This window comes from Rahnella bonaserana (assembly GCF_019049675.1).
GTDB classification, from domain to species: Bacteria; Pseudomonadota; Gammaproteobacteria; order Enterobacterales; family Enterobacteriaceae; genus Rahnella; species Rahnella bonaserana.
The window spans coordinates 1-55,220 of sequence record NZ_JAFMOW010000066.1; the positions used below are offsets into that span (position 1 = coordinate 1).

The 55,220-nt window shown below is 54.0% G+C and carries 60 protein-coding genes and 1 tRNA gene (1 of these 61 running past the window's edge); 44 read left to right on the forward strand and 17 right to left on the reverse strand.

Annotated features, from left to right (window positions below; translation table 11 throughout):
• Window positions 1–240 precede the first annotated feature (240 nt).
• From J1778_RS17495 to dkgB, 18 genes are all read left to right on the forward strand, one after another.
• The gene (locus tag J1778_RS17495) at window positions 241–969 is read left to right on the forward strand and encodes a beta-ketoacyl synthase chain length factor (RefSeq protein WP_217174250.1); all 729 of its coding nucleotides are present in this window, start codon (window positions 241–243) and stop codon (window positions 967–969) included.
• On the forward strand, window positions 966–1,778 hold the full coding sequence (locus J1778_RS17500) for a lysophospholipid acyltransferase family protein (RefSeq protein ID WP_217174251.1): 813 nt from the start codon (window positions 966–968) through the stop codon (window positions 1,776–1,778). The genes J1778_RS17495 and J1778_RS17500 overlap by 4 nt, the downstream gene beginning before the upstream one ends.
• A gap of 3 nt (window positions 1,779–1,781) precedes the next feature.
• Window positions 1,782–2,039: a phosphopantetheine-binding protein gene (locus J1778_RS17505; RefSeq protein ID WP_217174252.1), complete on the forward strand. Its 258-nt coding sequence runs from the start codon at window positions 1,782–1,784 to the stop codon at window positions 2,037–2,039.
• A 10-nt stretch (window positions 2,040–2,049) separates the two neighbouring features.
• Window positions 2,050–2,304, forward strand: coding sequence for an acyl carrier protein (locus J1778_RS17510; RefSeq protein WP_217174253.1), 255 nt, complete (start codon window positions 2,050–2,052; stop codon window positions 2,302–2,304).
• 62 nt (window positions 2,305–2,366) lie between these two features.
• The gene (locus tag J1778_RS17515) at window positions 2,367–2,897 is read left to right on the forward strand and encodes a COG4648 family protein (protein WP_238484798.1); all 531 of its coding nucleotides are present in this window, start codon (window positions 2,367–2,369) and stop codon (window positions 2,895–2,897) included.
• Window positions 2,867–4,246 carry an AMP-binding protein gene (locus tag J1778_RS17520; protein ID WP_238484783.1) on the forward strand — a complete coding sequence of 460 codons (1,380 nt, stop codon included), beginning with the start codon at window positions 2,867–2,869 and terminating at the stop codon, window positions 4,244–4,246. The genes J1778_RS17515 and J1778_RS17520 overlap by 31 nt, the downstream gene beginning before the upstream one ends.
• Entirely contained in the window at window positions 4,243–4,587 is a 345-nt protein-coding gene (locus J1778_RS17525; protein ID WP_217174255.1) for a 3-hydroxyacyl-ACP dehydratase FabZ family protein, read from the forward strand. The genes J1778_RS17520 and J1778_RS17525 overlap by 4 nt, the downstream gene beginning before the upstream one ends.
• Window positions 4,584–6,299 (forward strand): glycosyltransferase family 2 protein, encoded by a 1,716-nt coding sequence (locus tag J1778_RS17530; RefSeq protein ID WP_217174565.1) that lies wholly within the window; start codon window positions 4,584–4,586, stop codon window positions 6,297–6,299. The genes J1778_RS17525 and J1778_RS17530 overlap by 4 nt, the downstream gene beginning before the upstream one ends.
• Window position 6,300: 1 nt before the next feature.
• Window positions 6,301–6,744, forward strand: coding sequence for an acyl-CoA thioesterase (locus tag J1778_RS17535; RefSeq protein WP_217174256.1), 444 nt, complete (start codon window positions 6,301–6,303; stop codon window positions 6,742–6,744).
• On the forward strand, window positions 6,741–7,346 hold the full coding sequence (locus J1778_RS17540) for a LolA family protein (protein WP_217174257.1): 606 nt from the start codon (window positions 6,741–6,743) through the stop codon (window positions 7,344–7,346). The genes J1778_RS17535 and J1778_RS17540 overlap by 4 nt, the downstream gene beginning before the upstream one ends.
• Window positions 7,336–9,642, forward strand: a complete 2,307-nt coding sequence (locus J1778_RS17545; RefSeq protein WP_217174258.1) for an MMPL family transporter — start codon at window positions 7,336–7,338, stop codon at window positions 9,640–9,642. Before J1778_RS17540 ends, J1778_RS17545 begins: the two co-directional genes overlap by 11 nt.
• Window positions 9,639–10,214: a DUF3261 domain-containing protein gene (locus J1778_RS17550; RefSeq protein WP_217174259.1), complete on the forward strand. Its 576-nt coding sequence runs from the start codon at window positions 9,639–9,641 to the stop codon at window positions 10,212–10,214. The genes J1778_RS17545 and J1778_RS17550 overlap by 4 nt, the downstream gene beginning before the upstream one ends.
• A 1-nt stretch (window position 10,215) precedes the next feature.
• Window positions 10,216–11,388, forward strand: a complete 1,173-nt coding sequence (locus J1778_RS17555; RefSeq protein ID WP_217174260.1) for a beta-ketoacyl-[acyl-carrier-protein] synthase family protein — start codon at window positions 10,216–10,218, stop codon at window positions 11,386–11,388.
• Complete coding sequence (locus J1778_RS17560; RefSeq protein WP_217174261.1) at window positions 11,385–11,864, forward strand: hotdog family protein; 480 nt, start codon at window positions 11,385–11,387, stop codon at window positions 11,862–11,864. Before J1778_RS17555 ends, J1778_RS17560 begins: the two co-directional genes overlap by 4 nt.
• Window positions 11,861–12,592, forward strand: a complete 732-nt coding sequence (locus tag J1778_RS17565) for a 3-ketoacyl-ACP reductase FabG2 (RefSeq protein ID WP_217174262.1) — start codon at window positions 11,861–11,863, stop codon at window positions 12,590–12,592. The genes J1778_RS17560 and J1778_RS17565 overlap by 4 nt, the downstream gene beginning before the upstream one ends.
• The gene (locus tag J1778_RS17570) at window positions 12,589–13,818 is read left to right on the forward strand and encodes a beta-ketoacyl-ACP synthase (protein WP_217174263.1); all 1,230 of its coding nucleotides are present in this window, start codon (window positions 12,589–12,591) and stop codon (window positions 13,816–13,818) included. The genes J1778_RS17565 and J1778_RS17570 overlap by 4 nt, the downstream gene beginning before the upstream one ends.
• Before the next feature lie 3 nt (window positions 13,819–13,821).
• Window positions 13,822–14,508, forward strand: coding sequence for a 4'-phosphopantetheinyl transferase superfamily protein (locus J1778_RS17575; protein WP_217174264.1), 687 nt, complete (start codon window positions 13,822–13,824; stop codon window positions 14,506–14,508).
• A gap of 114 nt (window positions 14,509–14,622) precedes the next feature.
• Entirely contained in the window at window positions 14,623–15,426 is an 804-nt protein-coding gene (dkgB, locus tag J1778_RS17580) for a 2,5-didehydrogluconate reductase DkgB (RefSeq protein ID WP_217174265.1), read from the forward strand.
• 33 nt (window positions 15,427–15,459) lie between these two features.
• Here the strand turns inward: dkgB and yafC are convergent, their stop codons facing one another.
• A complete protein-coding gene (gene yafC, locus J1778_RS17585; protein WP_217174266.1) occupies window positions 15,460–16,356 on the reverse strand; it encodes a DNA-binding transcriptional regulator YafC in 897 nt (298 codons plus the stop codon).
• A 106-nt stretch (window positions 16,357–16,462) separates the two neighbouring features.
• On the opposite strand from yafC, the gene J1778_RS17590 reads away from it, so the two are divergent.
• Together J1778_RS17590 and J1778_RS17595 are read left to right on the forward strand one after the other, a co-directional pair.
• The gene (locus J1778_RS17590; RefSeq protein ID WP_217174267.1) at window positions 16,463–17,638 is read left to right on the forward strand and encodes an MFS transporter; all 1,176 of its coding nucleotides are present in this window, start codon (window positions 16,463–16,465) and stop codon (window positions 17,636–17,638) included.
• 192 nt (window positions 17,639–17,830) lie between these two features.
• Entirely contained in the window at window positions 17,831–18,631 is an 801-nt protein-coding gene (locus tag J1778_RS17595) for an endonuclease/exonuclease/phosphatase family protein (protein ID WP_217174268.1), read from the forward strand.
• A gap of 117 nt (window positions 18,632–18,748) precedes the next feature.
• Here the strand turns inward: J1778_RS17595 and mltD are convergent, their stop codons facing one another.
• Together mltD and gloB are read right to left on the reverse strand one after the other, a co-directional pair.
• Window positions 18,749–20,134 (reverse strand): murein transglycosylase D, encoded by a 1,386-nt coding sequence (gene mltD / locus J1778_RS17600; protein ID WP_120163220.1) that lies wholly within the window; start codon window positions 20,132–20,134, stop codon window positions 18,749–18,751.
• Window positions 20,135–20,203: 69 nt separating this feature from the next.
• A complete protein-coding gene (gene gloB, locus J1778_RS17605; RefSeq protein ID WP_217174269.1) occupies window positions 20,204–20,959 on the reverse strand; it encodes a hydroxyacylglutathione hydrolase in 756 nt (251 codons plus the stop codon).
• A gap of 43 nt (window positions 20,960–21,002) precedes the next feature.
• Between gloB and J1778_RS17610 the strand changes: the two genes are divergently transcribed.
• Window positions 21,003–21,728 (forward strand): class I SAM-dependent methyltransferase, encoded by a 726-nt coding sequence (locus J1778_RS17610; protein WP_217174270.1) that lies wholly within the window; start codon window positions 21,003–21,005, stop codon window positions 21,726–21,728.
• A 30-nt stretch (window positions 21,729–21,758) separates the two neighbouring features.
• On the opposite strand, the gene rnhA is transcribed toward J1778_RS17610, so the two are convergent.
• On the reverse strand, window positions 21,759–22,226 hold the full coding sequence (gene rnhA / locus J1778_RS17615; protein ID WP_056781594.1) for a ribonuclease HI: 468 nt from the start codon (window positions 22,224–22,226) through the stop codon (window positions 21,759–21,761).
• 271 nt (window positions 22,227–22,497) lie between these two features.
• On the opposite strand from rnhA, the gene aguB reads away from it, so the two are divergent.
• The 4 genes from aguB (at window position 22,498) to J1778_RS17635 (ending at window position 25,505) form a co-directional block, all read left to right on the forward strand.
• Window positions 22,498–23,382: an N-carbamoylputrescine amidase gene (aguB, locus tag J1778_RS17620; protein WP_112290795.1), complete on the forward strand. Its 885-nt coding sequence runs from the start codon at window positions 22,498–22,500 to the stop codon at window positions 23,380–23,382.
• 3 nt (window positions 23,383–23,385) lie between these two features.
• Entirely contained in the window at window positions 23,386–24,471 is a 1,086-nt protein-coding gene (gene aguA / locus J1778_RS17625) for an agmatine deiminase (protein WP_217174271.1), read from the forward strand.
• An 80-nt stretch (window positions 24,472–24,551) separates the two neighbouring features.
• A complete protein-coding gene (gene dnaQ, locus J1778_RS17630) occupies window positions 24,552–25,289 on the forward strand; it encodes a DNA polymerase III subunit epsilon (protein ID WP_217174272.1) in 738 nt (245 codons plus the stop codon).
• Window positions 25,290–25,428: 139 nt separating this feature from the next.
• Window positions 25,429–25,505: transfer RNA gene (locus tag J1778_RS17635), tRNA-Asp, on the forward strand.
• A gap of 83 nt (window positions 25,506–25,588) precedes the next feature.
• Here J1778_RS17635 and J1778_RS17640 read toward each other — a convergent pair.
• Window positions 25,589–27,091, reverse strand: a complete 1,503-nt coding sequence (locus J1778_RS17640) for an NCS1 family nucleobase:cation symporter-1 (protein WP_217174273.1) — start codon at window positions 27,089–27,091, stop codon at window positions 25,589–25,591.
• A gap of 177 nt (window positions 27,092–27,268) precedes the next feature.
• Here J1778_RS17640 and J1778_RS17645 point away from each other — a divergent pair, with 177 nt between their 5' ends.
• The 3 genes from J1778_RS17645 to puuE are packed head-to-tail and all read left to right on the forward strand — an operon-like array spanning window position 27,269 to window position 29,692.
• Window positions 27,269–28,003, forward strand: a complete 735-nt coding sequence (locus tag J1778_RS17645; protein ID WP_217174274.1) for a GntR family transcriptional regulator — start codon at window positions 27,269–27,271, stop codon at window positions 28,001–28,003.
• A complete protein-coding gene (locus J1778_RS17650; RefSeq protein WP_217174275.1) occupies window positions 28,003–28,761 on the forward strand; it encodes an aspartate/glutamate racemase family protein in 759 nt (252 codons plus the stop codon). Before J1778_RS17645 ends, J1778_RS17650 begins: the two co-directional genes overlap by 1 nt.
• Window positions 28,754–29,692, forward strand: a complete 939-nt coding sequence (gene puuE, locus J1778_RS17655; protein ID WP_217174276.1) for an allantoinase PuuE — start codon at window positions 28,754–28,756, stop codon at window positions 29,690–29,692. The genes J1778_RS17650 and puuE overlap by 8 nt, the downstream gene beginning before the upstream one ends.
• Before the next feature lie 645 nt (window positions 29,693–30,337).
• Here puuE and hpxZ read toward each other — a convergent pair.
• Genes hpxZ through J1778_RS17675 form a run of 4 tightly spaced genes read right to left on the reverse strand, consistent with a single transcriptional unit; the run spans window position 30,338 to window position 33,999 of the window.
• Window positions 30,338–30,721, reverse strand: a complete 384-nt coding sequence (gene hpxZ, locus J1778_RS17660) for an oxalurate catabolism protein HpxZ (protein ID WP_217174277.1) — start codon at window positions 30,719–30,721, stop codon at window positions 30,338–30,340.
• Window positions 30,722–30,774: 53 nt separating this feature from the next.
• Window positions 30,775–32,178 (reverse strand): AtzE family amidohydrolase, encoded by a 1,404-nt coding sequence (locus J1778_RS17665; RefSeq protein ID WP_217174278.1) that lies wholly within the window; start codon window positions 32,176–32,178, stop codon window positions 30,775–30,777.
• Between the two features lie 14 nt (window positions 32,179–32,192).
• Window positions 32,193–32,387 carry an oxalurate catabolism protein HpxX gene (gene hpxX / locus J1778_RS17670; RefSeq protein ID WP_217174279.1) on the reverse strand — a complete coding sequence of 65 codons (195 nt, stop codon included), beginning with the start codon at window positions 32,385–32,387 and terminating at the stop codon, window positions 32,193–32,195.
• A 25-nt stretch (window positions 32,388–32,412) separates the two neighbouring features.
• Window positions 32,413–33,999: a gamma-glutamyltransferase family protein gene (locus tag J1778_RS17675; protein ID WP_217174280.1), complete on the reverse strand. Its 1,587-nt coding sequence runs from the start codon at window positions 33,997–33,999 to the stop codon at window positions 32,413–32,415.
• 201 nt (window positions 34,000–34,200) lie between these two features.
• Between J1778_RS17675 and J1778_RS17680 the strand changes: the two genes are divergently transcribed.
• The 9 genes from J1778_RS17680 (at window position 34,201) to uraH (ending at window position 41,560) form a co-directional block, all read left to right on the forward strand.
• A complete protein-coding gene (locus J1778_RS17680) occupies window positions 34,201–35,040 on the forward strand; it encodes a MurR/RpiR family transcriptional regulator (RefSeq protein WP_217174281.1) in 840 nt (279 codons plus the stop codon).
• 258 nt (window positions 35,041–35,298) lie between these two features.
• Entirely contained in the window at window positions 35,299–36,090 is a 792-nt protein-coding gene (locus J1778_RS17685; RefSeq protein ID WP_152324668.1) for a transporter substrate-binding domain-containing protein, read from the forward strand.
• A gap of 24 nt (window positions 36,091–36,114) precedes the next feature.
• Window positions 36,115–36,780, forward strand: a complete 666-nt coding sequence (locus J1778_RS17690) for an amino acid ABC transporter permease (protein ID WP_217174282.1) — start codon at window positions 36,115–36,117, stop codon at window positions 36,778–36,780.
• Window positions 36,781–36,782: 2 nt separating this feature from the next.
• Complete coding sequence (locus tag J1778_RS17695) at window positions 36,783–37,433, forward strand: amino acid ABC transporter permease (protein ID WP_420804093.1); 651 nt, start codon at window positions 36,783–36,785, stop codon at window positions 37,431–37,433.
• Window positions 37,433–38,185 carry an amino acid ABC transporter ATP-binding protein gene (locus J1778_RS17700; protein ID WP_217174284.1) on the forward strand — a complete coding sequence of 251 codons (753 nt, stop codon included), beginning with the start codon at window positions 37,433–37,435 and terminating at the stop codon, window positions 38,183–38,185. The genes J1778_RS17695 and J1778_RS17700 overlap by 1 nt, the downstream gene beginning before the upstream one ends.
• A gap of 18 nt (window positions 38,186–38,203) precedes the next feature.
• Window positions 38,204–39,442 (forward strand): pyridoxal-phosphate-dependent aminotransferase family protein, encoded by a 1,239-nt coding sequence (locus tag J1778_RS17705; protein WP_217174285.1) that lies wholly within the window; start codon window positions 38,204–38,206, stop codon window positions 39,440–39,442.
• Window positions 39,442–40,716, forward strand: coding sequence for an allantoate amidohydrolase (gene hpxK, locus J1778_RS17710; protein WP_217174286.1), 1,275 nt, complete (start codon window positions 39,442–39,444; stop codon window positions 40,714–40,716). The genes J1778_RS17705 and hpxK overlap by 1 nt, the downstream gene beginning before the upstream one ends.
• Window positions 40,713–41,228: a 2-oxo-4-hydroxy-4-carboxy-5-ureidoimidazoline decarboxylase gene (gene uraD, locus J1778_RS17715; protein WP_217174287.1), complete on the forward strand. Its 516-nt coding sequence runs from the start codon at window positions 40,713–40,715 to the stop codon at window positions 41,226–41,228. The genes hpxK and uraD overlap by 4 nt, the downstream gene beginning before the upstream one ends.
• Window positions 41,225–41,560: a hydroxyisourate hydrolase gene (gene uraH, locus J1778_RS17720; protein WP_217174288.1), complete on the forward strand. Its 336-nt coding sequence runs from the start codon at window positions 41,225–41,227 to the stop codon at window positions 41,558–41,560. The genes uraD and uraH overlap by 4 nt, the downstream gene beginning before the upstream one ends.
• Window positions 41,561–41,573: 13 nt before the next feature.
• Here the strand turns inward: uraH and J1778_RS17725 are convergent, their stop codons facing one another.
• On the reverse strand, window positions 41,574–42,842 hold the full coding sequence (locus tag J1778_RS17725) for a glutamine amidotransferase-related protein (protein WP_217174289.1): 1,269 nt from the start codon (window positions 42,840–42,842) through the stop codon (window positions 41,574–41,576).
• A 212-nt stretch (window positions 42,843–43,054) separates the two neighbouring features.
• On the opposite strand from J1778_RS17725, the gene J1778_RS17730 reads away from it, so the two are divergent.
• Window positions 43,055–43,561: a DUF1993 domain-containing protein gene (locus J1778_RS17730; protein WP_217174290.1), complete on the forward strand. Its 507-nt coding sequence runs from the start codon at window positions 43,055–43,057 to the stop codon at window positions 43,559–43,561.
• Window positions 43,562–43,647: 86 nt separating this feature from the next.
• On the opposite strand, the gene J1778_RS17735 is transcribed toward J1778_RS17730, so the two are convergent.
• Together J1778_RS17735 and J1778_RS17740 are read right to left on the reverse strand one after the other, a co-directional pair.
• Entirely contained in the window at window positions 43,648–44,421 is a 774-nt protein-coding gene (locus J1778_RS17735; protein WP_217174291.1) for an amidohydrolase, read from the reverse strand.
• Entirely contained in the window at window positions 44,409–45,569 is a 1,161-nt protein-coding gene (locus J1778_RS17740; protein WP_217174292.1) for a pyridoxal phosphate-dependent aminotransferase, read from the reverse strand. Before J1778_RS17740 ends, J1778_RS17735 begins: the two co-directional genes overlap by 13 nt.
• 207 nt (window positions 45,570–45,776) lie before the next feature.
• Here J1778_RS17740 and J1778_RS17745 point away from each other — a divergent pair, with 207 nt between their 5' ends.
• From J1778_RS17745 to J1778_RS17755, 3 genes are read left to right on the forward strand one after another with little or no spacing between them, the layout of a single operon-like run.
• Window positions 45,777–46,391, forward strand: coding sequence for a methylthioribulose 1-phosphate dehydratase (locus J1778_RS17745; RefSeq protein ID WP_217174293.1), 615 nt, complete (start codon window positions 45,777–45,779; stop codon window positions 46,389–46,391).
• Window positions 46,388–47,074, forward strand: coding sequence for an acireductone synthase (gene mtnC, locus J1778_RS17750; RefSeq protein WP_217174294.1), 687 nt, complete (start codon window positions 46,388–46,390; stop codon window positions 47,072–47,074). Before J1778_RS17745 ends, mtnC begins: the two co-directional genes overlap by 4 nt.
• A gap of 11 nt (window positions 47,075–47,085) precedes the next feature.
• Complete coding sequence (locus tag J1778_RS17755; RefSeq protein ID WP_113877962.1) at window positions 47,086–47,631, forward strand: 1,2-dihydroxy-3-keto-5-methylthiopentene dioxygenase; 546 nt, start codon at window positions 47,086–47,088, stop codon at window positions 47,629–47,631.
• A gap of 485 nt (window positions 47,632–48,116) precedes the next feature.
• Here the strand turns inward: J1778_RS17755 and J1778_RS17760 are convergent, their stop codons facing one another.
• From J1778_RS17760 to mtnA, 4 genes are all read right to left on the reverse strand, one after another.
• Window positions 48,117–48,776 carry a DUF799 domain-containing protein gene (locus tag J1778_RS17760; RefSeq protein WP_217174295.1) on the reverse strand — a complete coding sequence of 220 codons (660 nt, stop codon included), beginning with the start codon at window positions 48,774–48,776 and terminating at the stop codon, window positions 48,117–48,119.
• The gene (locus J1778_RS17765) at window positions 48,773–49,150 is read right to left on the reverse strand and encodes a DUF4810 domain-containing protein (protein WP_217174296.1); all 378 of its coding nucleotides are present in this window, start codon (window positions 49,148–49,150) and stop codon (window positions 48,773–48,775) included. The genes J1778_RS17760 and J1778_RS17765 overlap by 4 nt, the downstream gene beginning before the upstream one ends.
• Before the next feature lie 18 nt (window positions 49,151–49,168).
• Window positions 49,169–49,840: a CsgG/HfaB family protein gene (locus J1778_RS17770; RefSeq protein ID WP_095923137.1), complete on the reverse strand. Its 672-nt coding sequence runs from the start codon at window positions 49,838–49,840 to the stop codon at window positions 49,169–49,171.
• A 311-nt stretch (window positions 49,841–50,151) separates the two neighbouring features.
• Complete coding sequence (gene mtnA / locus J1778_RS17775) at window positions 50,152–51,180, reverse strand: S-methyl-5-thioribose-1-phosphate isomerase (protein WP_217174297.1); 1,029 nt, start codon at window positions 51,178–51,180, stop codon at window positions 50,152–50,154.
• A gap of 116 nt (window positions 51,181–51,296) precedes the next feature.
• Here mtnA and mtnK point away from each other — a divergent pair, with 116 nt between their 5' ends.
• The 3 genes from mtnK (at window position 51,297) to J1778_RS17790 (ending at window position 54,752) form a co-directional block, all read left to right on the forward strand.
• Window positions 51,297–52,496 (forward strand): S-methyl-5-thioribose kinase, encoded by a 1,200-nt coding sequence (gene mtnK / locus J1778_RS17780; protein WP_217174298.1) that lies wholly within the window; start codon window positions 51,297–51,299, stop codon window positions 52,494–52,496.
• Between the two features lie 95 nt (window positions 52,497–52,591).
• The gene (locus J1778_RS17785; RefSeq protein WP_095923134.1) at window positions 52,592–53,062 is read left to right on the forward strand and encodes a YehS family protein; all 471 of its coding nucleotides are present in this window, start codon (window positions 52,592–52,594) and stop codon (window positions 53,060–53,062) included.
• A gap of 292 nt (window positions 53,063–53,354) precedes the next feature.
• A complete protein-coding gene (locus tag J1778_RS17790) occupies window positions 53,355–54,752 on the forward strand; it encodes a carbohydrate porin (RefSeq protein ID WP_217174299.1) in 1,398 nt (465 codons plus the stop codon).
• A gap of 202 nt (window positions 54,753–54,954) precedes the next feature.
• On the opposite strand, the gene fadE is transcribed toward J1778_RS17790, so the two are convergent.
• Window positions 54,955–55,220, reverse strand: the end of a protein-coding gene (gene fadE / locus J1778_RS17795) for an acyl-CoA dehydrogenase FadE (protein WP_217174300.1). 2,203 nt of this gene lie beyond the right edge of the window; 266 of the gene's 2,469 nt are visible here — the last part of the coding sequence; its start codon lies off the right edge, out of view; its stop codon occupies window positions 54,955–54,957.

Below are 55,220 nucleotides of genomic sequence, written 5' to 3' on the forward strand. Positions count from 1 at the left end.
GTTATCAGCTATATTATTTTATATTCAAGGTGCTCTGAATTTTAATGATAATCTTCTCTCTCAATAAATAGTTCGTTTATATTTTAATATTAGTTTAAATAAATGCGGGCAAAAAATAACTTGTCTTGCGATCTTAAGTGAAATCTATAGTTCAGAGTAATATGTCTACAAATTAGAGATGCAACTTTCAATAAAATATCATAAAGTCATATTTCAAATAATTCACAAAGATCACCCATCATGAAATTCACACTGGATATGCTTGACTGGCAGGCTCTTGCTCCGGGAGTTAACAGTTGCGAACACTGGATCCAGTGGGCCATGCGGCCTGATGCAGACAAATTTTCGGGTGAAATTCCTAAATGCGCGCAAATTCCCATGATGACTGCGCGTCGTATGAGTATCGGAAGCCGTTTTGCAGTAGATACCGGTCTTTCATTGCTCGAAAAGTATAAAGTCGATGCTGCCATTTTTACCAGTCGTCACGGTGAGCTCGAAAAAACAGGGCGCATTTTGCATAATTTAGCGAATGAAGAGCCTGTTTCACCGACAGAGTTTTCGATGTCAGTACACAATACTGCGGCGGGTTGGTTAACCATTACCGGTAAAAACGCTCTACCCGTCACCTCATTAGCGGCGGGTAATGACAGTTTTCAACAGGGAATACTTGAAGCGCAATCGATATTATCTGCAGGAGCTTCCCGCGTGATGTTAGTCGATTTCGACGGGCAAATTCCTGCGATATATAATGAATCGGTAAATTCTGAGTTTCTTCCTTATGCGGTAGCAATAATATTAGTGGCTGGCAATACTTTGCAGTGTGAGCGCGTTTCTCTGCCTGGTGAACATCAGGCATTACCCTTGCCGCAGAGCCTTCAATTCCTGCGTGGCTATCTTTCATCTTCCTCTTCATTTGAGGTGAGTGCGGGTAATCGTCATAGCTGGCAATGGTCGCGTGGCGTGCAATGAGAGAGTCTGAATTGAACCAGGAAGTGTCTTCACTGCCGAACAGAATCTGGCGATGGCTGGCGACAGGATTCTTTTTCGCACTTTTCGGAATTGGCGGACTGTTGCTTTCGCTTATCTGGTTTAATCTGTTGCGGCTCATCATACGCCAGCCAGACAGACTGCACCGAATGACGCTGAACAGTATCCGCAGCAGCTTTCGATTTTTCCTCGGCGGATTACGTCTGGTGGGGGTGATGGATTACCGGTTTACAGGTGATGAAAAGTTTCAGCAGGATACCGGCTGTCTGATCGTCGCGAATCATCCCAGCTTGCTTGACTATGTCATTCTGGCATCGCAAATGCCGCGCTGTGATTGCATTGTCAAACAAGCTTTGCTGAAGAACCCGTTTCTGAGTGGGGTAATTAAAGCCGCCGGATATCTGGTTAACTCGGGATCGGATACGCTGCTACAGGCTTGTGAAACACGCCTGCAAGCGGGAGGAACGCTGCTGGTTTTCCCGGAAGGGACACGTACTGTGCCGGGCGAGCCGATGACGTTACAGCGTGGTGCCGCAAACATTGCGCTGAGAGCAAATTGTGATGTAAGAATTGTTCATATTACCTGTCAGCCGCCTATGCTGACTAAACGGGGAAAATGGTATCAAATTCCTCCGGTAAAACCTCAGTTTGTTATTACTGTTGCCGATAAGGTAAAAGCTGAAGACTTTCTCCATGAAAGCGATCTTTCACCGGCTCTGGCTGCAAGACGTCTGACACAACATTTGCGCACTGAGCTGATGCGTGGAAATACTCAAAATAATGAGAAATAAGTCATGGATTCATTAAGTAACGACATTAAAGCCCTGATCATCACGACGCTTAATCTCGAGGGTATGACACCCGATGAGATAGACACTCAGGCGCCGCTTTTTGGTGACGGTTTGGGGCTGGACTCCATCGATGCTCTTGAACTGGGCCTGGCGTTGAAAAAGCAATACGGTGTGATCCTTTCGGCTGAAAATCAGGAAATGCGCGAACATTTCTATTCTGTTGAAAGTCTGGCCAGATTTATATCAGTACAGCGTGGTTAAAGAGATTCCTATGCAGAAGCAAGAAATTTACCAGCAAATTAGCGCCTTATTAATCAAGCTATTTGAAATTGATGAAAATGATATCAGTCCGCAAGCGAAGCTTTATGAGGATCTGGAATTAGACAGCATTGATGCTGTTGATCTGGTTGTTCATTTGCAAAAGATAACGGGCAGAAAGATTAAACCTGAAATGTTCAAGTCTGTAAGAACAGTTCAGGATGTTGTTGATGCGATTGATGAATTGCTCAACACGCCTGCGTCCTGATATTTGTGAATAAGTCCCGGCATTTGTCATTCTCTCTGCTGGCAAAAATTGCCCGATGGGCAATGCCGTTGGCGGTGATTGCTTATCCAGTCGCTGTCTGGTGTGGTTTAAAAAATTGGGGGACAGGCGTTCTGGCCCCTTTGCTGATTGCCATATTTATTCTGCGGCTAATGACTTTCCGCGGAAAATTATCCCAGCTTACCTTTTTTGGAAAAGCGATTGCCATCGTGGGGATTGTGCTGGTAGCAACCAGCGTTTTGCTCCGCGAAACATCAATGTTGTTGTATTACCCGGTCGCAGTGAATGCTTTATTGCTGGGCGTCTTTTTCAGCTCGCTCTATGCCCGGCAATCTCTGGTTGAGCGACTTGCCCGTTTGAGTGAACCGGAATTGCCGCCCCGGGGCGTGATGTATACACGTCGGGTTACGCAAGTCTGGTGTGTCTTCTTTTTCTGTAATGGATTAATGGCCTTATATACCTGCCTGAAAGGCGATATGGATTTATGGGCTCTTTATAACGGCGGGATCAGTTATCTGCTGATTGGCTTATTGATGGGTATTGAATGGATAGTCAGAAAGCGTCTGCGTCAGTGATAACCCTGCCGATGTGTAAATGGCTGAGCGCGGAAAGATCTGCGGATCATCTCGTCGCATGGAATGAAAGCCGTGAATGGCGGCAACACGAGTTTCGTCGCGATGTGCTATCTCTTATTGCCGGGCTCCGCAGGACTTCTCATAGCCGCTGGGCGTTATGTCTTGACGATAACTATTCATTCGCGGTCGCGCTGCTGGCGGTGATTTACAGCGGGAAAACACCGGTTCTGACCGGTCATTCTCGGCCTGCGGTTTTAGCTGAACAGCGAAGTGAATTTGATGCGCTGATTACCGATCTCCCTTTGTCACCGGATTGCCCTCTGCTGCGTTTACCCTTCGCACTGCAAGAGACTCTGACGGTTTTGCCACCATGGCCGCAAGATGCTTCGGTCATCCTGTTTACTTCCGGTTCGACGGGTAAACCGCAAAAAATCGTTAAGCCGGTTTCCTGTCTGGAACTTGAAAGCCAGTGGCTCTGTGCGCGCTGGGGAACAGAATTTGCGGGCACACGTTTCGCCGCCACCGTTGCTCCTCATCATATGTATGGGCTGAGTTTCGCTTTCATGTTACCGCTGTCGCTGGGACTGCCGTTTGCGACCACCGGCATTAAATATCATGAGCAGTTACACTCTCTGGCAGCCGCGCATTCTCTGGTTTTCATCAGCAGTCCGGCATTTCTGGGAAGACTGGATCCGTCGTTGAATACGCGAACACTCCGGCACGTTTTTTCTGCTGGCGGACCGCTTAAACATGAAGCTGCACGGTTAGTCGAACAGACCTGTGGCGACGTGCCGACGGAGATCTATGGCACGACAGAAACAGGTATTATCGCTTTTCGGCAGCAGCATCAGCCAGAACAGGTCTGGACGCTGTTTGACGATATCGTCTTTTCACTCAGTCCTGATGGTAATACTTCCCTGATTTCACCTCTGGTATCGCCTTCGGACGGCTTTACGCTGAGCGATGAGATTCGAATGTTGCCATCTGATCCGCGCCATTTTGAGTTGCTGGGACGCAAAGACAGGATTGTGAAAATAGCTGAGCAACGTGTCTCACTGACTGAAATTGAGCAACGTTTGTGCCACATGGATTTTCTTTCAGAGGCCAGCGTGCTGACTGTTGAAAAGCACGGTCGGGTTTATGTGGCTGCCGTGCTGGTCTTAAGCCGCGATGGTGAACAGTTGTTGGATGCACAAGGCCGGGCTGCTCTGCTGGATAACCTTCGCCAGGCGCTGCGCAGCTGGATATCACCTGTTGCTCTGCCACGATACTGGCGTATTGTTCCGGCGATCCCTCTTAACCAGCAAGGTAAACGCTCCTTTGCTGAACTACAGGAAATGTTTTTATGATTTTGCCTGACGTGCTGAACCAGCAACTCAACAGCGAGAATGGCCTGCATCTGACGTTCAGGTTGCCTGCAGAATTACTCTGGTTCAGCGGCCACTTCCCATCGGCGCCAATCCTTCCGGGTGTGACTCAGGTGAACTGGGCCATGAACTACGCAGAAACGATTCTGGGGATGAATAAAGCGTTTTCCGGCATGGAAGTGGTGAAATTCCAGCGTCCACTTTTACCTGAAGAAACCGTGGATTTGCACATCGACTGGCTGAAAGAAAAGCACCGGCTGGTATTCCGGTACTGCGTGGGTGATGCAGTCGCCAGCAGTGGAAAAATCACATTATGTCCATGATGCCGCCAGCTACATTTTCTCCCTGCCTGATTATTCCTTGCTACAACCACGGGCTGATGATGGCCGGTGTTTTGGATAGCCTCCGGTCGTTCGGTCTGCCCTGTATCGTGGTAGACGATGGCAGCGACGCGCAAACGGCAGATGAGCTACAACGTCTGGCTTGTAAAACGCCGTGGATGAGCCTGACGCGCTTACCGGTAAATCAGGGAAAGGGGGGCGCAGTGATGGCGGCGCTGCGGCTGGCTGCTGAAAAAGGTTTCACTCATGCACTACAGGTAGACGCCGACGGTCAGCATCAGCTTTCTGACGTCCCGGCGATGCTGGCGGAAGCCAGGAGCAATCCGGATTGTCTGATCTCCGGTCAGCCGGTTTACGATGACAGCGTGCCAAAATCGCGACTCTATGGCCGCTACATCACGCATTTCTGGGTATGGGTCGAAACCCTGTCATTCTCAATAAAAGACAGTATGTGCGGCTTCCGCGTTTATCCTCTCAGGCCTTGCCTGCAACTGATGGAGAATAAGACGCTGGGTTTGCGGATGGATTTCGATACGGAAATCATGGTGCGTCTTTACTGGCAGGGCACGCGCAGCCGTTTCCTGCCCACGCGGGTGACTTATCCCGAAGACGGCCTCTCGCATTTTGATGCCGTGAAGGACAACCTGCAAATTTCCCGGATGCACACCCGGCTGTTTTTTGGCATGTTGCCGCGCATTCCTTATTTGCTGCGTCAGCGGAAAGACCGGCCGGATCACTGGTCTGTGACCCGGGAACGCAAAGGATTATGGGGCATTCGACTGATGCTGGCGGTTTACCGGACGCTGGGATACAAGGCTTTTCGTCTGCTACTTTATCCGGTCATCACTTATTTTTGGCTGACTGGCCGCAAACAGCGCAATGCCTCTGCGGACTGGCTTAAACGTGTCCGCGACACGGCCGCACAGCGCAACATTTCCCTGCCTTACCCGCTGAGTACGTTCCGCCATTTCATGCGCTTTGGTGAATCGATGCTGAGTAAACTGGCGAGCTGGCAGGGTGATAAAATCCTGACCGACGCGGTGCTGGTCAATCCCGAAATTTGTGAATCGCATATTGCCTCCGGCCGTGGCACGCTGATCCTCGCTTCACATCTGGGCGACATCGAATCCTGCCGGGCGATGGGTGCGCTCAATCACCGCATTACTGTCAATGCGCTGGTGTTTACTGAACATGCCGAGCGGTTCAATCAGGTGATGAAAGAAGTTAATCCGCAGGCGGTGGTTAATCTGATTCAGGTCAGCCAGATGGGGCCGGAAACGGCTATTTTACTGCAGGAAAAATTGGATGCGGGTGAATGGGTAGCGATTGTCGGTGACCGCACGTCTGCCAGCCAGCATCAGCGCGGGGAGCATTCCCGCATTATTTACAGCGAGTTTCTGGGTCAGCCAGCCGCCTTCCCGCAAGGACCTTTTATTTTGGCTGCGGCGCTGCGGGCACCGGTCATGCTGATGTTTGGCATTATGCAGCAACAGCGTCTGCATATTTACTGCGAATCTTTTGCCGATCCGCTGATTCTGCCGCGCGGCAACCGCCTGCCTGCGTTACAGGTCGCAGTCGACCATTATGCCGCACGGCTGGAATATTACAGCCTGCTTGCGCCTCACGACTGGTTCAATTTTTATGATTTCTGGCAGCATCCTGCGGATGTCGCCCCTGACAGGAAACCTGACTGATATGACTTCCAAACTTGATCCGCGTTTTAGCGATCCGCGATTTTCCACCCGCGTTGAAATCACCGTGCCTTTTCATGATGCCGATGCGATGGGCGTGGTCTGGCATGGCAACTATTTCCGTTATCTGGAAGTCGCGCGCGAGCAGTTACTCAAACAGTTTGATTACGGTTACCGCCAGATGCAAGCTTCCGGTTATGTCTGGCCGATTGTAGATACCCGCCTGAAATATATCGCGCCGGTGCTCTTTGAGCAGCGTATTGCAGTTCATGCTCAGCTTGAGGAAATCGAAAATCGTCTGCGCATTGGCTATCAGATTTATGACGTCGAAACCGGTAAACGCACAACGACGGGTTACACATTGCAGGTCGCGGTAGATGCCACCACCAAAGAAATGTGTTTTGTCTCGCCGCAGGTGCTTTTCGATAAAACAGGAGTCAGCCTGTGAAAGCTTTTCTGTTCCTCGTGCTGACCATTTTTAGTGTCACCGCGCACGCCGTCACGCTGGAAGAGTTACAGCAGCGCTTCAGTCAGGTACCGGTTTTGCGTGCTGATTTTGCACAGCAAAGAACCATCAGCGGGATGGCGCAACCGCTTAATTCCAGCGGAAATCTGCTGATTGCCCAGCAGCAGGGGCTGTGGTGGCAGCAGGAAAAACCGTTCAGCCTGACCTTATTGCTGACAGAAAAACGCATGGTACAAGTCATGGCGGGTCAGGAACCGCAGGTGGTGACGGCAGATAATAATCCGCAGATGTTTCAGTTTAACTCCCTGCTCAGCGCGCTGTTCCACGCAGACCGCAAGGTGCTGGAAGAAAACTTCTCTCTCGATTTTAGCGATCTGGGCAAAGGCGCATGGAAACTGATCCTGACGCCGAAAGTGTCGCCGCTGAACCGCCTGTTTCGCCGTATCACGCTTAATGGCGAAACCTTCCTGAACAATATTGATATTGATGACATGCAGGGTGACGCCACACACATTCGTTTCTTCAATCAGAAAACGACGCCTGCCACGCTGACCGACGCCGAGAAACGCCATTTTGCATCCTGATCTTCACAGAAAACTGGCGCAAAGCTGGCTGCTGATAATCGTGCTGCTGGTGGCGGCACTGTTCTGGTTACTGCCGCGCAGTCAGATTAACAGCAGCGTGCTGGCGCTCTTGCCTCAGCAACAGACGGCGGAGGTTCCGCAGGCATTTTCTGACGGATTCACACAGCGGCTGGACCGCCAGCTGATGTGGCTGGTCAGTCCGCCGCCGGGTGCCGGAGTTCAGCCCGCTGATGACTGGCTCAGACAGTTGCAAACGTTGCCGGAACTGACCCAGGTCGCAGGGCCGATGGATGCACAGCGTCAGCAGGAGTGGGGGGCTTTCTTTTTCAAACATCGCAATGCGTTGCTCGATGACGAGACCCGCCAGCGCCTGAAATCGGGGGCTGAGGCACAAAGTCAGTGGATCCTCGGTCAGGTCTATTCGGCATTTTCAGGCGTCAGTGGCAAAGAACTGGCAAACGATCCGCTGCTGCTGGTGCGCGCTTCGCAAATGGCGCAGCAGCAAAACAGTGCCGGTATGGCGCTGGATCATGGCTGGCTGATGGCCCGCGATAATCAGGGTCGCAACTGGTACCTGCTGCACGGTGAGCTGAAAGCTTCTTCGTATGACATCACCTCGGCGAAACACACGGTGGCGGCGCTCAGTGCGGCGAAAGATGCGTTTGAGGCACGCTGGCCGGGCGCAAAAGTGCTTGAGCGCGGCACAATTTTCTACAGCAATTATGCCAGTCAGCAGGCTGAACACGATCTCTCCACGATGGGTGCGGCGTCAGTGCTGGGCGTATTTGCACTGATCTTACTGATGTTCCGCTCCGTCCTGCCATTGCTGCTCAGCCTGCTATCTGTCGCTATCGGCGCGCTGTCTGGCACCGTTTTTACCTTATGGATATTTGGCGAAATTCACGTGATGACACTGGTGCTGAGCACCAGCATTGTCGGGATTTCTGCCGACTACACGTTGTACTTCCTGACTGAACGGCGCGTACACGGTGAGGTCAATTCCCCGCTGGAAAGCCTGAAAAAGCTGTTCCCTGCTTTATCTGTGGCCTTGCTGACTACGGTGGCTGCCTATCTGATGTTGCTGATTGCGCCGTTCCCCGGCCTGCAACAGCTGGCTGTTTTTGCTGCCGCCGGGCTGAGTGCCGCCTGTATCACCGTCATGTGCTGGTATCCGTATTTGTCGACACGCTTGCCGGTCGGGCCCACGCCGGGGCTGGCGATCATCATGCGCTGGTTGCTGGCGTGGCGCAGCCGCAAAGCCGTCCGGTTCGGATTGCCCTTGCTGGTTTTAGTGCTGGTGGTGACAGGAATATCGCGGCTGAAAATCAACGATGACATCGCAGATTTGCAATCCCTGCCTGCGGATTTGCAGCAGCAGGAACAACATATCGCCGCGCTGACCGGACAGACCAACGACCAGAAATGGCTGCTGGTGTATGGCGACAGCGCAGAGCAGACACTGCAACGTCTGGAAGCTCTGCGGCCAAAGCTGGCGCAGGCTAAAGAGAAGGGGGTGATTGACGGTTTCCGGGCGATCAGCCTGCCTTCACAAGCACAACAGCAGCGCGATTTATCCCTGCTCCGGCAGCGTGCTCCGCAAATTGTTACGCAGCTGCAGCAAGCGGGAGTGACAGTGGCACCCCCCGATCTGAGTGCGCAAAAGGTTGAGGTACCGCAATGGCTTAACAGCGTAGTGAGCGAGGGCTGGCGTTTGCTGTGGCTGACGCTGCCCGACGGGCGCAGCGCCACGTTGATTCCGGTGAACGGTGTTCATGACAGCGCGGCCATGGCGGTGCTGGCGGCTTCCACCCCAGGAGCAGGCTGGATCGACCGCAAAACGGAATTCAGCAGCCTTTTCTCGCAATACCGTGTTTATCTGACGTATCTGCTGGCGCTGGCTGTGGCGGTCATCGCGGCTGTTTATCTCTGGCGTTTTCGTCTGCCCCACGGGCTTATTTGCCTGTTGCCAACGCTGCTTTCGCTGGGAATGGGGATCGCGGCGCTGGGTTTCAGCGGTCACAATCTCAATCTTTTCTCTCTGCTGGCGCTCATCCTGGTGCTGGGGATCGGCATCAATTACACCCTGTTTTTCACCAATCCGCGCGGCACGCCAACCACATCAATGTTTGCCATTTTCATGGCGGTGGTGACGACATTACTGACGTTCGGCATGCTGGTATTCAGTTCGACACAGGCAATCAGCAGTTTTGGTATTGTACTGAGCGCCGGTATTTTAACCGCCTTCCTGCTGTCGCCACTGACTTTGCCAGCTAAAAAAAGAGGACGCAAAAAATGACCCGAATGACCTGGCCGGTGCTGGCGCTTCTTCTCTTCATGCTGGGCGGTTGTGCGACAAGTTCGCCTTCCGGTACCCGGCCACAGGCCTGGCTGAAGCGTGGTGTGCAGGTAAAACTTCCGCCACCCTTGCTGGATAAACCGGTCAGTCAGCAACAGTTGCTGACGGCGACCGTCAACGGCAAACAACAGTCATTGCTGGTACTGCTTAATGCTGATGGTAAATCGCTGCAACTGGCCGGATTGTCTCCGCTTGGGATCCGCCTGTTCAAAGTGGTCTACGATCAAACGGGGATCCACACCGAGCAGGCGATAAAAATGGAGGGTTTACCTCCAGCTAATCAGGTTCTGGCCGATATTATGTTGAGCTACTGGCCGGTTCAGATCTGGCAACCATTGCTGCCAGCGGGCTGGACGTTCGATGAGCAGCCGCTTCGCCGGACATTACTGGATAACGAAGGCCATGCCGTCACCCGCATTGATTACGTGGCGCAGGGCAACTCTCGTCAGCCTGTTTCGATTACTCAGATGGCGTTTCACTACCAGATAACTATCCAGAATGTCGGTGACTAACATGATCTACTTTTCGGCCGTGGGCATGGTTAACGCGCTGGGAAACAACCATGCGCAAATCGCGGCCAGCCTGAAGGCGGGCGTCGCGCCGGGTATGACCGTGCAGAAAGGCTGGCTGACGGAAGACCGGCCGGTCTGGCTCGGCAGTGTGACGGGCGAATTACCGGCTATCCCGTCTGGCCTCCCGGCACACCGCAGCCGCAATAATCAGCTGTTACTGGCCGCGCTGGCGCAAATTGAAGCGCCGGTAAATGACGCGATCGCCCGTTATGGCAAAGATCGCGTGGCAATCGTAATGGGCACCAGCACGTCGGGTATTGCTGAAGGTGAAGACGCAGTGCGTCATCTTCAGCAGCATGGCGAATTTCCGGCGGATTATGACTATCAGCAGCAGGAGCTGGGTGATCCTTCACAATTTATGGCGCAATTACTCGATCTGAGTGGTCCCGCCTATACCTTATCGACGGCCTGTTCTTCCAGTGCGAAAGCGATTATCAGCGGAAAGCGCCTGATTGAATCCGGGCTGGCTGATGCCGCACTGGTCGGCGGTGCTGACAGTTTGTGCCGGATGCCGGTGAACGGCTTCAACAGCCTGGGATCCTATTCCCGCGGTCATTGCACGCCATTCGGTCAAAACCGCGATGGCATCAATATCGGTGAGGCATCAGCCCTGATTTTGCTGACACGTGAACCGGCGGATATTGCGCTGCTTGGTGCCGGTGAATCGTCGGATGCCTGGCATATGTCTGCCCCGCATCCTGAAGGACTGGGCGCCGAACGCGCCATAAGTATGGCGTTAGAGCAGGCCGGTCTTCGCCCCGATGATGTGGGCTACATCAATGCGCACGGCACTGCCACCCCGCTTAATGATCAGGTGGAAGCTGCTGTGATACATCGTCTGTTTGGCAACCGGACGCCGTGCAGTTCTACCAAACATCTCACCGGCCATACGCTGGGCGCCGCGGGAGCAACGGAAGCGGCGCTGAGCTGGCTCATCCTTACGCAACATATTGCGTTGCCAGGACAGGATTTCAGCAAAACGCCGCGGGATAACAGCCTGCCGGATATCCGGCTGGTGGAAACGACACAAATGGTGGAGAAACCGGTCATTTTGTCCAACTCCTTTGCTTTTGGCGGCAATAACGCCAGCCTGGTGATCGGGAGGCCGTCATGAATACCTTAAACGCTGCGGATTATTTACCGCATGAATCGCCGATGGTGTTGCTGGAAAACGTCATCGAAGTAACAGAAGAAACGGCGTTATGCAGCGTTGTGGTATCAGAACAGAGCGTGCTGGCGCCGTTTCTCAATGCCCGTGGTGCCTTGCCCGCGTGGTACGCCATTGAGCTGATCGCGCAGACAATTGGCGTGTGGAGTGGCTGGCACGGCGCGCAAAGCGGAGAATCGCCGCAGGTGGGCATGCTGCTGGGCGGAAGGGCGATAAAATGCAGCGTGCCGGAATTTGCAGCAGGCAGTGAATTACAGATAAGCGTGGCGATGGTTCTGCGCGACGAAAAACTCGCCAGTTTTGAAGGCGTTATCTGCATTAAAAGAAAACAAGACAACCTGCAGGTTGCACAGGGAAGGCTGAACACTTACCAGCCAGACAAGGATGAACTGATTAAACTGACACAGGGGAAACAGGAATGACGCGTTCGGTATTAGTGACCGGTGCCAGCAAGGGGATCGGCAAAGCCATTGCCTGTCGGCTGGCAGGCGAGGGTTTTTTGGTAGTCATTCACTACCACAGCGATAAAGCGGGTGCAGAAGATACCCTGCAACAGATTAGCGAAAATGGCGGCAGCGGGCGCATTGTGCAGTTCGATATCAGCAACCGCCAGCAGTGCCGGGAAGTGATCGAAGCGGATATTGAGGCGTATGGCGCTTATTACGGTGTGATTAATAACGCCGGCATCACCCGCGACGCGGCGTTTCCGGCGCTGACTGACGAAGACTGGGACGGCGTAGTCCACACCAATCTCGACAGCTTCTACAATGTTTTACACCCTTGCGTGATGCCGATGATCGGCCTGCGTCAGGGTGGGCGCATTATTGCACTTTCTTCGGTTTCCGGTATTACGGGCAACCGCGGCCAGGTCAATTACAGTGCCGCCAAAGCCGGGATTATCGGCGCCTGCAAAGCGCTGTCGCTGGAGCTGGCAAAACGCAAAATCACCGTCAACTGTATTGCGCCGGGGCTGATTGATACCGGCATGCTGGAGATGGAAAAACCGGCGCTGGATGCCGCCATGAGCATGATCCCGCTCAAACGTATGGGGCGTGCGGAAGAAGTCGCCGGGCTGGCGAGCTATCTGATGTCAGATATCGCGGGCTACGTGACGCGTCAGGTGATCTCCATCAACGGAGGCATGGTATGAGCTATCGTGTAGTGATTACCGGCATGAAAGGTGTGACGGCATTCGGCAACCACTGGGACGAGGTTTCTGCCCGTCTGCAGCAGGGTAAAAATGCCGTTCGGCATATGGATGAGTGGTTGATCTACCAGGGGCTGAACACTCATCTGGGCGCACCGGTGGATGATTTTGTCCTGCCCGCGCACTACACCCGAAAACGTATCCGCTCGATGGGGCGGGTTTCGCTGTTGTCGACCCGTGCGGTGGAACTGGCGCTGGAGCAGGCCGGTTTGCTGGAAGACCCGGTTCTGACGGATGGCGAAACTGGGATTGCGTTCGGTTCCTCGACCGGTAGCACCGGACCGGTGAGCGAATTCGCCACCATGCTGACCGAAAAGCACACCAATAACATCACCGGCACGACGTATGTGCAGATGATGCCGCATACCACGGCGGTGAATGCCGGATTATTCTTCGGGCTGAAAGGGCGCGTTATTCCAACGTCCAGCGCCTGTACCTCCGGCAGTCAGGCGATCGGTTATGCCTATGAAGCGATCAAACACGGTTACCAGACTGTGATGGTGGCGGGCGGTGCGGAAGAACTCTGTCCGTCAGAAGCGGCCGTGTTCGACACGCTGTTTGCCACCAGTCAGCAGAATGATCACCCGGAACTTTCGCCGCGTCCGTTTGATACGCAGCGTGACGGTCTGGTGATTGGAGAAGGAGCCGGGGCACTTATTCTTGAATCGCTCGAACATGCGCAGGCACGTGGTGCGAAAATTTACGCAGAAATCGTCGGATTCGCCACCAACTGCGACGCGGCGCATATTACCCAGCCGCAGCAATCGACTATGCAGATTTGTATCGAAAAATCGCTGAAAAATGCCGGTATTCCTGCCTCTGAAATCGGGTATATCAGTGCGCATGGCACGGCGACAGATCGCGGAGATATTGCAGAAAGTCATGCAACCACAGCGGTTTTTGGTAATCAGACGCCAATCTCGTCGCTGAAAAGTTACTTGGGGCATACGCTCGGTGCCTGTGGTGCGCTGGAAGCGTGGATGTCGCTGGAAATGATGCGTGAAGACCGGTTTGTGCCGACCATCAACCTGACGCAACCGGATCCGCTGTGCGGCGAACTGGACTACATCATGGGGGAATCGCGCCATATTCAGACTGAATTTATTCAGTCGAATAACTTTGCATTCGGCGGCATCAATACCTCTTTAGTTTTCCGTCGCTGGCCGTAAACGATGAACGCTGCGCATCTTATGACCGCGTCGCTGGATGATACTTTTTCGCTGTCCCGCTTGTCCGCAGATATGCTCGCCAAAAGTGCCGGAATGACACCAGCACGCCGCCAGCAATGGCATGCGGGCAGGGCATTACTTGCCGAAGCGCTGTCCGTTTTCTGCGGTTGTGAGGTGTTACCAGAACTGCAACATTCTGCGCAGGGAAAGCCCTATTTCTCTGACACTTCCCTGCCGCATTTTTCTCTCAGTCATAGCAAAAATCACCTGCAACTGCTGCTATGTCAGGCGGGTGACGCCGGAGGCGATGTGGAGCAAATGCGCCCGCGGCGACGTTATCTTAACGTCGCCCGTGAAGCATTCAGTGAAACTGAGTTTCAGTGGCTGACGGAACAGGCGGAACCGCAAACGGCGTTCTGGCAACTGTGGTGTCTGCGGGAAGCATGGCTGAAACAACAGGGCGGCAGCGTGTGGCAGATGGACCGGATCCATCTGGATCCGAAAAATCATCAGTTTACTTCACAGCCTTCTACCGACAGCCGGTTATGGTTTGTCGCCGATGGATCTGAGATGCGTGCGCTGGCACTGCCTGCGGGCGTTTCAGAACTTGAGGAATATGCTTTTAACGCGGTTTCCGGCGATTTTATCCCACTGGCCTCGCGGCCATGGTCGCAGTTTTCATCCCGCTGATTATTGCGCTCAAATCAAAAGTCTTCTGGCAATACGGTCGTTTTTATCCATGAACGCGCAGTTCATACTCTCTCCATGATTTATCACCCTTAAAAATTAAAAAGAGAGAACACTATGAGCATTCCTGCCTTCGGTTTGGGAACATTTCGCCTGAAAGATGACGTGGTTAAAGCGTCCGTTGCCACCGCAGTGGAACTGGGTTATCGCGCCATTGATACCGCACAGATTTATGACAATGAAGCAGCCGTCGGCGATGCACTGGCTGAAAGCGGCATCGCGCGCGAAGAACTCTACATCACCACCAAAATCTGGATTGAAAACCTGGCGGCTGACAAAGTCGTCGACAGCCTGAAGGAGAGCCTGCGTAAACTGAAAACGGATTATGTCGATTTAACGCTGATCCACTGGCCTTCACCGAATCAGGCCGTCAGTGTGGCAGAAACGATGCACGCACTGGTGGAAGCGAAGAAAATGGGTCTGACCCGCGAAATCGGTGTTTCCAACTTTACCGTCGCGCTGATGCAGGAAGCGATCGACGCGGTGGGCGCGGATCAGATTGCGACAAACCAGATCGAGCTGTCGCCGTTCCTGCAAAACCAGACCGTGGTCGATTTCGCCCGCCAGAACGGCATTGCTGTAACGTCATATATGACGCTGGCCTACGGTGACGCCCTGAAAGATGCGACGATTATTGAGATTGCCGCCCGCCACAACGCGACGCCTGCGCAGGTCGTGCTGGCCTGGGCATTGCAGTCAGGGTATGCGGTTATCCCGTCATCGACCAAACGCGAAAACCTGCAAAGCAATCTGCTGGCGCAAAAACTGACGCTGACAGATGCAGACATGCAACAGATCGCCGCGCTGGAACGCAACGGCCGTCTGGTCAGTCCCGAAGGTCTTGCGCCAGACTGGGATTGATCCTTAAACGCCTCCCCCTGCGAAGGGGGATCTTCAGGCCCCGCGAGTTCCCAGCTTTTCACTCAGAAAATCAATAAAACACCGGATCCTGGTGCTGACCGTCTGATCGCTGTAATACACCGCGTGTAATGGCATGGCGATGCGCAGGGTATCCGGCACCAGCAGTTTCACCAGATCTCCTCGTGCAATATCCTCATCGGTCATAAAATCTGACAGACAGGCAATGCCGTTGCCCTGTAAACACAGCCTGCGCAGCGTCTCACCACTTCCTGAACTGATAAACGGCGTAACCGTCAGTTGCTGGCCGTCCGCACACAGCAGTGGCCATTTGTTCAGCGCCACCACTTCGTTAAAACCCAGACAGCGGTGTTTCAGCAGATCATCAGCGCGTTGCGGCGTTCCCCATTTTTTCAGGTAATCCGGTGACGCCAGCACGCTGCGGTAGCTCAGCATCAGCTTGCGCGCCCGCAGGCTGGAATCTTCCAGCTCACCGACGCGGATCGCCACATCCACTTTGTGGTCGATGAGATTGATATTGCTCTCGGAAGAAAACAGGGCGAGTGACATCTTCGGGAAACGTTCGGTAAATTCAGCCACCAGCGGCGAGATGATATGCAAAATAACCGGCGTGGCCGCATCGACGCGTAAAATCCCCTGCGGGTCGTCGCGGTTCTCAAGAAGATCGTCTTCCGCGGCTGCCATTTCATGGAGGATCTTCTGCACCCGGACGAAATAACGCTCGCCCTCGTGCGTCAGGCTTATCTGGCGCGTGGTACGGTTGAGCAGGGTGATGCCCAGTTTTTGCTCCAGACGTTTTAGTGTCCGGCTGACCACGGAATTATCCTGCCCCAGCTGTTCTGCCGCGCGGCTGAAACTGCCGCTTTCTACCACGGTGACAAAGGTAATCAACTCTTCAGAACTGGCTCGCATTGTTGTTACTCCAGCATAAATAAATTGATACTTTGGTTATTTCTGTCATTTAAGCACAAGCAGATAATAGCCGCCATCAAATCGATATTCATGTGGAGTAAAGGTTATGCCGCTTGCACTATTAGCACTGACTATCAGTGCGTTCGCTATAGGAACAACAGAGTTTGTTAGCGTAGGCCTTGTGCCGACCATCGCGCAGCAACTGGGCGTTTCAGTCCCGTCAGCCGGCTTGCTGGTATCCATTTACGCGCTCGGCGTGGCGATTGGCGCACCGGTTCTGACTGCGCTGACTGGCCGCGTACCGCGCAAAACGTTGCTGATTGGCCTGATGGTGCTGTTCACGCTGGGTAATTTGCTGGCGTGGCAGTCTCCGAATTACAACACGCTGGTGATGGCACGCCTGCTGACCGGTCTGGCGCATGGTGTGTTCTTCTCGATTGGCTCGACCATCGCCACCAGTCTGGTGTCGAAAGAAAAAGCCGCTTCTGCCATTGCGCTGATGTTTGGCGGTCTGACCGTGGCGCTGGTGACGGGTGTGCCGCTCGGGACATTTATCGGTCAGCATTTCGGCTGGCGTGAAACGTTCCTCGCAGTGTCGCTGATTGGTGTTATCGCCATCATCGCCAGCGCGATCCTGGTACCGAATAACATCAAAAACAAACCGGCAGCGCGTATTGCCGATCAGGTTAAAGTGCTGATGAATCCACGCCTGTTGCTGATTTACGCGATTACCGCATTGGGTTACGGCGGTGTGTTCACCACCTTTACGTTTCTTGCCCCGATGATGCAGGAGCAGGCCGGTTTCTCCGCCAGTATGGTGAGCTGGATCTTGCTGGCGTACGGCGTCTCAGTGGCTATCGGCAATATCTGGGGTGGCAAGCTGGCTGACCGTCATGGTGCAGTCAAAGCCCTGACGATTATTTTTGCCGCACTTGCCGTGTTGTTGCTGATTTTCCAGTTCACTTCAGGTTTCGGTATTCCGGCATTAATCACGCTGATGGTGATGGGGGTTTTCGCCTTCGGCAACGTACCGGGATTGCAGGTTTACGTGGTGCAAAAGGCAGAAGAAGTGACACCTGATGCGGTCGATGTCGCCTCCGGTCTGAACATTGCAGCATTTAACGTCGGTATTGCTTTAGGTTCCGTGATTGGCGGGCAGGTGGTTTCTACCCTTGGTCTGGCGCAAACGCCATGGATTGGCGCGGTGATCGTCGCGGGTGCACTGCTGCTTGTTCGTCTGAGCGGGCATCTCGACTGCAAACCGAAAGCAGCACTGGCCTGATTTCCCTGCATTCTGTGTCTTCACGGCTCGCTTCGGCGGGCCGTTTTTGTTTTTGTGCTAGCCTGTAGATGTGACCAGGTTGTATACCAATGTAAACAGATTTGGCCTGAGCGCCTGCGGGCGTATACTGAACTTTCGCTGTGGGAATCTCTCTCATATAGCAACGATACAACGGGTAAACAGGCGATTAGCGTGCGGAAAAAAACATATGCAATGAGGTATGTCGCAGGTCAGCCCGCTGAGCAAATCTTCCCAGGTGCCCTCGCACATTTAGGGCCGGATTTGCCGCCGGGTGCTGCGCTACCCAACTCGAATATTCTGCGCGTCATGGTGTGGAATATCTTTAAACAGCAGCGGGCTGACTGGTTGTCAGTTCTGCGCGATTACGGCAAAGATGCGCAACTGGTGTTACTTCAGGAGGCGCAGACGACGCCCGAACTGATCCGTTTTGCGACATCCAACTATCTGGCCGCCGATCAGGTGCCTGCGTTTATGTTGCCTCAGCACCCCTCTGGCGTGATGACACTCTCTGCAGCACATCCGGTTTATTGTTGCCCGCTGCGGGAGCGTGAGCCGCTTCTGAGGCTGTCTAAATCGGCATTAGTGACGGTCTATCCGCTTCTGGACGGACGTTTGCTGATGGTGGTGAATATTCATGCCGTCAATTTCAGTATCGGTATCGACGTCTACAGCAAACAGCTCGACCCGATTGGTGAGCAGATTGCCAACCATAAAGGGCCGGTGATTATGGCGGGGGATTTCAATGCCTGGAGCAAACAGCGCATTAACGCGCTGTATGGCTTTGCGGGGAATATCCATCTGGAGGAAGTGCGTTTCCCTTCTGACTACCGTAAGCGGGCGTTTGGCAGGCCGCTGGATTTCATCTTCTACCGTGACCTGAGCGTCACCAGTGCGTCGGTGATGGAAACGCGAGCTTCTGACCACAACCCGTTGCGGGTAGAGTTCATGGCCAGTAAACCGCTGGTGCTGTAACGTTTTTTTTGTTGTTCAAAAGAAGGTGGCACAAAAGAGCGCCGGTCAAAAAACGCAGACATAAAAAAAGCACCCGGAATATTCAGGGTGCTTTTTTATTGCCGGTACCGGTCAGAATCAGGTATCAGGACTCATCTTGTTGCTGACGAACAACGTTAACTTGTTGCCCGGCTGCAGGTTGTCTGCATTGGTGTTCCAGCGCATCACATCTTTGATGTTGACGCCGTGACGCTTAGCAATGCTCGACAATGAATCGCCTTTACGCACCTGATAAGTGATGCTGCCGCCATTGGCACTGGTATCGCTGACGCTGTTATCCGCCACCTGCAGTGTTTGCCCAACTTTTAACGCGCCTGCTGAGCGCAAATTGTTCCAACGCTGTAAATCACGGGTCTTCACATTCAGCCGGGCTGCAATGCCAGACAAGCTGTCGCCGGAGCGAACCTTGTACTGTTTTGCACCTGACGGAGTGTTGCTGGCCAGTTTGGTTTCCTGTACTGCGGCAATATCGCCATCAGCCAGTGAATCTTTTAACTGGTCGGCATGCGCCTTCGGCAGAACGATGTAATGCGGGCCATTCGGCGCGGTTACATTTTTCTTGTAGCCAGTGTTAAACGACTTGAGCTTGGTGAGGGACATACCCGCCATCTCCGCCGCCTGGGTCAGCTGCATCTGCTGTCCGACTTCAACACGCGCCAGGGCACGGTCTTCACTCGGTTTCGGCAGGCTGATACCGTATTTTTTGCTGTGCTTGAGAATGTCGCTCAGGGCTAACATCTTCGGCACATAAATCGATGTTTCACGTGGAAGCGCCAGCGCCCAGAAGTCAGTCGAACGACCCTTGGCTTTGTTCGCTTTCACCGCTTGCATCACGCGGCCTTCACCACTGTTATACGCAGCAACGGTCAGTAACCAGTCGCCACCAAACATCTTGTTCAGGCGTTGCATCATATCAAGCGCAGCAGTTGTCGAAGCCACAACATCGCGGCGACCGTCATACCACTGGTTTTGTTTCAAACCATAGTTTCGACCCGTTTGAGGCACAATCTGCCACAACCCTGCAGCGTTAGCTGATGAGGTTGCTTTAGGGTCAAAAGCGCTCTCCACTATGGGTAGCAGTACCAGTTCCATCGGCATATTACGTTTCTTAATCTGCTCGGTGATCCAGTACATGTACGGCTCTGCCCGTAATGTTACATCGTGGAGATAGCTCTTATTCTTTAAATATTTAACTCTTTGTTCGCGGATCCGGGGATTATCCGGAACCTTCATCTTCAGCTCGTCGCCTATGAAGTTCCACAAATTTTGTTGGGAGACGGTGTCGTTTCCATCCAACCATCCCCCAGAGGCCGCTCGGCCATCATCTGTGTACTGTCCTGCTTCACTTTGACTTGCTGAAGACAAACTCTGTGCATGTTGTTCCGGTACCTTCACGCCCTGCCTGGACGCCTGGCAACCTGTGAGCAACATGGAGGCGATTATTAGGATCGCGTTTGCCTTCATGTGTGTGTCATAGTTGCTTAAAAGACGAGCGATAATACTTTGCTTCGAAAAAAAACACAACCTTTGGGGCTAAAAGCTATCTTTGAGTGCCCTTAAATGGGCGAAAACCTGCCAGTCAGGCTTTAAGGGATCGTTAAGGTTTAATTTGTTTTGTAAATCAACATCATCACAACGTAAAAAGAGGTTGATTTTACGCTCAAGACCGAGGGTAGAAGGCAGGGAAGATTGTCCCTTTTCACGCATTTGTTGCACTTTGTGCTCATGAGAATGAATATCATGATCCTGCGGTAAAATGGAGCGCGCAAACTTAAGATTTGAGAGAGTGTACTCATGTGCGGCGCAGACTAATGTTTCATCAGGCAGCGCTGCTAAGCGTTGAAACGACTGGTACATTTGCTCCGGGGTGCCTTCAAATAAACGGCCACATCCGGCGGAAAACATCGTGTCTCCGCAGAAAAGATAAGGCGCGCTATAGTATGAAATGTGACCAAGAGTGTGCCCGGGCGTAGCAAAGATCTGCCATTCCAGACCGCCAATTACCAATTTATCTCCATTTTTAAGACTAATCTGACTAAATTTGTTCTCGGTTTCGTGAGGTCCGTACACTTTCAGACCCGGAAAATGGCTGCAAATCTCATCAACACCCCCAACATGGTCGTGATGATGATGAGTCAGAAGGATAGCGGTCGGGGTTAAATTGGCCTTTTTCAGCGCGGCTAAAACAGGCGCAGCTTCACCCGGATCGACAATCAGGCAATGCCCTTGCTGGTCATCGAGCATCCAAATGTAATTGTCCTGCAAGGCAGGAATACTGATAAGATTCATGGCAACCTCTCTTTGGCAACTGCTTGAAAGAAGATAACAAACTATGCGACCAGCCCGCGCCCGTAAGAAAATAGTTGCACCGGCTTCATGGGAAGATATCCCATGCGGCGACTACTACCGTGCCGCGCTTGAGCAACAACTGCAACCCTGGTGGGGCAAACTTTACGGGTTCCACCTGCTGAAAATCGGCGCATTAAGTGCCGAAATCGATGCTCAGGCCTGTCCGATCTCGCATCAGGTGAACTTCGCACCGGAAGGTGAGGGGCTGCATGTTCAGGGCGATCCTTACTCTTTACCGTTTGCGGCAAAATCGGTGGATGCCTGCCTGCTTAGCCATACGCTGGCTTACGCGGATGACCCGCACCGCATACTGCGTGAAGTGGATCGTGTGCTGATTGATGACGGCTGGATGGTGCTCAGCAGCTTTAATCCGCTCAGTCTTTTAGGTATCGGCAAACTGATGCCGGTGTTTCGTAAACGCCAGCCCTACAGCAGCCGTTTATTTACACAGATGCGTCTGCTCGACTGGCTGTCTTTGCTCAATTATGAAGTGATGGTTCACCGGCGTTTTCACGTGCTGCCGTGGAAAAAGAATGGCGGAAAATTATTGAGTACGCATCTTCCTGCGCTGGGATGTATGACGCTGATCATTGCCCGCAAAAGGACTTTCCCGCTGACACCTACCGCGAAAAAAGTCCTCGCACAGAAACAAAAAATACCGCAAGCGGTGGGGGCGACTAAAAGTTACCGGGAAGAGCATCGGGATTGAGTTGAGAAAAAAATGACCGATGCCAGCCGTTTAATTCTCAGCCTGATATCCCACATCTTCCAGCGTCGGATTCCCCGCCGCTTCTTTCGCCAGCACGTCGCACCGCTCATTCTCCGGGTGCCCGGCGTGGCCTTTGACCCACATCCAGTTCAGCTGATGCGTCTGGATGGCGGCGTCGAGGCGTTTCCACAAATCGACATTTTTCACCGGTTTTTTGTCTGCTGTTTTCCAGCCACGCTTCTTCCAGTTGTGGATCCAGGTGGTAATGCCCTGGCGCACATACTGGCTGTCGGTGCTCAGCGTCACTTCGCACGGCGTGCTCAGTGCTTCAAGCGCCACAATCGCCGCCATCATTTCCATGCGGTTATTGGTGGTCAGACGGAAACCCGCGCTGAACTCTTTTTCGTGTTGCTTATAGCGTAAAATCGCACCGAAACCGCCGGGACCGGGATTACCCAGGCAGGAGCCGTCGGTGAAAATTTCTACCTGTTTGGTCATATCTGGCAGGCTCTGTCATCAAAAGTAAAAACCAAGTCTGACATAAACCGCTGTGCCCGGCACAGCAATATCTTGGGGTGTAACTGTCTGAAAGCGGGGCGCCAGGGTGCCTTTGTAACAGGTTTGACCGTCAGTAATGACTCTTTTGGCTGGAGAGCGCTGTCTTTTGCAATATAATAGGAAACTGCAGAGTGCCAGTTCAAAACTCTGAGTGAGTTCCGACTTTCATGGTTTTTTCACTGCCAATTTTTCAATGCTTTAAGGATGTCTAATGAGAAATGTAACGGTTTCTGCAACACAAATGAGCTGCAGCTGGGATCTGGAAAAGAATATTGTTAACGCTGAGAAACTGGTTCGCCAGGCTCATTCTAAAGGCGCGCAAGTTATTCTGATCCAGGAACTTTTTGCTGCGCCTTACTTCTGTATTGATCAGAGCCCTGAGCATTACAGCCTGGCACAGGAGCTGGACAACAGCCCGCTGATCCGCCATTTCTCTGCGCTGGCGAAAGAACTGGAAGTGGTACTGCCTCTGAGCTTCTTTGAAAAGTGCAATAACGCCTATTACAACTCGCTGGTCATGATTGATGCTGACGGCAGTGTGCTGGATGTTTACCGCAAAACTCACATTCCGAACGGCCCGGCCTATCAGGAAAAACAATTCTTCATTCCGGGCGACACCGGTTTCAAAGTGTGGAATACCCGTTACGCGAAAATCGGCGTAGGCATTTGCTGGGATCAGTGGTTCCCGGAAACTGCACGTTGCCTGGCTCTGCAGGGCGCGGAAATCATTTTCTACCCGACGGCGATCGGTTCAGAACCGGCTTATCCGGAAATCGACAGCCAGCCACACTGGACCCGCGTTCAGCAGGGGCACGCTGCGGCCAACCTGGTGCCGGTGATTGCCTCTAACCGTATCGGTACCGAAAAAAGCAAATTCATTCCTGATTATGAAATGACCTTCTACGGATCTTCATTTATTGCTGATCAGACCGGTGCGCTGGTTGAACAGGCTAACAAGACCGAAGAAGCCGTGCTGGTTCATACCTTCGATCTGGATGCCATCGCTGCACAGCGCGCATCGTGGGGTCTGTTCCGCGACCGCCGACCTGAAATGTATGGCGCAATCGCGACCTCTGACGGTTCAACAAGGAAATAACTGATGTCTTCTATTGATATCAATCCTCAGGCTGAAGGTTTTGCGATGCCCGCTGAATGGGCATCGCAGCAGGCTGTCTGGATGATCTGGCCTTACCGCACCGATAACTGGCGCTCTAACGGGCGTCCGGCACAGCTGGCTTTCGCCAACGTGGCTGCCGCGATTGCCACCACCACGCCGGTATTGATGGCCGTTCCCGCAGCGGAAATGGTAAATGCGCGTGAAGTGATGCCTGCGCAGATTACGCTGGTGGAAATGGAAAGCGACGACGCCTGGATGCGCGATACGGGCCCGACCATCGTGGTCAATCCGCAAGGCGAGCGTCTGGCCATCGACTGGACATTTAACGCCTGGGGCGGCTTTAACGGCGGTCTGTATTCGAGCTGGGAACGCGACCAGCTGGTAGCCCGTCAGGTGGCGAACTATCAGCACATTCCTTATGTGTCGACGGATCTGGTGCTGGAAGGGGGTTCCATTCATGTCGACGGCGAAGGCACCCTGCTGACCACAGCAGAATGCCTGCTCAATCCGAACCGTAACCCTCATCTTTCCAAAGCTGACATTGAAGCGCAGTTGCAGAAATACCTCGGCGTGAAGCAATTCATCTGGCTGGAAGACGGCGTATTTAACGACGAAACCGACGGACACATCGACAATATGTGCTGCTTCGTGCGTCCGGGTGAAGTCGCTTTGCACTGGACTGACGACGAGCAAGACCCGCAGTACGCGCGCTCTGCCGCCGCCTTAAAAGTGCTGGAAGCCACGAAAGATGCCAGAGGGCGCAGCCTGAAAATCTGGAAAATGCCTTCGCCTCCTGTGATGCACGCCACCGCAGAAGAGACGATTGGCGTATTGCCGGGTACGGCGATTGAACGTGTGGAAGGTAACCGTCTGGCGGCGTCTTATGTCAATTACCTGATCAGCAATAACCACATCATCTTCCCGTTGCTCGATGCGAGAACCGATAAGCTGGCTGAAGCAATGTTTGCGCAAATGTATCCGGATTATAAAATCACCGGTATTCCGGCCCGTGAAATTCTGCTGGGTGGTGGTAACATTCACTGCATTACGCAGCAAATCCCCGCGTAAGATAAAGTGCCCGGCGCGTGTCTGTATTCGTGCCGGGCAGACTGTTTTTGCCATTGACCGTCAGCGTTGGAAAATGACCCATGGATTTACAAAACACATCTAACAGGATCGTCGTTCTCGATACTGAAACCACCGGTATGAATAAACTCGGCGTCCATTACGAAGGGCACCGGATTATCGAAATCGGTGCTGTTGAAGTGGTTAACCGTCGTCTGACGGGGCGCAATTTCCATGTTTATCTCAAACCCGATCGTCTGGTGGATCCGGAAGCCTTCGGCGTTCACGGTATCAGTGACGAATTCCTCGCCGATAAGCCGACTTTCGCCGAGGTAGCTGATGACTTTATCGAGTACATTCGCGGCAGCGAATTAGTCATTCATAACGCGACGTTCGACATCGGCTTTATGGATTACGAATTCGATATGCTCGGCCGTAATCTGCCGAAAACCGAGACGTTCTGTAAAATCACCGACAGCCTGGCGATGGCGCGTAAGCTGTTCCCCGGCAAGCGTAATAACCTCGATGCCCTGAGCGATCGTTACCTGATCGATAACAGTAAACGTACGCTGCACGGCGCATTGCTTGACTCCGAAATTCTTGCCGAAGTTTATCTGATGATGACCGGCGGCCAGACCAGCATTAAATTTACCCACGAAGGCGAGCAAAATACCGGTGCAGACGGGCTCGGGATCCAGCGCGTGGCGCGTCCTGCTTCAGGGTTAAAAGTGATCGCGGCAAATGAGCAGGAACTGGCGTGGCACGAAGAAAGATTGGATCTGGTGGTGAAAAAGGGCGGCAGTTGTTTGTGGCGTTCGTAAGCCACTTTCCCTGACTTTTGGATTGAAAATATCCAGCCTGCGGAAAAACTGTGCGGTTGATTGAAAATATCAGGAAAAGCATTGACGTAAGGGCGGGCATTCCTTAATATCCGCTCCGTTCTTAACCAGAACAAAACGCGGAGCGGTAGTTCAGTTGGTTAGAATACCTGCCTGTCACGCAGGGGGTCGCGGGTTCGAGCCCCGTCCGTTCCGCCACTATTCAGAAGCCCTGAGTGAGAAATCACTCAGGGCTTCGTCGTTTCTGCCATCCTGGCTATTTCCTTCCTTGTATCAGGCTGTTACTCCGTTTCGGTTTTCATATAGCCCATTGCGCCGCTGGCTACGCGATCATGACGGGCGATGTAACGATAGAAACCGCCAGACAGAAATGCGCCGATAAACCAGCTGAAGTTCGCCACCTGATGCAGGCCCGGCGTAAAGCTTATCACCAGACCAATCACCACTGCAGGCACCAGGGCAGCAATCGCTTTCGGGTTGAACCCGTTGCGATACCAGTAACGGCCTGAAGGCGTGGCGTTAAACAGCGCATCGACATCCATATGACCGCGTTTGATCAGATAATAATCCGCCAGCAAAATCCCGAACAATGGCCCGATAAATGCCCCCAGGACGTCCAGCGTATAGTGGATAATTTCCGGTGACTGGAACAGATTCCACGGCGTCAGCAGCACAGACCCGACAGCGGCGATCATCCCGCCGGTACGGAAACTGATTTTCTGCGGTGAACAGTTAGAGAAGTCGAATGCCGGCGACACGAAGTTCGCCACGATATTGATACCGATGGTGGCGATGATCATGGTCAGCAGACCCAGCGCCACTGCCACACTGTTGCCCACGCGGCTGACGGTTTCAATAGGATCGGTAATCATCTGGCCGAACAGCGATTGCGTCCCTGAAACAATCACCACGGTCACAATTGAGAACAGCAGAAAGTTAAACGGCAGACCCCAGCGGTTACCGCGACGGATTTCACCCATGCTTTTGGCGTAGCGGGAGAAGTCGCCAAAGTTCAGCAGCGGACCAGAGAAATAAGAGACCACCAGCGCCGTAGCAGTCAGCATTTCCCAACCTTGCTGGCCGACCGTCAGGGTTTTGGTTGATAACGTAAAGGAGATATTGCTCAGTCCGGTTTTATACAAAATCCAGCCTGCCAGCAACAGCATAACGACATATACCGCCGGGCCCGCCACATCGATAAAACGCTTAATCGCACTCATGCCGTGCCAGAACACCATCGCCTGAAGCACCCACATAATGCCGAAACATACCCATCCCAGCGCCGACAATCCGAGCCAGTGTGGAACGGTCATTGACGTCAGCGCGGGGAAGAATTTCAGCAGTACCAGCATTAACGCGTTTGCCGCCAGATAGGTCTGAATGCCGTACCAGGCGAAGGCGATCAGCCCGCGGATCACCGCCGGAATATTCGCCCCGAATACCCCAAATGCCTGACGGCAAATCACTGCGTAAGGCACACCGGCCTGCTGGCTCGGTTTCGCCACCAGGTTGGCACAAATCTGCACGATACAAATCCCGCACAGTAAGCACAGCAACACCTGCCAGCTGGTCAGACCCAGGGTGAAGAAACTCGCGGCGACCACATAGCCGCCCATGCTGTGCACATCGGACATCCAGAAAGAAAATATGTTGTACCAGCTCCAGTTCTGGTCACGCGTGGGCGCTAAATCATCGTTACACAGTTTCGGGCTGTAATAAGGTTTGATGATCCCGGCGCTGTGCTCAGATGACGCCGTGGCGGAGGTGATTTCCTGATTTGGCATAAATCGTGCTCCTGTCATAAACAACATGTGAAAGTCGGAAGCCGGAGACCGGCTGCCAAAAGTTAAAAAGCAGTCACGGGAGCACTGCATGAATCAGGCCAAATTTCACTTTTTGTATACAAAAATTAACTTTCATGTATACGATTAAATTCTCGAACGGTATACGGAGTAACGGCAATGACCAGTTGGAACGGGCTTAATACGGCCTATTTTACCGAGGATAAGGACGACCATATTTATAACGCGCTGGTGAAATCTATTGTGGAACACCAGCTTTTGCCGGGCAACAAACTGCCGGAAGAAGCGCTGGCTGAGGTATTTTCCGTCAGCCGCACCGGTATCCGTCGGGTGTTACAACGCCTTGCCGCAGTGCAACTGGTGACGATATTGCCCAAGCGTGGTGCGTATGTGACCGCGCCGGATGCTGCTGAGGCTCGCGACGTTTTCTCGACCCGTAAAATTCTTGAATGCGCCAACCTGCCGCTGGTGATTGCCCGTTGTCAGTCGACACATCTGGTCGCCCTGAAGAAACTGGTGCAGGAAGAAAAGCGTGCCCATGACCAACGGGACGGTGCTGCGGCAATCCGTCTGTCTGCTGCTTTTCACGTCCAGCTTCAGGCCATTTCCGGCAATAAAGTCCTGACCGAATCTGTCTCTCAGCTCACATTGCGATCTTCACTGGCGATCGCTGCCTGGGGCGCGCCGTGGCAGCAGGGTTGCCGTTGCCATGATCACGACGATCTGCTGGAACTGTTGAAAAAACGCGACACGGCGGCGTTGTCCGACAGCATGGCGCAGCATTTTGACAGCATCGTCGCCAGCCTGCGCTTTGAGCAAAACAAAGGGCCGACGCCTGATTTCGCGCAGATTTTTGCCGCTCAGATGCCGGTCACAGAAAAGGGCACCGACTGATGGCGAATTCACTTTGTATACAACTGATCAATCCCAATACCAGTCTGGCGATGACCGAAGTGATGGCGCAAACCGCCCGTTCGGTGGCGGCGCCGGATACGCAAATTTTGGCCGTCTGTCCTGAAGAAGGTGCGCCCTCCATTGAAGGACATTTCGATGAAGCGATTGCCACGCTCGGCGTATTGCAGCAGATAAAAGCCGGGCGGGATGCGGGTGTCGGCGGGCACATTATTGCCTGCTTCGGTGACCCCGGTTTACTGGCTGCCCGCGAACTGGTGCGTGCGCCGGTTGTCGGCATTGCCGAAGCGGCGATGCATCTGGCGACAATGGTGGCGACGCGATTCTCTGTCGTCACGACCTTGCCGCGCACGCTGACCATCGCCCGGCATTTACTGCATCAGTACGGATTTGAGCGTCATTGCGCCGCTTTGCACGCTATTGATTTACCCGTCTTATCACTGGAGGACGGCAGCGGGCTGGCGCAACAGAAAGTGCGCGAGCAATGTATTGCGGCGAAAAAATCCGACGGCAGCGGGGCGATTGTGCTGGGTTGTGGCGGAATGGCCGATCTGGCGCAGGAACTGACGCTTGAGCTGAATATACCGGTGATCGACGGTGTCAGCGCGGCGGTCAAAATGGTCGAGTCACTGGCGTCTTTACGCCTGACGACCAGTAAACACGGTGATCTGGATTATCCGCTGAAAAAACCTTTGTCTGGTCGTTTTGCCGGACTGAATCTGAGAGAACATTATGTCTGATTTTGATTACGGTTTTACTGATGCTTACCCGCGCGACTTAATCGGCTACGCCGGACGCCCGCCCCACGCCAACTGGCCGGGCAACGCCCGTATCGCGGTGCAGTTTGTCCTCAATTACGAAGAGGGCGCAGAAAATAACGTTCTGCATGGTGATGCCGGTTCCGAACAATTCCTCTCTGACATCATCGGTGCCGCCAGTTTCCCAGACCGTCACATGTCGATGGATTCCCTTTACGAATACGGTTCCCGTGCGGGTTTCTGGCGCATCCACAATGAGTTTCAGAAACGCGGCTTACCGCTGACCGTTTTCGGTGTGGCGATGGCGCTGGCGCGCAATCCGGAAATCGTCAGCGCGATCAAAGCAGCGGATTACGACGTCGTCAGCCACGGCTGGCGCTGGATCCACTATCAGAATATGAGCAAAGCCGAAGAAGCGGAACATATGCAAAAAGCCATCACCGTGCTGCGCGACCTGTTTGGCAAAGCGCCATCCGGCTGGTACACCGGCCGCGACAGCCCGAACACGCGTCAGCTCGTGGCGGAGTCTGGCGGATTCCAGTATGACAGCGATTATTACGGCGATGACCTGCCTTTCTGGACGCCGGTGAAACTGGAAAATGGTGAAACTAAACAGCATCTGGTGATCCCGTACACGCTGGAAACCAACGACATGCGGTTTGCCTCTCCGCAGGGGTTCAATACCGGAGAGCAGTTTTACACTTACCTCAAAGACACCTTTGACGTGTTGTACGAAGAAGGGGAAACCTCGCCGAAAATGATGTCGATCGGGATGCACTGCCGGATCCTGGGACGCCCCGGGAGATTTCGCGCTTTACAGCGGTTTCTCGATTACGTCGAATCGCATGATCGCGTATGGGTTTGTAAGCGGCAGGACATTGCCGACCATTGGGTTAAACATTTCGGTGTTTAATCGCGAAATTCAAATTCAAATTCAAATTCAAAACCTTGGGCTCGCCGCCCAAACTGGCCCAGAGGACGTGTAAGCGCGCGCCCTCTGGACTCCCGCGCTTTTTCACTGCGCGCTCTGCTCGTTGGCTATGTTTCATAAGCCATAGCGATAGCCGCAAAATCTCGCCGCTCCGCGGTGCCCTCCGTTCGGGTTACAACCCGCGCAAAAAGACGCGCGGTTTTCCACCTCTCCTCTGGCGCGATTTTGGAACCGGCCTCAGGCTTCAACTTCACAACCTCACTATATTTTTTAAAAAGCCCACGGGCGATTCAGAAATCTTGCCGAACGGAGCGGCCTGAAGACCTGAGGCTTCAGGACCGAGAGAGGGAACCGCGTAGCGGCAAGATTTCCAGCCTGACTCTGTGATACCTGAAACATAGCCAGCGAGCGATAGCGCTGGTTGAAAAAGCGGGGAGAGATCCAAGAGAGGGAAAGCACTTCCCTCTCTTGGGCGGTTTCGGCGCAGCGCGATAAGTGATCGCTATTATTGAGAAACCGAAATTGTCACCGGTCAGGTTTCCCCTCCGTGGTAACCAAAACTCCCCTTCGGTGAAACCGAAAAAAAGTTTCCTCAGCTTTCCAAAGCTGAACCGCCCAATGGTTCGGTCAAACCATCAGACTCACATGGGCCGCCACAATCTTCCAGCCACTCGCCATCTTCACCCACGTCTGCTGCTGACGGCCAATTTTATCGCTGCCTTCACGGCGAAATTCCGTGCTGGCCACCGCCATGTCATCGCCAAACGTGGTGATGGTGGTGTTGACCAGATCCCTGTTCAACCCCTGTGACGAGCGCGCTGAGCGGAACGCGCGGATGGCTTCAATGCCGTAAAGATTTTCACCCGCACCGTAGCGCACGGTACGCGGGTCGTGCCAGAAAAGTTCGTCGAGTACGGCGGTATCGTTGGTGATCAGCGCCTGTTCATAGCGATAAAATGCCGCATTCATTTCGGCAAGGATCGCCGGGCGGTCGATATGTTCAGTTTTCATGATTCGTCTCTTTACTCTTTTTACTTCACCCTGGAAAACGGGGATGCAGGTTTTTACGCGGGCATCACCGGAGAACTGCTGACGTTCACTATTCCCTGTAATTCCAATGCCCGTGCAGCGCGCAGGCACAGGTCTTCACGCCACGGCGGGGCAATCAGTTGTAATCCAATCGGCAGGCCGGCTGATGTCGTGACCGGCACCGTCACCACCGGTAAACCGAGGAATGAAATCGGCTGTGTCAGCATGCCCATATTGGCACGTGTTGGCAGATCCTCACCGTTAATTCTGATCGTGTCCTGACCAATCAGCGTCGCCGGGCATGGCGTGGCCGGCGCGATCAAAATGTCCCAGTGATCAAACAGGGGCAAGATTTGTTCCTGAAAATGCTGACGAAAACGCTGTGCCTGTACGTACCACGCCGCCGGGATCATCGCACCGGCCAGTAAACGCTCGCGGGATAATGGCTCAAACTGCTGCGGAATGCTGCGCAGTTTTGGCAAATACTGATTACCGCCTTCAGAAGCACTGATGATAAATGCCGCTGAACGCGCCAGTTCGGCCTGCGGCAATTCAACTTCATCCTGCGCCTCCAGAGCCTGCGCAATCTGACGCACCGCCGCTTTAGCGTGGTCATCGCACCAGGTAGAAAAATATCCGCCCAGTACCGCGGTGCGCAAACCCTGCTGGCCGCGTGCGAGCTGAGAAAACGTGGCGGTAACGGGTTTATCTGCCTGAAAGTGATCCTGCGGATCTGTGCCCTGAATCGCGTCATAGACCTGCGACAGATCCTCGCTGCACCGCGCCATCGGGCCGATATGATCGAGGCTGGCGACAAACGGCTGGCTGCCGCGACGTGAAATACGCCCGAAGGTCGGCTTCAGGCCGAGAATACCGCTCAGTGATGCAGGTACGCGGATCGAGCCGTTAGTGTCACTGCCGAGGGTGAAATGCACCAGACCGGCAGCGACTGCCGCGGCTGAACCGCCGGACGATCCTCCGGCGACACGCGCCAGATCCCGCGGATTACGGGTAGCACCGTAATGGCTGTTTTCAGTGGTGAAACCGTATGCGTAAGCATCCATGTTGAGCATGCCGGAAAGCATCGCGCCTTGGGCGGCGAGGCGTGAAACCGTCCACGCATCATGGCGGGCGGCGGCGTTGCTGCTGTTGAGGCTCGCGCCTGCCAGCGTGACTTCACCGGCGACGTCCAGCAGATTTTTCACCGCATAGGGGATGCCTGCCAGCGGCGCAAGTGCGGCACCACTGGCGCGGGTTTTATCGACTTTTGCGGCCTCACTCAGCATGCGCTCGCGGGTGATATGTGTATACGCGTTGATGACCGGATTGGCCTGTTCGACGGCGTCGAGCGTGGCGCTGGCAATTTCTGTCGCAGAGATTTCACCCTGCGCAACCGCCTGATGTAACTGACCAACGGTAAAGCTATCAAAGGATTTCATGCGCGATACACTCTTCATGCTCTATACACCCCGGCAATTTCCAGTCGCGAATCGAACGGTAAATCCATCAGCGGTTGTGCCATCTGGGCGATACGGCTGAACTGTACCAGCAATTCCTGACGACGGGCGTCGTCGAGTTCGAGCGCCAGCACGGTTTCCATCTGGCGGATATAAGCGGCCCAGTCGGTGGCTGCGGGGGTATTTTTCATGCTGCTTCCTTATCAATGCTTATGTTTAAAATCCGGCGGCGCTGCCGTTGCTGCGCGGGTCGGAGGCACCTTCAAACATGCCGTTGGTATGGCGGACAATCGCACCGGCATGGCCTACGGCTTCGCTGAAATCTGGCAACAGTTCGACGTCGTGACCGCGCTGTCTCAGTCCAGCCTGCGTCGGATAGGCGAAACGTCCTTCCAGTTTCAGTGAATCCGTGCTTTCGCCCCAGGTGCGACCCAGCAGCCAGCGCGGACCGCTGATCGCCTGCTGCAAGGATTGTCCCTGTACCACATGGCGGATAAACACGGCGGCCTGCGTTTGCGGCTGACCGTCGCCGCCCATCGAGCCGTAAACCATCGTGCGGCCGTCGTATAAACGTGCGGCAGCAGGATTGAGGGTATGGAAAGGTTGCTTGCCCGGTGCCAGCGCCAGTAAATGACCGGCGTCGAGGCTGAAGGATGCGCCGCGGTTTTGCCACAGCACGCCGCTGCCCGGCAGCACGACTCCACTGCCGAACTCGTGATAAATGCTCTGGATAAATGAGACCGCCAGCCCGCTGCTGTCCATCACACCCATCCAGACGGTGTCGCCCGGTCCTTTACCTTTGCCCCAGCCGGCGGCGCTGTGCGGTTTGATGCGGGTGGCGAGGGCGTCGAGATACTGCGGATCCAGCAGGCTCTGGGCGTCCTGGGTCATCATGCGCGGATCGGTGATGAAACGGTCGCGCAGGCCGAATGCCAGTTTGGTGGCTTCGACAATGCTGTGGATCGTCGCGCTTTCATCCATGGTTTCCAGCGGCAGACGGTCAGTCAGGCCGAGGATCGCCAGCGAAACCAGCCCCTGCGTCGGTGGCGTCAGGTTGTAGATTTCGCCTTTGCTGTGTTTGAGGCGCAGCGGCACACGGCGCTGCGGCTTGTAAGCAGCAAGATCGGCGCGGGTGACCGGCATACCGAGCTTTTCCATGTCGGCGGCCATATTGTCGGCCAGCTCACCGCGATAGAAACTGTTCAGCCCGTCTTCGCACAGCATGGATAGCGTCTGCGCCAGTTGCGGTTGCGTGAAACGGTTCCCGGCGCGCGGCACCTCGCCGTTAGGCAGAAAAACGTCGGCGAAGGTGGGGAAATCTTTCAGTTCGTGTTGCTTGGCGCGGGTCGCGGCTTCCTGCGACGCGGTCACCGGAATGCCGTCAGCGGCGTAGCGGATGGCATCACGCAGCAGGCGCGAGAGTGGTTTTTGCTCGCCGCCAAATTCAGCCGATACATTCAGCGCTTCCTGCCAGCCGCCCACGGTGCCTGCGACCGTCAGTGCCGCTTTCGGGCCACGGTGCGGAATGTGCGTTTCACCGGCGTAAAAATCGAGAGAGGCCAGCGAGCCGGCGGCACCGCTAGCGTCTATCGCCACCGGATTGCCCTGCGGGGGCACAATCAGCCAAAAACCGTCGCCGCCCAGTCCGTTCATGTGCGGATAGACCACGGCAATGGTGGCGGCCGCGGCCACCATTGCCTCAATGGCATTGCCGCCTTCACGCAATACCGCAAGCGCACTCTGGCTCGCCAGATGATGAGGTGTAACCGCCATGCCCAGCGGTGCGCTGTTACTGTTAATCATGCGATGTCCTTTTTTGAAACGCTTTTTTTTATGCTGCCCGCGCATGCAGGAATGTGGGCGCGTAGGGATTAACTTAAGCAAGAGGTGTTCCACATCGGCAAAACCTTCAGACTTTCACTCATAATTTAGCTTGCATTGGCAAGCATAGTGCATGGTATGTTCCGCTGATTTACTGAAACATTGGTTACAAAAGGGCCAGAGATGAAACAGATTGATGAGCGTCTGCGTGACCATTACGCAGAACTGACGCCGCAGGAACAGCGGGTGGCTGACTTTATTTTTGCCAGCATTGATGACCTGATGAGCTACAACAGCGCGGAGCTGGCGCGGCTCAGCGGCGTGTCGAAAGCCACGGTCAGCCGCCTGTTTAAGCGTCTTGGTTACCCGAGTTACCGCGATATGCGCGATGAAATGCGCACCCTGCGCCAGAGCGGTATGCCGCTGACCGACAGCCGTGACGCGGTGCAAGGTAACACTTTGTTATCAAGGCACTATAAACAGGAAATGGCCAATCTGACGCAGTGGATCAATCAGATTGATGGCGCACAGTTTGGCGAGCTGATCACCGCCCTGAGTCAGGCGCGGCAGGTGCGGTTACTGGGGTTTCGTAACAGTTATCCGGTGGCGCTGCATTTGCGTCAGCAGCTGATTCAGGTGCGCGCAGGCGTGATGATGATGCCGCAGCCGGGGCAAACGCTGGCGGAAGAACTGGTTGATCTCACCGCGCAGGACGTGGTGATTTTCGTTGCTTTCCGGCGCCGTCCACGCATGGCGAAGGCGATTCTCACACAGTTACAGTCACTTGGCGTGCCGGTGCTGCTGATTTGCGAGCCGCAGGCGCAGACCCTTATTCCGCTGGCGACCTGGCATCTGGCCGCACCGCTCGACAGTGTATCGGCGTTCGACAGCTACTCTTCTGCCATGAGTCTGGCGAATTTACTCAGCAATGCGTTGTTGCACGATATACTCGCTTCAGGCCGTCAGCGCATTCATCAGATAAGCGATATGTATAACGATCTGGATGAGCTGGAGCAGCGCTGATTCCCGATTCAGGGACAAACTGAGCGCTTTTCTGGTGCTTTCGCACAATTACGGTGCATCCAGCTTTTCACTCTTTCACATTTTTTGCCCTGATTCAGGGCAAAAAAGTGCCTTCTGCTTTCTCCTCTGAACCGGTAATTCCTTGTCTCACCGTGACTTTGCGCACATTTTTTCTGCTGCGTCGTTTTTGGCACATTCGTTGCAAAGTTTTAAATATAAGAATCTATCGTTCCAAAAACTTTTCACCGGAGATAATCTATGAACATGAACAAACGGCTGTTGGCATGGGCAGGTGCGGCAATGTTGGTGCTTCAGGCATCGGGCGTTATGGCCGATCAGTTGCAGGATATTCAGAAACGTGGCGTGTTGCGCGTGGCCGTTCCGCAGGATTTCCCGCCGTTTGGTTCGGTGAGCAAGGATTTGCAGCCGGAAGGTTATGACATCGACATGGCGCAGTATCTGGCCGATAAGATGAAACTTAAGTTGCAACTGGTGCCTGTCACCAGCGCCAACCGCGTACCTTATCTGCAAACAGATAAAGTCGATCTGGTGATTTCCAGCCTCGGCAAAAACGCTGAGCGGGAAAAAGTCATCGACTTCAGTAACGCTTACGCACCGTTCTTCCTCGGCGTGTTTGGCGCGCAGGGTGACAAACTGGCGGATCTGAAAGAACTGTCCGGTAAAACCATCGGCGTGACCCGTGGCGCGGTGGAGGATCTGGCACTGACCGATGTGGCACCGAAAGACGCCAAAATTCAGCGTTACGAAGACAACAACACCACGCTGTCGGCCTACCTTTCAGGTCAGGTGGAATACATCGCCACCGGTAATCTGGTGGTGGCGGCCGTAGCCCGCATGAACCCGGCCAAAGCCCCGGTTTCGAAAGTGATGCTGAAAGACTCGCCGTGTTACGTCGGTCTGCGTAAAGATGAACCGGCGCTGAAAGACAAAGTGAATGAACTGATCGCCGAAGGCATCAAAGACAAGACGCTGAATACGCTGTCTGAAAAATGGATGAAGGCACCGCTGCCGGCTTCCATCGGCGCGTGATCAGGGTTTTGACGGAGATTTTTCATGACCTATCAGCTTAACTTTAGCGCGCTGTGGCCTTATATGCCGGAACTGCTGGCCGGATTATGGACCACCATTGAGCTGACGGTACTGGCAACGGTTGGCGGTGTCGCAATAGGAATTTGCGGCGCAGCCATCCGCTGCGGCAACCATAAAACCCTGCGGACAGTCTGGGGCATTTATGTCGAAGCCATCCGTAATACGCCGTTTGTGGTGCAGTTGTTTTTCATTGTGTTTGGTCTGCCAGCCATTGGCCTGAAAATGACCGCCGGTGAAGCGGCGCTGCTGGCGATGCTGATTAACCTCGGCGCGTACAGCACGGAGATTATCCGCGCCGGTATTCAGGTGACGCCAAAAGGCCAGTGGGAGGCCGGGCGGGTGCTGGGATTAACGCGCAGTCAGACGTTCCTGCGCATCGTGCTGCCGCCGTCGCTGAAGCGCATTTATCCGTCGCTGGTCAGCCAGTGCATTATCGTGATGCTCGGATCTTCCGTGGTGTCGCAGGTGTCCTTTGAAGAACTGACGTTTGCCGCGAACTTAATTCAGTCGCGCACTTTCCTCAGTTTTGAAGTGTATCTGGTCACCACGCTGTTCTATCTGTTGCTGTCTGTTGCGATGCGTCAGTTGTTGCTGCTGGCCGGTCGCCGTGTCTTTGGGAGTGAAAACTGATGATGACCTTCACTGACTGGGACATTGTGCGCAATCTGCTGCTGGCCGCGCGCTGGACCTTGCTGTTGTCGCTGACCGCGTTTATCGGCGGCACGCTGGTGACCTTGCCGTTGCTGTTGATGCGCCTGACCAAACGGCGCTGGCTAACGCGGTTTGTGCGTCTTTATTCCGAATTGTTTCAGGGCACGCCACTGCTGATGCAGCTGTTTCTGGCGTTCTTCGGGCTTGGCCTGTTTGGTATCAACGTCAGCCCGTGGACGGCTGCCGCGCTGGCGCTGACGCTGTATACCAGCGCGTATCTGGTGGATATCTGGAGTGGCAGCATTGCCGCGTTACCCAAAGGCCAGTGGGAAGCGTCGCGCTGCCTCGGCCTGAATTTCACTCAGACGTTATGGCGTGTCATCACCCCGCAGGCTTTGCGGATCGCGATTGCGCCGACCGTCGGATTTTCCGTGCAGGTAGTAAAGGGCACCGCTCTGGCCTCGATTATCGGTTTTGTCGAGCTGACCAAAGCCGGAACCATGCTGAACAACGTGACATATGAGCCGTTCAAAGTGTTTGGATTAGTGGCGCTGGGCTACTTCCTGATGTGCTATCCGCTGTCCCGTTACAGCCAGCATTTAGAAAAATCATTACGTGGAGAGAAACAGTAATGCCACTGATCACCATCAATCAGGTTCAGAAATTTTACGGTCAGAACCACGTGCTGAAAGGCGTGGATCTGGATATCGACAGCGGCGAAGTGATTTCGATTATCGGCCGCAGCGGTTCAGGCAAAAGCACGTTGTTGCGCTGCATGAACGGGCTGGAAGGCTATCAGGAAGGCAGCATCAAACTGGGCGGGATGACCATCACCGACCGCGATTCTCAGGCGCGTGATATCAGTCGTTCCGTCGGCATGGTGTTCCAGAGTTTCAATCTTTTTCCGCACATGACCGCGCTGGAAAACGTCATGCTGGCGCCGCGACGCGTGCTGAAAAAGTCCGCTGCTGAATGCCGTGAACTGGCCGCGCAGATGCTGGCGAAAGTCGGGCTGGCGGATCGCATGGATTATTACCCGTCGAATCTTTCCGGCGGCCAGCAGCAACGTGTGGCGATTGCCCGTGCGCTGGCGATGAACCCGAAAGTGCTGCTGTGTGATGAAATCACCTCGGCGCTGGATCCGGAACTGGTCGGCGAAGTATTGAAAGTGCTTGAGCAACTGGCGAAAGAAGGCATGACGCTGGTGCTGGTGACGCACGAAATGAATTTTGCCCGCGAAGTGGGCGACCGCGTGGTGTTTATGCATCAGGGCACCGTGTGGGAACAGGGCGAAAGCCGGGCGCTGTTTGCTAACCCGCAAACGCCGGAGTTAAAACAATTTATAGCATCCGTACGCGGCCTTAATGAGGCTGCCGCAAGCTAACATCGTAAAGGATTAACTATGTCAAATTTCATCTCTCCAGGACAAATCAACCCGCCAACCCGTCTGCTGATGGGGCCGGGGCCAATCAATGCTGACCCGCGCGTGCTGCGGGCGATGGCGAGCCAGTTGGTCGGGCAATATGACCCGGTCATGACCGGCTACATGAACGAAGTGATGGCGCTGTACCGTGCGCTGTATAAAACCGAAAACCAGTGGACGTTGCTGATCGACGGCACCTCGCGCGCCGGGATCGAAGCCGTGCTGCTTTCGGGCATCCGTCCGGGCGACAAAGTGCTGGTGCCGGTGTTTGGTCGTTTCGGGCACCTGTTGTGTGAAATAGCCCGCCGCTGCCGCGCTGAAGTTCACACCATTGAAGCGCCGTGGGGCGAGGTGTTTGATCCGCAGCAAATCGAAGACGCGATTAAATCCGTGAAACCGCGCTGGTTGCTGACCGTGCAGGGCGATACGTCCACCACCATGTTGCAGCCGCTGGAGCAACTGGGTGAAATCTGCCGTCGTCACGGCGTGCTGTTCTATTCCGATGCCACGGCGTCCTTTGGCGGCAATCCGCTGGAAACTGACGCCTGGGGTTTAGACGCTGTGTCTGCCGGTTTGCAAAAATGTCTCGGCGGTCCGTCCGGCAGCTCGCCGGTGACCATCAGCCCGCGTTTCGAAGAGCAAATCCGTCGCCGTAAATGCGTTGAGGAAGGTATCCGTACCGCTGATCACGCCGACGGCGACGACGAGATGATCTACTCCAACTATTTCGATCTGGGCATGATCATGGATTACTGGGGCCCGGAGCGTCTGAACCACCACACTGAAGCCACCAGCATGTTATTTGCGGCGCGTGAGTGCGCGCGCATCATTCTGGAAGAAGGGCTCGACACCGGCATCGCCCGCCACAAATTGCACGGCGGCGCACTGCTGGCAGGGATTCAGGGCATGGGGCTGGAAGTGTTCGGCGACCTGAATAACCGCATGAACAACGTGCTCGGCGTGGTCATTCCGCAGGGCGTTCACGGCGAACAGGTGCGTCAGATGATGCTTAACGATTTCAGCATTGAAATCGGCACGTCATTTGGTCCTCTGGCCGGGAAAATCTGGCGTATCGGCACTATGGGTTACAACGCGCGTAAGGACTGCGTGTTGCAAACACTGGTGGCGCTGGAAGCGGTGCTTAACCGTCTCGGGTATGCGTCGAAATATGGCGCAGGGGCGCAGGCCGCCTGGGATCACTACGCAGGAGGTCAGTAATGGCAGAAGCCTTTACGCTGGCTGCGGTTTCCGAAAGCGCAAAACGTGCCGCTGAGCGGGTGATGACGCGCTGCGACGCACTCGCCGCCATCAGTGAAACGCCGGGGCAACTGACCCGCGTGTATCTCTCTGCCGAACATTTACAGGCTAATCAGCTGGTGGGTGAATGGATGGAAGCAGCCGGTATGCGCGTCTGGCAGGACAGCGTCGGCAACATCTGCGGGCGCTATGAAGGACTGGATCCTTCGGCACCCGCCATCCTGCTCGGTTCACATCTCGACAGCGTACGAAATGCAGGGCGTTACGATGGCCCGCTCGGTGTGCTGACAGCGCTGGAAGTGGTGGCGCATTTGCATCAGAACGGCATCCGTTTGCCGATGGCGGTGGAAATTGTCGGATTCTGCGATGAGGAAGGCACACGTTTTGGCATTACGCTGCTGGGCAGTCGCGGGCTGACCGGCACCTGGCCTGCTGACTGGCTGGACCGTCAGGATGCGCAAGGCATTACCGTCGCACAGGCAATGCAGAATGTCGGGCTGGAGCCGCTGAAAATCGGCGCGTCACAGCGTGCGGTCAGCGATTTCTGTGCGTATCTGGAACTGCATATCGAACAAGGCCCGTGCCTGCAAACGGCGGATGTTCCGCTTGGTGTGGTCACGGCGATTAACGGTGCGCGTCGCCTTAATTGCGAATTTACCGGCCACGCAGGTCATGCCGGAACCGTGCCGATGGGGCAGCGTCAGGACGCCCTGACCGCCGCCGCCGAATGGACGCTGGCAATTGAAAGCATCACTACTGCCACCGGCCGTAATCTGGTGGCAACGGTCGGCACGCTGGAATGCCTGCCGGGTGCGGTAAATGTCATTCCGGGACAGGTGAAATTGTCGCTGGATGTGCGCGGCCCGCGCGATGATGATCTCTCTGCGCTGCTGGAAACGCTGCTGGCGAAAGGCCGGGATATCGCCGCACGGCGTGGCCTGACGTTCGCTGCCGAGCAGTTTTACGCTATCAGCGCGACGACCTGTAACGCGGGGTTGCAGCATCGTCTGAGCCAGAGCGTTTTACACCTGCTGGGACAGGCGATGTCGCTGCCAAGCGGTGCAGGGCATGACGCGATTGCCATCGCCGAATGCTGGCCGGTCGGCATGTTGTTTGTCCGCTGTAAAGACGGCATCAGCCACCATCCCGATGAATCGGTCACCCGCGGCGACGTGGCCTATGCGGTACAGGCGTATATCAATACGGTGATGAGTTTTGCAGAGGGACATTTATGACCTTTGAAGTATCCGGCGCGTTATCCAGATTTAATGCGCTATCCGAATTCGAAGCCGTTGCCCTGTTGCGCCCGCTGGTGAATATTCCCTCGTGGGCGAAAATCGTCAGTGACGGGCGGCCTTATACTTGTGTGGAAGAGGTATTGCGCAGCGCTGAAGCGGCCTGCGAAAACTGGCAGCCGGAAGATATTACTCAGGCGCTGTCGGCGCATCCTCGCATCGGCGAACGTGCCAGCGGAGCCAGTAAGGAAGCGCAGCTTTCCCGTGGCGAACAGGCGACGCTCAACATCAGCCAGCAAACGGTGACTGATGCGCTGCAGGACGGCAACCTGCGTTATGAACAGCGTTTCGGGCGGGTATTTCTGATCCGCGCCAAAGGGCGCAGCGCTGAGGAAATTCTGGATAATCTGCAACGGCGGTTACAGAATTCACCAGAGACTGAAGATCAGGAAACGGCGCAACAACTTAAAGAAATTACCCTGCTGCGTTTAAAGGAGATATTCCCGATATGACACGCATCACCACCCATATTCTTGATACGTCTTTGGGGCAGCCTGCGGCCAATGTACGCATCTGGCTGGAACGCGTTGAAGGGCAGAACATCACGCTTCTCAGCGAAACCCAAACCGATGCCGATGGCCGCGCCGCGAAATTAACGCCTGAACCGGTGGCTTCCGGGCATTACCGGTTATGTGCGGATATCGGCGCGTATTTCACGGCAACGGGGCGCGAAACACTGTATCACTCGGCGATCATTGATGTGGTGATCGACGGTGAGCAGGATCATTATCATCTGCCGCTGTTGGTCAGTCCGTATTCTTATTCAACGTATCGCGGCAGTTAACTCTTTCTGTCATTCAGCCCATCAGCAGGTGCGGATGCTTTAGCCGCACGCTTTGGGTCAGTGCCGCGTGGCTGACATCGCGGTCACGATTGCCCTGACGCACCTGTTGCAAAAACGCCATCAGCAGCGGATGCGGGCGCTCACGGCGTGACATCAGTTCCGGTTGCCCCTGAACGCCGAGGAAGAACGGATGATTGTCCAGCTCTGCCACCTGCGCCTGTTCCCCGCTTTCGTCGTAACCTGTAATGCGCAATCCCGAACTTTCCAGTTCTGCCAGTAAATGCGGATTCAGATAGCGGCGCTGGTTATAGCGCAGTGTAAACTCATCACCCATTTTATTCGCCAGCAGACTGCCGCTGCGGGTGATGACAGTTTGATTCCCTGGACGCGGCTGCGCGTGTTCGGCGAGCGGCAGACCGGTTTGCAGACTGCCCAGCGTTGACGGGCCGTGCATCACCACCCGATCTTGTCCGAGCACTTTCTGGCCCAGCGCCGTCACCATCTGATGCATTCCCTGATTGATGCCCAGCACCGGCGTCCGGTTTTCCAGTGCCCAGGCGGCAGTCGCCAGCGCACTGGCCTGATGATCGCCCTGCGTTAACGTCGCTCCCGGTAAAATAATGCCATCTACGTCGTAAAGCGTGCAGTCCAGCTGGCTGCCAAGTAACGCGGCTGTCACATAAACCACCTCAATGTTCATTGCCAGTGCATCGGCGGCGTCTCCCAGTGCAGCGAGCATCGCCGGATAGCTGTCGCGCTGCTCGGCAAAATCGCCTGCCAGCGCCACGCGCAGAGTTTTTCCTGCCCGCATAACCGGCTGCGAAACTGAGCCTAACGCCCAGCGTCCGAAGGCATCGCGCCCCCAGCCGTTGCTGCGAATTTTGCCGGTCACGCAATCTTCCAGCTGAAATTTATCCTGATGGCGCACCACGGTCAGTGACTCAATTTCAATGCTGTGTTCTGCGATTTGTGCCGCCAGACCTGCGGATAAAGGCTCACGCAATGGCACGACGATATCTTCTTTAAGTGCCCGATAAATCAGGGATTCAAGGCCAGTTTCTTCACCCGCACCGCGCCCGGTCAGGCGCTCAAGCCACACCAGTCCGCTGGTCAGTGCGTGTCCCTGTGCCGTGACGTGCTGACGGGCATTCGGGTAACGTTGTGCATCGTGACTGACGGGAAAGTGACACAGCGGCAAAGCGCGGAGTTCAGCAAGTATCGCTGCCATCGCGCCGTACAACGCAGGTTCGGGCGTGGAGTGTGCAATAAAGGTGATGGTCATCAGGGGTCCTCTGTCAGATGTTTTTGCGGGAGTATTGAATGCAAGAATTGATCCACACCGGGGTGTTTTTACATGCTCTGACAAAAAGAGGGCGCTGTGTCGCAAACAAGATTTTCGTCACACTTCACTGCTATAAAACGTCGCGCTGTTTAGAGCGGAACGCGCTAATGTAGCGCCGGTTGTTCTAACACCTCATTCACTAAGGAAGCATCATGTCAGCATCTCTTTATGGCAGTACGGCAGCACAGTTTGTTCGTGGATTAAAGAATCTTTCAGCCTTGCTGGAAAAGGGCGCTGCATGGGCAAAAGAAAACGGAAAATCAGAAGAAGAAGTGCTGAATACCCGTCTGGCGGAAGATATGTATCCGCTGGCACGTCAGGTGCAAATCACCAGTGATATGTCGAAAGGCGCAATTGCCCGTCTGTCGGGCGTTGCCGCACCGGCGATGGAAGATAATGAAGTGACGTTTGCTGAGTTGCAGGAACGTATCGCCAAAACGCTGCGCTTTATCGAAAGCGTGGATGTCGCGAAACTCGAAGGCGATGAATCCCGTGAGATCGTGGTGAAGGGCAGAAACCATGAACTGAAATTCACCGCGCACAGCTACGTCACCGTCTTTGCCGTGCCGAACTTCTATTTCCACATCACCACGGCCTATAACATTCTGCGCCATCTGGGCGTGAACATCGGTAAAGCGGACTTTATCGGCGGCAACTAATCACACCTGTTGAATAAAAAAAGCCCCGGCTGAAAAGTCCGGGGCATTTTTTATTTCTGACGCAAAATCTTAGTCATGTAACAATTTTAGTCATGCAACAAATACGTATCAGCATCGCGCCAGGCGGGGAAGGTTTCGCGGTAATCCTGTAACGCTTCCAGTGATAATTCGGCCTCAATAATCATCGCCGAACCCGGTTCTGCCCGTGACAGTTCTTCACCTTGCGGATTAATGATCAGGCTGTCGCCGCTGTAGTAATGGCCGTTATCGTCGTGGCCGACGCGGTTGCAACCGGCAACATACGCCTGATTTTCAATCGCACGGGCGGCGAGCAATGTCTGCCAGTGGCGGCTGCGCGGGGCTGGCCAGTTGGCGACATAAAGTGCCAGGTCATAATCCTGACGGTTACGCGAATATACCGGGAAACGCAGGTCGTAACAGACTTGCGGCAAAATACGCCAGCCGCGCCATTCGACGATTTCACGACGTTTGCCTGGCACATAATAATTATGTTCGCCCGCCATGCGGAACAGGTGACGTTTATCGTAAAAATGCACTTTGCCCTGTGGCTCAACCAGCAGGAAACGGTTCACCGCGCCTTCCGTGGTGCTCAGCGCCACACTGCCGCCAATCATCGCGCCGAGTTGTGTCGCCCAGTGTTGCAGCCACTGCACCACGCGCGACTCAGGCAGCGCGCTGCCCGGTGCCTGCATGGCAAAACCGGTGGTGAACATTTCCGGCAACACAATCAGGTCACGGCCGGTCAGCGCACCCAGCAGACCGTCGAAATGCGCGAGATTCGCCTCGCCGTCCAGCCATACCAGAGGCTGTTGCAGTACGGACAGTTTTAAAGTTGACACAGGCGCTCCGCGGCAGCGTCCAGCGTGGCTTCCCGTTTGGCAAAGCACAGCCGGATCAGTTTGTGTGGGAAAGGCGCGGCGCAGAATACCGACATCGGAATGGCCGCCACGCCCACATGTTCAGTCAGCCAGTGGCAGAATGCAACGTCGTCTAAATCGGACACGTCGCTGTAATCGACCAGCAGGAAATAGGTGCCCTGACTGGGTAACACTTTCAGACGGCTGTTCGCCAGTCCCTGCGCCAAACGGTCGCGCTTGGCCTGATAAAAGGCCGGTAATTCCTGCCAGTGTTCAGGCGCTTCACGCAGCATATCCGCCAGCGCCAGCTGAACCGGTGTGGTGATGGAGAAGGTCAGATACTGATGAACCTTACGCAGTTCGGCGCTGATAATCGCCGGTGCGATGCAGTAACCCACGCGCCAGCCGGTCATGTGATAGGTCTTGCCGAACGATGACACCGCAATGGCGCGCTGACGCAGCTCGGGATGACGCAGCACGCTGGCGTGGCCTTGCGGCGCGAAGCAGATGTGCTCGTACACTTCATCGCTCAGCACGAAAATGTGCTTATCCGCAATGGTCTGCCAGAGTTGTTCGACGTCGCTGTCGCTCCAGACCGTGGCCGACGGATTATGCGGCGTGTTGATGATCACCAGCTTCGTGCGGTCAGTGATCTGATCGGCGAATTCCGCCCAGTTCACTTTAAATTCCGGCGGTTGTAGCTGAATGCGTTTCATCACGCCGCCCGCCAGTTCCACCGCCGGGGCATAGCAGTCATAGCTCGGATCAAAAGCGATCACTTCATCACCTTTCGATACCAGCGCGGTGATGGCGATATACAGCGATTCTGTCGCGCCCGCCGTGATGGTGATGTCGGTGCTGGCGTCCGGCGCATAGCCGTAAATCTGTTCTGTTTTCGCGGCAATCGCTTCACGCAGTGGCGCCGTGCCGGTCATCGGGGCGTACTGGTTCGAACCCTGACTGACGTGATACGCCAGACGATCCCGAAGATATTGCGGACCGTCGAAATCAGGAAAACCCTGCGACAGGTTAATCGCATTGTGTTTCTGCGCCAGAGCACTCATTTGGGTGAAAATTGTGGTGCCTAAGGCAGGAAGTTTACTTTCGGGGATCAATGCTGCTGTGCTCATGGCGGGTCAATACTCCTGGACCGTTGACCTGACAGGCGTCAGGTGTGCAAATAGCGATGTTGCTGACAATATAACACGATGTTAATATTTGGCAATCGAGACGCTTAGATGGCTAAATGCCAATTCGGTCTAAGGCACTACACTTTTTATATATCGCTATTTTCACCCCAAACTCCGTCCCTCAACGCACCGTTTTTCAGGATAAAGATGACAGAAAATTTGCAACTGGGCGCGCTGCTGGCGGCCTGTCACTGGATTGGTCAGAAGGGCTGGAGCCCGGCGACGGGCGGTAATATGTCTGTTCGCGAAGGCGATGCCCATTGCCTGATCACCGAATCAGGGAAAGACAAAGGCTCACTGACTGCAGATGATTTCCTGCTGGTGGCGCTGGAAAGCGGTCTTGCGCCGGGCGGTCGTCGTCCGTCTGCGGAAACCGGGCTGCACACGATGCTGTATTCCCGCTATCCTGAAACAGGCGCGGTGCTGCATACCCATTCGGTCAATTCGACCGTGTTATCGCGGGTTGAGCGCAGCGGCGCGCTGGTGCTGGAAGGCTACGAGATGCAGAAATCGCTCAGCGGCCAGACCTCGCACCTCGATCAGGTGGTGATCCCTATTTTCGACAACAGCCAGGATATTCCTGCGCTGGCGCAGAAAATTATTGCGTCTTCAGAGCATGCGCCGTTGCAGTATGGTTTTCTGCTGCGCGGTCACGGGCTGACTTGCTGGGGACGGGATGTGGCTGAAGCACGCCGCCATCTGGAAGGGCTGGAATTCCTGTTCCAGTGTGAACTGCAACGTCGCCTGCTGGAGGCCAAATGATTCGCGCCATTGTCACTGATATTGAAGGTACCACTACAGATATCCGTTTTGTGCATCAGGTGTTATTCCCTTATGCCCGCCAGCGTCTGGCGGAATTCCTTCGCCATGAGCATGAACAGCCGGACGTCGCGGCAGCGCTGGATGCCTTACGCACTGAAATCGACCGGCCACAGGCCAGCATCGAAGCGCTGATCGAACAGCTTTTTACCTACATGGACAACGACGTGAAATCGACGTCGCTGAAAGTTTTGCAGGGCATCATCTGGCGTACCGGTTATGAGAATGGCGATTTTCGCGGGCATCTTTATGACGACGTCGCGCCGCAACTGGAAGCGTGGAAAGCCGAAGGCCTGCAACTTTGCGTGTATTCCTCCGGTTCGGTGGACGCGCAGAAACTGTTGTTTGGTTACAGCGATGCCGGTGATTTAACGCCACTGTTCAGCGGATATTTCGACACCCGCGTCGGTGCCAAGCGTGAAACAGAGTCGTATCAGAACATCGCCGAGCAACTGATATTGCCGCCGCAGGATTTACTGTTTTTATCGGACATCCGTCAGGAACTGGATGCCGCGCGCCTGGCGGGCTGGCATACCTGTCAGCTGATCCGCGATGACGCTGACGAACTCAGCGACCACCTGCAGGTTAATCGTTTTGATCAGATAGCCTTAGAAGCATTCTTATAAGAGGGTTGACCATGAGTGCATTAACGATTTTTAGTGACCAGGATCCTTCCGCACCGGTGTGGGAAAGCCGGGACGGCGACGCTATTGCCGCTGAACTGAGCAAAATTGATGTACGTTTCGAGCGCTGGCAGGCCGACCGCGATTTAGGCGCGAACCCGCAGCCGCAGGACGTGATTGCCGCTTATCAGCATGAAATCGACAAGCTGGTCGAAGAGAAGGGTTACCAGAGCTGGGATGTGATCAGCATGCGTCCGGACAACGAACAGCGCGACGTGCTGCGCACAAAATTCCTTTCCGAACATACACATGGTGAAGATGAAGTGCGTTTCTTTGTCGAAGGCGCCGGGCTGTTTTGCCTGCATCTGAACGGTAAGATCTTCCAGATCCTGTGCGAGAAGAACGATCTGATCTCTGTACCGGCCAACACCCGCCACTGGTTTGATATGGGCGGTTCCCCGTCGTTTACGGCGATCCGTGTATTCGACAATCCTGAAGGGTGGGTGGCGCATTTCACGGGCGATAAGATTGCCGATGCGTATCCGAGGATGGGTGAATAAGGTTTGCGTACTGCAGAAACAAAAAAACCACCAGAAGGTGGTTTTTTTGTGCTGGTCAGGTTAGCGGCCTTTCCAGCGGGCTTCGTTACTGATGTAACGCAAGCGCAACCCAGCCAAAATATAGTCTGCTTTCTGAACAATTTTGTCAAGCTGGCCGACAACAAGAGTATGATTGTGGCGGCCCTTTACGCCGTCTTAGCAAACGGGCACCGGTTTCAGAAAAGGATGTCCAATGACCGTCAACGCAGGCGCAACCCAGTGCTTGTTTTCACGGAGATATCACCGGTGGTGTTGACGTGAAGCGGTCTTTGCAAGGACCGCACAATGAAAGGGTACATCTGTATCTTTCTCGTTGTCACCGGCGCGACGCTGACACAAGGGAAGGGGAGCTGGAGCATTTCCAACAACTCTCTTAATGTGATCATTAACGCACCGGGCAAGTAAGCCAGAAAGCCGTCCCGCAAGGGACGGCTTTCTTCAGGCCTTTAACGCATTGCCTGCTTACCATAATTCGGTGAGCGTGGGCCGTACAGCAGGCCGTCGGTCTGAGATGCACTCAGCAGACGGTAGCTGGTGAGCCCGGCGATATCATGACCTTTGTCGGAAATCGTGCTGGAGATTTGCTTCACCGCAGCCTGAACCAGCATGCCGATGATCCCGCCGTTGTTGTTGTCATTTTCGCTGTCAGAGGCAGTGGCGTTACCTGTCCACAGCACTTTGCCATTGCGTAAATCCACCAGTTTGGCATTAGCGGTGACACGGGTTTCGCTGGAAACCACCATGTAGCTGCTGCCGTAACTGGTGATATCAATGTAAAGCGCGGCATCAGCACCGAAAATTTCACGCAGTTTGGCGGCGCTGACTGCACGGATATCTTCCGCACCGGTTATGCCGTTCTGCTTGAAGGTTTCCTCAACGACAGCCACCGGGAAGACATAGAAGCCGTCTTCTGCCAGCGGTGCCGTGACAGTTGAAAGCATGCTGTGGCTGGCGTTCACATCCGGTGAATGGTTCACCGGTGGCAGCACCAGAATCGACCGCGGCTTGCTCTCTTTAAACGCCGTGTAATCGTAAGACGCTTTTTTCGCACAGCCTGTCAGCAGCAACGTCAGCACCATACCGGTCAGCAGGAATAAACGTTTCATTTAACTCTCCCTTTATTTTTCAGCAGGAAATCCATGTAGGTTGCTGACTCCGGAAATAAACTTTTCTCAGTGTTAAATTCCTGGAATGCCAGATCGGTATGACCGGTATTGGCATAAAGTAATCCGAGTTGCGCGTGCAGGCCTGGAGGAACGGCTTTACTGGTGGCACGGGATTTTTCAATCGACTCTTTCAATGACGCGATTTGCTCTTCCGGTCCGACTTTGTCGCCCTGATAATACTGGTAAACGGTCTTCTGATAGTTATCCCAGTTATATAATGATTTGTCAGCCTGTTTTGCGCAGCCCGCTAATAATAACGCTAAGGTAACAAGGCCGACTTTTATCACGGCACTTCGGGTTTTACATAATGTCATTTTAGAATATCCGTATTATTAATTAGCCGGACGCCATGCGCCGCTTTCGATTCCATTCACCAGATTATTCACTGCTTCGCGGATCGCTAAATCCAGCACTTTACCGTTTAACGTGGAGTCATAACTGGCGGTGCCGCCGAAACCAATAATTTCACGGTTGGACAGGGAATATTCGCCTGCGCCCTGAGAGGAATACACCACTTCAGAGGTCTGGACGTTGACCACATTCAGGCTAACTTTGGCATACGCAATTTGCTGCTTACCGCGGCCGAGGATCCCCCACAGCTGGTTGTCGCCGACTTCTTTACGGCCAAATTCAGTCACATCACCGGTGATGACGTAGTTAGCCCCTTTCAGCGTTTGTGCCTGCCCTTTAATTCCGGCTTCTTCTTTAATTTCCGCCATATTCGTGCGGTCTAAAACATTGAAGCGGCCAGTTTGTTGCAGGTCTGTAACCAGAATAGTTTTAGACTGATTGCCCAGACGATCAACGCCGTCGGAGAAAATACCACTCATATAGCTGGAGCGATTATCGAATTTGCCGACAGAAATCGGACTGCGGGGGCCGTTATATTGCGTGTTATAAGAAGCGACTTTCTGAACTTCTACTGTGCGGGATGATTCTGTAGCGCACCCTGATAATGTGCCTGCCGCAATCATGGCCGACAAAATGAAAACTGATTTCCTCATGTTACTATTCCTTGTCCATTTAATGTCTTATTAACGGGCAAAAGCAGCCCGTGCCAAATTAAATTAATTTGGTTTAATGTCGTTCCAATAGGTTGATGCGGATATTTCACTTAAAAACGATGAATTATCTCAATAGCCATTTTTATTCTTTTCAGTTACGGAATACCGGCTCTGAAAGAGAATAAAATTTAAAATTGGCTAAAAATAATCCTAACAGATATTGCTTTTCGATTTCCTTACATTTTTGGGATTTTCTTATCATCAGCTCAAAAAAACAGCGCCCGCAGACGCCGCATTATTTATTGGAGGGATCACTGCAAGGCTTGCCGGAAAATACCCTCGCGAACCTGATCCGGCGTCACCACCCCCACATCCAGCACCCAGCCGCTGATCAATTCTGCCGGGGTGACATCAAATGCCGGGTTATAAACCTGTGCGTCCAGCGGTGCCCATTGTACGGAACCAAAACTGCCGGAAACGCCGGTGACTTCGCGTGCGTCGCGCTGTTCGATAGGGATGGCGGCACCGTTCGGGCATTGCGGATCGTGGGTGGTATGCGGTGCAGCGACGTAGAATGGAATGCCGTGATATTTCGCCAGAACCGCCAGGCTGTAAGTGCCGATTTTGTTGGCAACATCGCCATTCGCAGCAATGCGGTCAGCCCCGACCCAGACGGCATCGACGCGCTTTTGTGCCATCAGGCTGGCGGCCATCGAATCACAAATCAGCTGATAAGGAATGCTCAGCTCACCGAGTTCCCAGGCGGTGAGACGACCGCCCTGCAACAGCGGACGGGTTTCGTCCACCCAAACCTGTTCTACATTGCCTTGTTCATGGGCGCGGCGGATCACCCCGATTGCCGTGCCGACTCCTGCCGTTGCCAGCCCACCTGTGTTGCAATGGGTCAGCAGGCGGCTGCCGGGCGTGACCAGCTTAGCGCCATGAGCCGCAATGCTTTCGCACAATGCGCGGTCCTCATCCACCAGACGCAACGCTTCTTCTGCTAACGCTTTCACGTAATCAGATTGTTGCAGCGCGGCTTTCATCCGGTCGAGATTGTTCATCAGATTCACGGCGGTCGGGCGTGAAGCACGCAGTGTTTCCAGCGCCTGATGTAATTCATCCTGCGCCATACCCCGTTCGGCCAGCAGGGCCAGCAGCAGGCTGGCAGACAAGCCAATCAGCGGCGCACCGCGCACGCGCAGGGTGCGGATATGATCCACCAGTTCGCTGACGTCGCGACATTCGCGCCAGTCAGACTGTTGCGGCAGGGCTTGCTGGTCGAGGATCCACAGCTGGTTTTCACGAATACGTAAACTGGTGGTTGTGAGGCTTTGCATTATTGGTTAAATCCTTGTTGCCCGGTTGCATCTGGTCACTTATTCTGCCAACATGCGTAACGGATGTATAGACGTCTAAACGCTTTAAAGGCTAAAAAAGAATTCGAGAGGTCAGGATGTCGCGCTACTACACATTTACCGCCAAAGATGCCGTTGAATATGCCCGTCAGTTTGGTGGCGTGGCGGATCCGCAATCCCTGGTTACCGCTGATGAAATCGGTGACGGAAATCTGAATCTGGTGTTTAAGATCCGCGATACCGCGGGTAAAAGCCGGGTGATTGTCAAACAGGCGTTGCCCTATGTGCGCTGTGTAGGTGAATCCTGGCCGCTGACCTTAGATCGTGCGCGCATTGAAGCGGAAACCCTGATTATCCACAGTCAGTATTGCCCGCAGCATACGGTCACCGTGTTACATCATGATGCCGAACTGGCGGTAATGGTGCAGGAAGATTTGTCGGATCATCACATCTGGCGCAGCGAACTGGTGCAGGGGAAATACTACCCGCAGGCATCTGCCCAGCTGGGTGAATATCTGGCGCAGACGCTGTTCCATACCTCGGATTTCTTCCAGAACGCGCAGTCCAAAAAAGCCGAAGTCTCCCGTTTTACTAATCCTGAATTGTGCCAGATCACCGAAGATCTGTTCTTTACCGATCCGTATGTCGACCATGAGCGCAATAATTTTGACGCCGTATTGCAGCCGGAAGTGGACGCGCTGCGGGCCGATAAACCGCTGCGTCTGGCAGTGGCTGGGCTGAAGCACCGTTTCCTGAGTAAAGCCGAAGCGTTGCTGCACGGGGATATTCACAGCGGCTCGATTTTTGTCGCAGAAGGTAAACTCAAAGCCATCGATGCGGAATTCGGGTATTACGGCCCGCTGGGGTTCGATCCGGGTTCGGCGATGGGCAATTTGTTACTGAACTACTGCGGTCTGCCGGGGCTGGTCGGCGTGCGTGAAGCAGCAGAGGGTCGCGAGCAACGCCTGAAAGATGTGCGTGAACTGTGGCTGAGCTTCTCGGAACGTTTCCTGCAACTGGCGCGGGATAAATCACAGGATCCGACTCTGGCAGAGCCGGGCTATGCAGAAGTCTTCCTGCAGGAAGTCTGGCACGATGCGGTCGGTTACTGCGGCGCGGAGTTGATCCGCCGTACCATCGGGCTGGCACACGTCGCCGATCTCGACAGCATTAAAGAGGCTGCGATGCGCGCCGATTGTCAGCGTCATGCGCTGAGCCTCGGCCAAAAACTCATTCTGACTGCACAACAAATCAGCGATGTGGAGTCACTTATTGCGCGGATACGTCAGTTCAGCTAATCCTGTAATATTCTTGTATAATGCCCGCCTTCGAGGTGCGTAGGGGTAAACCCGGTGGCATTTCCTCGGTTTACTTTTAACAGGAATACAGAATTATGATGCATAACCATGTCTTGCGCAGCGTGCGCTACATGCTGGATTTGAGCGAAGGTCAGTTGATTGAGATCCTCAAAACGACCGGTACGCCTGTCAGCCCAGAAGTGATGTCGCGCTACCTGAAAAAAGAAGACGAAGAAGGGTATATGGAAGTGCCGGACGAAGTGATGGCGAACTTCCTCAATGGCCTGATTACCTTCAAACGCGGCAAAGACGATCGCTTCCCGGCACCGGAAGTAGAAAAGCGTCTGACCAACAACATCATGCTGAAAAAATTGCGTGTGGCGTTTGAGCTGAAAACTGAAGACATGATTTCTGTACTGACCGCCGCTGATTTCAAAGTATCTGAAGGCGAACTGAGCGCATTCTTCCGTAAAGAAGGCCACAAAAACTACCGTCCGTGCGGCGATCAGGTGATGCGTTATTTCCTGAAAGGGCTGACGGCGAAAGTGCGTCCTAAAAAGGGTTGAATATAAAATATTCATGAAGTAAATATTTTTACACTGAATACTTCAAGAATGAATAATAAGCGGGAGCCTTTAAAAAAGGCTCCCGTTTTACGTTTATTGATTCTGTAATTGCGGAATTTGGTTATTCCTTTCTCACTTCACGTTTTTTTAGTTTATTTTTGACAGCATATTAATCAGGAAACTATCTTCATCCCTCGCCGTAATACCTCTGGGCACTATTTCAAAATAAATAAAACACCGCTGTTAATTGACTGGCTGCGGTTAAATTTTATAGTGAAAAGGATATCTTATTATGACAAAAATTAAAGCGCTGGCCCTGTTCGTTGGATTGGCCGTTTCGGGTTCTTCTGTTGCCGCGGCCTCTCAAAGCAGTCTCGAAGCCCGTATGGCACAGCTCGAACAACGTCTGCAACAAGCTGAAATGCGAGCAGAAACGGCAGAAAAGCAAATCCAGCAGCTAAAACATCAGGACATCAAACGCGAGCAGGAAATTGCCAGCGTGAAAGAAGCCAATCCGGTGGAAGTTAAAAAGGATGGCATATCGAAAGACAAATTATTAACACTAAATGGATTCGATAATTTAAAACTGTATGGCGATGTGGAATTTAATGTCGACGGCGCAAGTCGTACGGGGCAATTAACCTCAGTGCGAACCAGTGACAATAAAAACTGGAAGCCGGGAAATAACGAACGCTGGGATGTTAACGGACGGTTATTAATCGGGCTGGACGGTTATCGCCGTAATGATAATGGTCAGTTCTCTGGTTTTTCCGTACAGCCAACGGCTGATCTGAATGGCTCGATGAATCTTGATGATGCCGCCTTCTTCTTCGGTGAGGAGAAAGACTGGATGGCAAAAATCGGTCGTTTCGAAGCCTACGATATGTTCCCGCTTAATCAGGATACCTTCATCGAATACTCCGGGAATACCGCCAACGACTTGTACGCCGACGGTTATGGCTATGTCTACATGATGAAAGAAGGGCGCGGGCGTAGTGACAGCGGCGGCAACATCTTGCTGAATAAAAATATCGGCAACTGGTATTTCGAGCTGAATACCTTGCTGGAAAACGGTACAGCCCTGTTTGCCGAGCAAAACTATCACGGCAACGAACTTGAGAATGACAAAAACGTTGCGTATCTGCGCCCGATTATTGCCTGGAAAGGGGATGCCTTCTCGGTCGCGGCGGCAATGGAAACCAACGTGGTGAACAACGCGTATGGTTATACCAACGATAAAAACGAATTCGTCGATCAGTCTAAACGTAATGGTTACGGTATGACGATGACCTGGAACGGCCAGAAAGCTGATCCGGAAAATGGCGTGGTGGCAAACCTGAGCACGGCGTATATGGACGCGTCGGATGAAAAGGACTTCACCGTCGGTGCCAATGCGTTGTGGAAAAACTTCGAACTGGGTTACATCTACGCGCATAACAAAATCGAAGATTTCAGTATTGAAGGTGTTCGTGCATCCGATTACGACGATGACTGGTTCGATGAACCGGGCAGCTACGATATCCATACCGTGCACGCCAGCTACCTGATCCCGAACGTCATGAACATGGAAAACTTCAACGTGTATCTCGGCGCCTATATCTCCATGCTGGAAGCGGATAAAACTTACAGCAGCGATGATGACAGCGACCAGAGGTATGGGGCGCGTGTCCGCTTTAAATACTACTTCTAAATTACCCGTCATATTTCGCGCTGCAGATGCGTTGGTTGCACTCACTCACCCCGGGAGCTTAGTTATCTAAGCTCCCGGGGATTCATGAGCTTACCGCCTTTCTGCAACATGAACTATTTAGGGTAATACGTGTGTATCTTCACAAAATAATAAAAGCCTGAGTGCGTAAACACTCAGGCTTTTTTATGACTTAACCGTTAAATCAGGCAGCTTCGGTGTGGCGGGGTTTCGCCTCAGCCTTTTTTACGCTGTCTTTCTCCGCTTCAGGTTTTTGCGCAGCCAGTGCGTCCGGTTCAAACTCATCGACGTTAATGGAACGCAGACGGCTTTCTTCCGCACGGCTCAGGATCCGGGCGTCATCAGCACTCAGATGGCCGGCATCCAGACCTTTTTGCGCCAGAATATCCAGACGGGTGAATGGCAGCTTTTTGCCCATCGCATCGCACAGACGTTTGTGAACCGGCTCAG

Excerpts from the sequence above, each read along its gene's own strand:
- J1778_RS17495 (WP_217174250.1), top strand. The coding sequence starts at position 241 with ATGAAATTCACACTGGATATGCTTGACTGGCAGGCTCTTGCTCCGGGA.
- J1778_RS17500 (WP_217174251.1), top strand. The coding sequence starts at position 966 with ATGAGAGAGTCTGAATTGAACCAGGAAGTGTCTTCACTGCCGAACAGA.
- J1778_RS17505 (WP_217174252.1), top strand. The coding sequence starts at position 1,782 with ATGGATTCATTAAGTAACGACATTAAAGCCCTGATCATCACGACGCTT.
- J1778_RS17510 (WP_217174253.1), top strand. The coding sequence starts at position 2,050 with ATGCAGAAGCAAGAAATTTACCAGCAAATTAGCGCCTTATTAATCAAG.
- J1778_RS17515 (WP_238484798.1), top strand. The coding sequence starts at position 2,367 with ATGCCGTTGGCGGTGATTGCTTATCCAGTCGCTGTCTGGTGTGGTTTA.
- J1778_RS17520 (WP_238484783.1), top strand. The coding sequence starts at position 2,867 with ATGGATAGTCAGAAAGCGTCTGCGTCAGTGATAACCCTGCCGATGTGT.
- J1778_RS17525 (WP_217174255.1), top strand. The coding sequence starts at position 4,243 with ATGATTTTGCCTGACGTGCTGAACCAGCAACTCAACAGCGAGAATGGC.
- J1778_RS17530 (WP_217174565.1), top strand. The coding sequence starts at position 4,584 with ATGATGCCGCCAGCTACATTTTCTCCCTGCCTGATTATTCCTTGCTAC.
- J1778_RS17535 (WP_217174256.1), top strand. The coding sequence starts at position 6,301 with ATGACTTCCAAACTTGATCCGCGTTTTAGCGATCCGCGATTTTCCACC.
- J1778_RS17550 (WP_217174259.1), top strand. The coding sequence starts at position 9,639 with ATGACCCGAATGACCTGGCCGGTGCTGGCGCTTCTTCTCTTCATGCTG.
- J1778_RS17555 (WP_217174260.1), top strand. The coding sequence starts at position 10,216 with ATGATCTACTTTTCGGCCGTGGGCATGGTTAACGCGCTGGGAAACAAC.
- J1778_RS17560 (WP_217174261.1), top strand. The coding sequence starts at position 11,385 with ATGAATACCTTAAACGCTGCGGATTATTTACCGCATGAATCGCCGATG.
- J1778_RS17565 (WP_217174262.1), top strand. The coding sequence starts at position 11,861 with ATGACGCGTTCGGTATTAGTGACCGGTGCCAGCAAGGGGATCGGCAAA.
- J1778_RS17570 (WP_217174263.1), top strand. The coding sequence starts at position 12,589 with ATGAGCTATCGTGTAGTGATTACCGGCATGAAAGGTGTGACGGCATTC.
- J1778_RS17575 (WP_217174264.1), top strand. The coding sequence starts at position 13,822 with ATGAACGCTGCGCATCTTATGACCGCGTCGCTGGATGATACTTTTTCG.
- dkgB (WP_217174265.1), top strand. The coding sequence starts at position 14,623 with ATGAGCATTCCTGCCTTCGGTTTGGGAACATTTCGCCTGAAAGATGAC.
- yafC (WP_217174266.1), bottom strand. The coding sequence starts at position 16,356 with ATGCGAGCCAGTTCTGAAGAGTTGATTACCTTTGTCACCGTGGTAGAA.
- J1778_RS17590 (WP_217174267.1), top strand. The coding sequence starts at position 16,463 with ATGCCGCTTGCACTATTAGCACTGACTATCAGTGCGTTCGCTATAGGA.
- mltD (WP_120163220.1), bottom strand. The coding sequence starts at position 20,134 with ATGAAGGCAAACGCGATCCTAATAATCGCCTCCATGTTGCTCACAGGT.
- gloB (WP_217174269.1), bottom strand. The coding sequence starts at position 20,959 with ATGAATCTTATCAGTATTCCTGCCTTGCAGGACAATTACATTTGGATG.
- J1778_RS17610 (WP_217174270.1), top strand. The coding sequence starts at position 21,003 with ATGCGACCAGCCCGCGCCCGTAAGAAAATAGTTGCACCGGCTTCATGG.
- rnhA (WP_056781594.1), bottom strand. The coding sequence starts at position 22,226 with ATGACCAAACAGGTAGAAATTTTCACCGACGGCTCCTGCCTGGGTAAT.
- aguB (WP_112290795.1), top strand. The coding sequence starts at position 22,498 with ATGAGAAATGTAACGGTTTCTGCAACACAAATGAGCTGCAGCTGGGAT.
- aguA (WP_217174271.1), top strand. The coding sequence starts at position 23,386 with ATGTCTTCTATTGATATCAATCCTCAGGCTGAAGGTTTTGCGATGCCC.
- dnaQ (WP_217174272.1), top strand. The coding sequence starts at position 24,552 with ATGGATTTACAAAACACATCTAACAGGATCGTCGTTCTCGATACTGAA.
- J1778_RS17640 (WP_217174273.1), bottom strand. The coding sequence starts at position 27,091 with ATGCCAAATCAGGAAATCACCTCCGCCACGGCGTCATCTGAGCACAGC.
- J1778_RS17645 (WP_217174274.1), top strand. The coding sequence starts at position 27,269 with ATGACCAGTTGGAACGGGCTTAATACGGCCTATTTTACCGAGGATAAG.
- J1778_RS17650 (WP_217174275.1), top strand. The coding sequence starts at position 28,003 with ATGGCGAATTCACTTTGTATACAACTGATCAATCCCAATACCAGTCTG.
- puuE (WP_217174276.1), top strand. The coding sequence starts at position 28,754 with ATGTCTGATTTTGATTACGGTTTTACTGATGCTTACCCGCGCGACTTA.
- hpxZ (WP_217174277.1), bottom strand. The coding sequence starts at position 30,721 with ATGAAAACTGAACATATCGACCGCCCGGCGATCCTTGCCGAAATGAAT.
- J1778_RS17665 (WP_217174278.1), bottom strand. The coding sequence starts at position 32,178 with ATGAAATCCTTTGATAGCTTTACCGTTGGTCAGTTACATCAGGCGGTT.
- hpxX (WP_217174279.1), bottom strand. The coding sequence starts at position 32,387 with ATGAAAAATACCCCCGCAGCCACCGACTGGGCCGCTTATATCCGCCAG.
- J1778_RS17675 (WP_217174280.1), bottom strand. The coding sequence starts at position 33,999 with ATGATTAACAGTAACAGCGCACCGCTGGGCATGGCGGTTACACCTCAT.
- J1778_RS17680 (WP_217174281.1), top strand. The coding sequence starts at position 34,201 with ATGAAACAGATTGATGAGCGTCTGCGTGACCATTACGCAGAACTGACG.
- J1778_RS17685 (WP_152324668.1), top strand. The coding sequence starts at position 35,299 with ATGAACATGAACAAACGGCTGTTGGCATGGGCAGGTGCGGCAATGTTG.
- J1778_RS17690 (WP_217174282.1), top strand. The coding sequence starts at position 36,115 with ATGACCTATCAGCTTAACTTTAGCGCGCTGTGGCCTTATATGCCGGAA.
- J1778_RS17695 (WP_420804093.1), top strand. The coding sequence starts at position 36,783 with ATGACCTTCACTGACTGGGACATTGTGCGCAATCTGCTGCTGGCCGCG.
- J1778_RS17700 (WP_217174284.1), top strand. The coding sequence starts at position 37,433 with ATGCCACTGATCACCATCAATCAGGTTCAGAAATTTTACGGTCAGAAC.
- J1778_RS17705 (WP_217174285.1), top strand. The coding sequence starts at position 38,204 with ATGTCAAATTTCATCTCTCCAGGACAAATCAACCCGCCAACCCGTCTG.
- hpxK (WP_217174286.1), top strand. The coding sequence starts at position 39,442 with ATGGCAGAAGCCTTTACGCTGGCTGCGGTTTCCGAAAGCGCAAAACGT.
- uraD (WP_217174287.1), top strand. The coding sequence starts at position 40,713 with ATGACCTTTGAAGTATCCGGCGCGTTATCCAGATTTAATGCGCTATCC.
- uraH (WP_217174288.1), top strand. The coding sequence starts at position 41,225 with ATGACACGCATCACCACCCATATTCTTGATACGTCTTTGGGGCAGCCT.
- J1778_RS17725 (WP_217174289.1), bottom strand. The coding sequence starts at position 42,842 with ATGACCATCACCTTTATTGCACACTCCACGCCCGAACCTGCGTTGTAC.
- J1778_RS17730 (WP_217174290.1), top strand. The coding sequence starts at position 43,055 with ATGTCAGCATCTCTTTATGGCAGTACGGCAGCACAGTTTGTTCGTGGA.
- J1778_RS17740 (WP_217174292.1), bottom strand. The coding sequence starts at position 45,569 with ATGAGCACAGCAGCATTGATCCCCGAAAGTAAACTTCCTGCCTTAGGC.
- J1778_RS17745 (WP_217174293.1), top strand. The coding sequence starts at position 45,777 with ATGACAGAAAATTTGCAACTGGGCGCGCTGCTGGCGGCCTGTCACTGG.
- mtnC (WP_217174294.1), top strand. The coding sequence starts at position 46,388 with ATGATTCGCGCCATTGTCACTGATATTGAAGGTACCACTACAGATATC.
- J1778_RS17755 (WP_113877962.1), top strand. The coding sequence starts at position 47,086 with ATGAGTGCATTAACGATTTTTAGTGACCAGGATCCTTCCGCACCGGTG.
- J1778_RS17760 (WP_217174295.1), bottom strand. The coding sequence starts at position 48,776 with ATGAAACGTTTATTCCTGCTGACCGGTATGGTGCTGACGTTGCTGCTG.
- J1778_RS17765 (WP_217174296.1), bottom strand. The coding sequence starts at position 49,150 with ATGACATTATGTAAAACCCGAAGTGCCGTGATAAAAGTCGGCCTTGTT.
- J1778_RS17770 (WP_095923137.1), bottom strand. The coding sequence starts at position 49,840 with ATGAGGAAATCAGTTTTCATTTTGTCGGCCATGATTGCGGCAGGCACA.
- mtnA (WP_217174297.1), bottom strand. The coding sequence starts at position 51,180 with ATGCAAAGCCTCACAACCACCAGTTTACGTATTCGTGAAAACCAGCTG.
- mtnK (WP_217174298.1), top strand. The coding sequence starts at position 51,297 with ATGTCGCGCTACTACACATTTACCGCCAAAGATGCCGTTGAATATGCC.
- J1778_RS17785 (WP_095923134.1), top strand. The coding sequence starts at position 52,592 with ATGATGCATAACCATGTCTTGCGCAGCGTGCGCTACATGCTGGATTTG.
- J1778_RS17790 (WP_217174299.1), top strand. The coding sequence starts at position 53,355 with ATGACAAAAATTAAAGCGCTGGCCCTGTTCGTTGGATTGGCCGTTTCG.